Below are 57,671 nucleotides of genomic sequence, written 5' to 3'. Positions count from 1 at the left end.
TCTACATCGCGATCGCCTTCGGCAAGATCACCATCACCACGCTGAATGCGTACGGCAGCGTGATGTCGATCGCCACCGTGATCAGCGGCTTTCGCGGCGACCGGAGCCTCTCACAGCGCAGCAGACTCTTCTACATCCTCGGCATGGTCGGCCTCGCGATGTGGCTCGCGCTGGCCGGGCGCCATGCTTTCCTGAAGGAGTTCTCGTCGTTCATCCTGTTCCTGCTGGCCTTCTTTACGCCGTGGAGCGCGATCAATCTCGTCGACTACTACTTCATTACCCGTGACCGCTACGACGTCCCGGCGCTCTACGATCCGAACGGCCGTTACGGCCGCTGGAATGTGACCGGCATCCTTGTCTATGTGTTCGGGGTGCTTGTCCAGTTGCCGTTCATTTCCAGCGCGTTTTATACCGGCCCGCTCGTCGATAGGCTCGACGGCACCGACATATCCTGGATCGTCGGGCTGATCGTGCCTGCCGTACTGTATTTCATCGCGGCACGCCGCACCGCACACCACGCGCCCGCCCATCTGATCCTGCCTGCCGAGGCCGCACGCGCTGCCGAGCTAGTCTCGAAGTAAGCCGGCGCGGCGCATTCCGCGCCGCGCATCCCCTGAATTCACCGTTGCGCCGCCGCGCTCGCCTGTTGACGCACCTAGCGTCTCAGCTTCCGGAAAAACTTGCGAATCTCGGCAGCCAGCAGATCCGGTTTTTCCATCGCAGCGAAATGGCCACCGCTCGGCATATCGGTCCACTGCATGACGTTGAAGGTCCGTTCGAGCCACGTGCGCGGCGGATGATTGATCTCCTTGGGAAAATGAGCGAACCCCACAGGTGGTACGACGCGCTGCCCCTCGGTGAAGCGGATCGGCTGCAGCCGGTTTTCCCAATACATCTGCATTGCCGGGCCGATACTCTGCGTATGCCAGTAGAGCGAAATGTTGGTGAGCAATTCGTCTTTCGAGAACACGCGCTCGATCTCGCCGTCGCAATCGCTCCATGCGCGAAACTTCTCGCCAATCCATGCAGCGAGCCCGACCGGCGAATCGTTTAGCGACGCCGCCACAGTCTGTGGTTTCGTGGTGTGCATATGGGCGTAGCCGCCTTCGAGCGCAGCCCATTCGCTCTTCTCCCGCAGATAAGTCTCTTCAGCAGGAGTGAGCGGAGTCTGCGCGGCGCCGTTTGCGGGCTCGTATGAGCTCGGCAAGAAGTTGAGATGAATGCCGTCGACAACCTGGTGATGCCGTGCCGCGAGCGCGATCGAGACGCCGGCACCGAGATCGCCGCCTTGGGCGCCGAAACGCTCATAACCCAGGCCACGCATCAGTGAAGCCCACAAGTCCGCCACCTGAAACGACGAGGTTCCGGGTTCTATCGGCGCCTGGGAGAACGCGAAGCCGGGCAGCGAGGGAGCGACGACGTCGAACGCGTCAGCCGGATCGCAGCCGAATGCGGCCGGGTCGCATAAGCGGTCGAGCAGTGCGTGGAACTCGAAAAACGATCCCGGCCAGCCATGCGTAACCACGAGCGGATAACACGTCGGGCCGACACCGCGCCGATGCACGAAGTGCACGCGCTGCCCTTCGACCTCGGCAAGAAATTGCGGTTGCAGATTCAAGCGGCGCTCGGCTTCGCGCCAATCGAAATGCTCGGCCCAGTACTGTGCGAGTTCGCGCAGCCAGGCGGAATCCACGCCTTGCTGCCAGGCTGGCGAAGGTGTCGCCGGTGCCCAACGTGTCGCGCGAATGCGGCGGCGAAGATCGTCTATGTCGGCGTCAGGCACGGCAATCTGAAACGACTCTATCTGCATGTCAGTTCATCCGGCACAAGGCGTGGGGATCACGGGTGCTTCGAATCCGACTGCGCTGATCACGGCAATTCAGCGCGTGCGAAGTCACGAAGCGGGCACCGAGCGCGTAAAGCAATCTGCATGGTACACAAAGAGCGCATTTCGCGTTTTGTGTCCCGAAGACCATCAAAAAGAACGTCCCTGGATGTGTAACCCATGTCCAGATGCGTCTGTTACCTATGTCCCGAGTCCACTCACCGCACCGAACAAAAAAAGCCCGCTACATGCGGGCTTCTTCACACCTTGCGATCTACACCGGCCGCTTAGAAGCGGTGACGGATACCCACCGTGCCGACCACCTGCGAGTCGGTCGCCGAGGCGCTCACACCGACGATATCCGCCGTGATGCCCGAGTTGCCCACACTGCCGACATGCTGATATGCCGCTTCAACATACACGTCGGTACGCTTGGACAATGCGTAGTCGGTCTGTAGCGTGATCTGCTGGTACTTCGGGCTCGCGCCGTTCAGACTTGCATCGGTGAACGTGTACGCGCCCGACACCGTCCATGCCGGCGTAAATGCGTAACGTGCGTTCAGTTCATAGTTCGTGAAACGCGCGCTGCCGCCCGTCAGTGCGAATCCACTCGTCGTGCCCGACGCCGATGATCCGATCAAACTTGCGTTGTTCAGTTGCGTCTGCGTGAACACGAGACCAACATTGGCCGCGCCGAACGCATAGTTCACACCCGCGCCGTAGGTGCGCTGGCGGGCTGCGTTGAACGTGGAGTTGCCGGATGACACGGCGCCGCTCGTGTTGGTAGTCGAGCCGCCGCCGTTCAGTTGCAGGTAGCCTGCCGCGAACTTCAGGCCGCCGAATGCATACGATGCCCCGACGCTATAGGCGCGGCTATCTGCGAAGCTGCCCGCTGCGTTCGAGAAGCCGTACAGCGCGCCAAACTTGAAGCCGCCGTAGTCGACGCTCTGGAACTTGACGGAGTTGTTGATACGCATCGAGTTGTTCAGGTTGTCGTTGTCGTACGGGTGCGATGCGAGCGTGCCGCCATATTGCGTGCCGTTCAGCGCGAGCGGGGCGAGATAGTCGACCACGCTGTCGTACTGGCGACCCAGCGTGACCGAGCCGAACTGGTCGCTCGACAGACCCACGTAGGCCTGACGGCCGAACTCAAGGCCATTCTGACCCAGCTTGCCGTTCGAGAGATTGAAGCCGTTTTCCAGCACGAAGACCGCCTTCAGGCCGTTGCCCAGGTCTTCCGAACCGCGCAGGCCCCAACGGTTGCCGTTCAGCATGCCGCTGGCTTGCTGGATGTTGCTGCTGCCACCCGAATTGCTGGTGTAGGTCAGACCTGTGTCGATCAGGCCGTACAGCGTGACCGAGTTTTGTGCGTGAGCGGCACCTGCGGCACCGATGAGCGCGAGCGAGAAGCCCGACAATACGAATTTATTCATTGATTTCTCTCCTGACTCAAATAGCGAATGCTATTGAGCGGCCGAGAATATCCCACCAAACGAAAGACTGTTTTTCAGTTAATTACTGACGTTGTGTTTATGCGACGTCATCAACTTTTAGATTGCCGATCATTTCGCAGAGCGGCTGGCTTGCCGCTGGAAATGAAATGGGGCGTACTCCTCTCGCGAGCACGCCCCAAGTGCCTGATTTAATAACGCTCTCGGAGAATCAAGCCTGCGCAGAATAGCATGGCGCCTCTGCCTCAACAACTCGCATTGGTCAATTTATTATTCCAATTAATTTCCATGGAAATCAATTGGAATAAATTTCCATATAAATTAACGCATTCAATTGATTATTGCGCCAATTGAAAATATTCATTGTCAATTTTAAAATCGGTTTATAAATCGTATTATTGGGCTGTTGCCTGGGTTGCCGTCGTTCGCGTTGAGTCAGACTTTCAGCAATCGCGAGAAGGTGCGTTGGGACACCGCACGTACTCTGGCTCCCGGCGTGATTCGCCAATTGCTCGCGATCGAGCACGGCGCCCCCACCTGCCTGAACATCAATTTCCCAGACGTCAACACGGCGGCCGCCGGTCCGCTCACGCCGAGCAAACAGGGTGTCGGATCTGCGCGGCTCGCTGCGTCGTTACGCCAAGCGGTGGCCTGCGCGTCTTCAAAGACGATGTGCGCCGGTCAGGCTCGGCGCGCCGCCGGGCCCGGCTGGATCCGGGTTACCGAATGCGGGAAGGCTGCCATCGGCACGGGCACGGGCGATTTCCGCGCGTACCTGTGCGCGTGTTTTCGGGCCGCCCTCCGATTTCAACACCGCGCCTGCGGGAGGCACGAGTTGAGGTGAGGATTGCACGGGTACAGCTTGCGCGGACAAGTCGGCTTGCTGGACTGGCGGCGGCGATGTCGGCTGCGTCGCTTGCGATTCAGCAGGCGCGCTGGCCGTATTCGAACCCACCATCACAGCAGCGGGCGCAGAAGATACGGCGTTAGCAGCAACACCAGGTGCGCCGTTGGCACGTGTTCTCCCGCTCGCGGTACTACCCGTGCCAACGGCGGCTACCACGGTTTCGGGTACATGCCGGGTCTTCACGTAACTGGAGGACGCACGGTTCGAGTGTTCGTGCATCGCAGCGGCTCTGTCGTGAGAGCGACCGGATTTTCCTGAAGACGGCGAAGACAATCGCGCCGATTTCCACCCTTGCCGCACCAGCGCTTCCGCATGCGTAGCGACCGGCGCCTGCTGCGCGCGCGCCGCCACTTCCCTTTGCAGCGCGAGAACCTGATCGTCGTTCCGATGCGCCGGGCGCACCGCGTCCAGTTGGGCTTGCGCGGCGACCAGATCGTTGCGCTGCAGACTATTGCGCGCCGCCCGGAGGTCCCCTGCTATGGCCGTAGCTGAATCGCCGCGCGCGACGACCGGTCCGGAACTTACCGAGCCGCTCATCGTGTCGCCGCGTGTGGAGTAAGCCGATGCATTGTCGTGCTCCAGGCCGAATTCGTCCGCCGACAGCCAGCTTTTGTCCGACTGCGAAATATAAGCCGCGATTGCAACCGCGCAGACAAAAAGGCTCGTGAGAACTATCTTCCTGGGTTCGCTAACCATGACGTCTCCCTCTCAAATCGTGAACATGCGCGTTTGCGATATCGCAAACGTGCCCGAATTCATCAGAGGGTTCGCAGCGAATCAATAGATGCCGCCGCAACGACCGCGAGTTCGGGCCGGCACAGTCACGTACGAGGATGGGTGCAAGCTGGATGCGTGCTATCTGCTATTTATAGCCTCCAAACTTCGATTCGTCCGCTCGCGTGGGGAGTGTTGTCTGAAAAAGCCAGCTTGCTGGCCAGCCTTTCCTACGACGATGGTTGGAACTGCGAAGCAGTGCAAAGCCGGCTCACATCCGGTGAACCCACGCGCTTACACGAGCGGACCCTCAGTCTGCTTGCCGCGCACAGCAACCACAATCGAGCTTCCAACAATCAACGCAATCCCGAACAGCGACATGCTGCCGATGGTCTCGCCCCACACGATATAGCCGAATAACGCGGCCCACACGATGCTCGTGTAGTTATACGGCGCGAGCGCGCCGGCGTCGGCCTGTCGGAACGCCATCGTCATCAGCAACTGCCCTGCCGTGGCGAACCCGCCGAGCAACGCCATTACCGCGAGTGCTTCGATCGAAGGCGTGCGCCACGCGAAAAATAGCGATGCGCCGGTGACGATCGTGCCGACTACCGTGAAATACAGCACCGTGGTGCCCGAATCGTCCGTGGCGCGAATCCGCTTGATCTGAATGATCGATAACGCGCCGAAAACCGCGCTCGACATCAGCAGGACCGGACCGAGCCAACTTGAATGAGAACCGTCCGGTCGCACCACGAAAAGGACGCCGATAAAACCGACCGCGGCGGCAAGCGCATCGCGTGGTTTGAGCGTTTCCTTCAGAAGCAGCGGTGCAAGAACGATGACCAGCAAGGTCTCCGAGTAAACGATCGCCACTGCTTCACTGAGCGGCACATAGGGCAGCCCCGCAAAGAACAGCCCCGAGGCGCCGAGCAAGGTCAGCGAGCGCACGGTCTGCCCACGCACATCCATATGTTTAAGACGCTCGATGAGCGGTTTGCCGCGCAGGCAAACGGCCACGGCAGGCAACAGGCCGAACACCATCCGGAAGAATGTCACTTCATTGGCCGGATAGGCGAGCGCGACAGATTTCGCCAGCGCATCGACGAGCGCGAAGCAGAACATCGAAACCAGAATCAGCGCGACGCTGCGTAGCGGCACGGCTCCATTCCGGACAGCGGTGATGGGCGGCATGAGTTTTCCTGAGAGCGCGCACAGCAACGCGTCGCTTTGGTTTCGCCGCCGATGAAAGGGGGGCGTAATCGGAAAACGGATTATGCCTGCTGCTCCTCGTGCTATCGACTGGAATAACCGCGGGCATCCATTGCGCATGGCGCCGGCACGCGCTCCTGCTTCCGGCCTCGCTCCCTGCCCCTCTTTTGCACCCTATCGGGTAAGTACCGATACAGGTCTTGCCAACTAATAATATTATTCATATCGATTTCCTCATCCATGGGGCTTAGAGATACTGTCTAAGGCCCTATGCAGATTTAATAATAATTATGACCATCAATTAAGCGGGGACATCAGGAGATACAGGTGCGCAATTACTTTGTGCTGGCAGCGCTCGCCATGCTGGGCGCTTGCGGCGGCAATGACGGTTCGCCGGACGTGGCTGCGTCAGCGAACAAGCAGATCGCGGCAGTCGATTCCCCTGCGGCGGCATCAGCAGCGGCGGCGGCCTCGGCGGCGGACACCGCCAACGTTGAAGCCGAGTTCAGGGCCGCGAAGACCACCCCGCTGGGGATGAAAACGACGACACCGCCGCTCGTGATCGCAGACCCCACCCTCAACCTTCCGCCCTACACGCCACCGCCCCCGCCCACTCCGGTTTCCACCACGACGCTCAACTTCGGCGACTTCACGAGTTACCTCGCGCCCGGATCGACACAAGGATGGCAGCCCGGCACAAGCAGTTCGACCATCACGATTCCCCCGCCGGCAACCAACGGCACGGGCGCCGGCGACAAAGCAGTGGCGCTTGCAAGCACGTATGCCACGGCGTCGTACGAAGCGGACGTGACGGTGAGCGCACCCGTGGGCAACGGCGCCGCGAACGCCGGCTTTATCGTCCGTACGACGAACCCCACAGCGGGCGGGCCCGATAGCCTGACCGGTTATTACATCGGCCTCGATACAGGCTCGCACGTACTGCAGGTCGGCCGGGAAAACAACAACTGGACGAACTTCATCGCGTATCCGATGAGCACGATCGTGGGCGGCAGCACGCACCATCTGAAGGTTACGACGAGCGGCACGGCGATCACCGTCGACTTCGACGGTCAGCGCGTGATTAGCGTCAACGACGCCACCAATGCGCTCCCCGCCGCGTTCCAGTCGGGCAGTTTCGGGTTACGGCGATTCGGCGTCGGCGCCACCTTCAGCAACATCACGATCCACACGTATCCGACCGTCACGTCCCCCACCTTCGATTTTTCCAAGGTTGTCGGCGCGGTCTACACGCCATCAAACGCGGTGAACGCAATCGACTTCTGGGAGAACTACGACCCCGAGATCGTCAACCGTGAGCTGACCTACGCGCAAACGTACGGCATGAACACCATTGCCGTGTATCTGCACTACCTCGTATGGGCGAACGATCGCGTCGCATTCCTGAGCAAGTTCGAGAACCTGCTGAAGATTGCCGCGCGGCATGGCATCAAGGTCTCGCCGATCTTCTACGACGACTGCTGGAATCCGACGCCCGCATATGGTCCGCAGCCGGCGCCGATCTGGGGGGTGCATAACAGCCAGTGGGTGCAGTCGCCTGGGACGCCGGTCGAACAGGCGTATTTCCAATCGACGGCGGCCAATGCCAGCATCACCTACAAGCAGAGTCTCGCGAGCTACATCACCGACTTCGTCGCGCCGCACCGCAACGACCCGCGCATTATCTTCTGGGAACCTATGAACGAACCGGGTTGTAGTGGCAACGGCTCGTTGCAGCAAACGCGCGCCGTGATGATGAACGATGCACGCATCGCGATTCTGAATGCGGGTGCGACGCAGCCGGTCAATTCGCCGCAAGTGCAGGAGGACGAAGGCTCGTATTTCTCGGACTTCTATGCGTTCCACCCGTACGGCAACCCGTACACGGGTCCGGTGAACGGCAGCAATGTCAGCGCGCTGAATTCCGAAACGCTGCAACGCGGCTTCCCTGGCACGACAGGACAGACGATGCCTGGCATTGTGTCGAACTACGGCGGCACGACGGGCTTCCTTGTGTGGGAACTGATGATCGGCCGTACCAATACGCGCTTCCATTGGGGCCAGGTGCCGGGCGCGCCCGCCACTGTCGAACCGGCGACGCCCTTCCAGGGAACGATCTATCCGGACGGTCACCCATGGCAGACGTCGGAAACGCAGGCTTTGACGGGGGGATTCGATGTGAAGCTGCCGGTGCTGCAAGTCGGCTACTACAACGATCCGACCTTCAACAGTGCGCCGGTCAAGACGTCGGTCACGCCATTGATCGATTTCGACCTGAACACCGAGCGTGGCACCGATTCGCCCGATGCCTCCGCGGGCATTAACGCAACCGGCTATGGCGTGCGGTGGACCGGCGCGATCCAGGCCGCCAGAACAGGGCTCTACACGTTCTCGATCAATAGCGATAACGTTGCGCGACTCTGGATCAACGGGGTGCGGGTCATCAACAAGAAGACCTCGACGCCAGGCACCGTGAGCGGCACGACCTGGCTCTCTGCGAAGCAGCGCGCCTCGATCAAGGTGGAGTATGTGCATGGTACGGGTCCGGCAAGCATGCACCTGTCGTGGTCGAGCCCGGCGGCGCAGAACCCCGGGGCACTGCGAATCGTGCCGTCGGATTCGCTCGTGACGTCGAACTGAACGAGACTTAATGAAACTTAAGGAAACCTGATTAGCCAGTCGGCAGCGTGGACGCTGCCGACTGGCGGGTTAAGCGCATTCCATCGGCTTGCGCCGTGCACCTCGGCGCATTCCCAGCGCATAATTTGAACCCCCCTCTGTTTTATGCGATGCTACCTGCGCCCCAGCAATCATGAGAAGAAGAAGGGCGTGAGGCAGACCAATCCTGTTGTCCATTCCTCAGGAGGAGACATGATTGTGTCATTGCAATTGCGCAGCATCGGCCTTGCCCGTCGGCCGACATTTCCCCCGTTGGTGGGGGCTTCCAGTTTAAGAAAAGCAACCGCTGTTTCCAGCTTCGTCTTCCTCACCAGTCTCATCGGCGTGTGTCACGCCGACACTCAGGTCGGCGGCACACTTCCTCCCGCTCCCGACAAGCTTTACGGCGATCTATTCGTGGCCGTGCAAACCGCGCAGATCTATCCGGATCAAAAGACTTTCGTCGACGCAACACCGAACGCCGACCCTGTCGCGATCGTGCAACTGTACGAACAACAGAAGAACAATCCCGGCTTTTCGCTAGCGAACTTCGTCAACCAGTACTTCACTGCGCCGAGCGAGCCTGTCATCACACCGCCCGCGAATCAGACGCTGCGCGAGCACATTAACTGGCTGTGGCCTGCCCTCACCCGCACCACCACGAGCGCACCGGCGAACAGTTCGCTGATTCCGTTACCGAAGCCTTATGTCGTGCCGGGAGGCCGCTTCCGCGAAGGCTACTACTGGGACACGTACTTCACGATGCTGGGTTTGCAGGAATCGGGCCATGAGGATCTCGTCGACAACATGCTCGACAACTTCGCGTATGAAATCGATACGTTCGGTCACATTCCAAACGGCAATCGAACCTACTATCTGGACCGCTCCCAACCACCGTTTTTCTCGTACATGGTGGCGCTGGCGGCAAAGCTTGAGGGCCGCAGCGTCTATCAGAAGTATTTGCCGGCCTTGCGCAAGGAGTATGCGTACTGGATGCAAGGGGAAACCACGACGCAACCCGGCCAGGCGACGCGCAATGTGGTCGTGATGCCGGATCGTACGGTACTCAACCGTTACTGGGACGAACTCGATACGCCGCGTGACGAGTCGTATCTGGAGGACATTCAGACGGCCCAGCAAGCCAACGGCCGCAATCCGAACGAGGTCTACCGCGAATTGCGGGCGACCGCCGAGAGCGGCTGGGATTTCAGCTCCCGCTGGTTCGGCGACAACATGACACTCGCGACGGTGCGTACCACGTCGATCATCCCGGTCGATCTGAACAGCCTCATGTTCCACCTTGAAATCACCATCGCGAAAGGCTGCGGCGAGACGCGCGATTTCCGTTGTGTCGGCGAGTTCGCCGAACGCGCCGCGAAACGGGCGCTCGGTATTAACCGGTACTTGTGGAATGCCAACGGCTACTACGGCGATTACGACTGGACGCTCGGGAAACCGCGCGACAACAAGACCGCGGCGATGGTGTTTCCGTTGTGGGTCGGCGCCGCGTGGCCGGAACGTGCGCAAAAGACAGCCCAGCAGGTGCAGTCCATCCTGCTGCAACCGGGCGGCCTTGCGACCACCACCTATAACACCACGCAGCAATGGGATGCACCGAACGGCTGGGCGCCGTTGCACTGGGTCGCGATCGAAGGCCTGAAACGCTACGGCCAGGATGCGCTCGCGCAGCAGATCGGCACTCGCTTTCTGGCCGACGTGAAAGGCGTTTATGCGTCGGAGAAGAAGCTGGTCGAAAAGTACGTGGTTGAAGGCGCGGGCACCGGAGGTGGCGGCGGTGGCGAGTATCCGTTGCAGGACGGCTTTGGATGGACCAACGGGGTGACACTCAAGCTACTCGATCTGTATAGCCCGGGCGAATAGGCATGCCGTGAAGCACATCTGGAGGAAGCGAGGCGCCCACGTCAGCATCAAATGACGTGGGCGCCTCGCTTTACCGCGTGCCTCAATACGTCAGGCCATATCCGAACGGATACAACGGATGCGCGGTATCGTGCGGCACGTCTTCCAGTTGCGCGGTGACCTCGGCCATCGACGAAGGCAACTCGAACGGCAGTTTCCCTTGCGGTTGGCCTTTGCCGGTCAACACGTCGAATAGCGCTGCATCGCTTGCGCCGAAATTAGCGAGGATGGCGGTCGCTTTATCCTGGACGTTGGTGAGAATCGCCGGGCGATCCATGTACACCGACACGATCGACTTCGGCGCGTTAGCGGCCTGCTTGATCGCCTCATAGTCCTTGGCGCCGTCGACGAACGCCAGGCTGCCTTCATGCTGCATCGAGCCGAACATATAGTTCGGATGCAGCGTCTCGTACGGCGTGCTCACGCGCAGGATCGCCACGTCCGCGGCTTGCGGCGTATCGACAACCTGGTAGCCATATTTCTGCGCGACGGCCGGATCGATACCGTATAGCCAGACTTTCTTCCCCGCTGCCGTCATCGGCAGCAGTTTGCCGTTGTTTTGCAGCAGCACCATGGAACGGCGTTGCGCATCGAGCGCTTGCGCCTGGAAATCCGCATTGCCCACCACCGCGCTCGCCTGGTTCGCATCGACATAAGGATGATCGAACAAGCCTTGCTGGAATTTCTGCAAGAGGATCCGGTACGCCGAATCATTGAGGCGCGCTTCCGTCAATTGCCCCTGATTCACGGCCTGAATGAGGAAGCTCGGATCGTCTTCGCCGCCGAACTGGTCGACGCCGGCGTTGACTGCTCTCACAAAACGCTGCAGACGGGTAGCGGTTTCCATGCCCCACGGCATGCCGAGTCCGACAAACGAGGGCGTGCCGGAGGACGCGCCGTTCATGCAGTTGGCGTCGCAGTCCGAGGCAATCAGCCAGTCCGACACGATCACGCCTTTGAAGCCGTACTTGCCGCGCAGCAGATCGGTCAGCAGCGGTTTGTCATAGGCGGCGCCGACCTGTTCCAGCGCAATGCCGTCGATGCTCACGGGTCCGTCCGGCTCGGAATAAGTCGGCATCACCGAACCAACGTTAGCGGCGAAGGCACCTTCAAACGGCTTCAGGTGATAGGCGAAATTGTTGCCTGGATAGGTCGCATAGCGGCCATAGTAGTTATGGCTGTCGAAACCGGATTTCTGCGCGCCATAGCCGGCCCAATGCTTGACCACCGCAATCACGCTATTCGCCTGGATGCCGTTGCTGCCGCCCTGAAAGCCCTCGATATAGGCCTGCACCTGCGACTTCGTCAAATCCGCATCTTCGCCGAAGGTGCCGTTGATGCGAGCCCAACGCGGCTCAGTGGCCAGATCGGCCTGCGGCGAGAGCGCCACGGTAATGCCGACTGCGCGATACTCCTGGCGCGCGATGTCGCCGAACTTGCGCGTCAGGTTCGCGTCGCCAATCGCGGCGAAACCGAGCGTTTCGGGCCACTTCGAAAAGCCGCTGTCGCCAGCGCTCGCGCCCAGCACGTATTGAAAGTGATTACGCGGATCCGTGCTGATCGACACCGGAATACCGAGCCGCGATTGCTCCGCCAAGGTCTGAATCTGGTTGTACTGGCTGGCCATCGTGTTGGCATCACCGCTCATGCGCGTGATGTACGTGCTGATACTGCGGTCGTTGATCTGCGTCTTCAAAGCGGCCATATCGTAGGCCGTGCCAGTGCCTGAGCCCGTCGTATCGTTCAACACAGGCGCGGTGCCGTGCATCATGAGGCCGGCTTTTTCGGCGAGCGTCAGCCGGCTCACCAGATCGCGCGCGCGTGCGTCGGCGCTTAAACGCCAGTCTTCGTATGGCTCGAGCTGACCGCTCCTGTTCATGTCCTTGAACTTGAGGCCGTCTTTAGAAATGAGGTTGAGCGTCGTATAACCGAAGTCCTTCTGCGCGACGGGTGCATCGAGTTTGTCGCTGTTTCCGCAAGCGGCGAGGCCTAGCGCGAGCGCGGCACTGGACGCCGTCAATGCCGATCTGCGAAAAACAGGCCCTGAAAAAATGTGCATCGATGTCTCCTGGGATTTGATTCGTTTTGCCCGCTTTTGAACGGCCAGACAAACAGCCGTGCGTCACTCTACCGACCCAGTCCGGTACCCGTTTTACTGCCGGGTGCAGGTTTTATCCTCGTGGAGCACGACGCGTGATGCGACGCATCAAAGCCCTTCTAATTCCGCCTGGCGCATGCGCCCTGAATCACCTTGCGCCTTGGAAAGCCGCATGGCGCCACGCTCCGCGGGCAACTGACAAGTAGTGGCAATTCCTGATGGTGTCGGCGAACATGTCTGCGCATCATTCTGTAAGGAATGTTTTCGTAAACTACATGTCATCCAGAATGCAGGTTCGCTTTAGCGGCAACAGCCGTACTGTCTCCAATCGCATTGCTGTTTTTGCCATGGATGCGGCCGAGCGTGCCGGTGTATCGCCGCAGCTTTTCACTGCCCGCACCGGCATCAGCACGCAGGATCTGATCGATCGAAACGGCCGCATCGATGGCGCGCGGCATCGGCGCGTCGTGGAGTTGATGGCGGCTGTGAGTTCGCCTTCCCGGGTGATCCCTGACGGCCCACAAACTTTTTTCCCGGATTTTCCGGTACTGGGCAACCTGTGCCTCAACGCACGCACGCTGCGTGAAGCTATCGAGTCATTTCACACGTATCGCCCGCTCATCGGTGAGTTCGACTTTCTCTGCTACAAAGAGACGTCTGAACTCGCCCGGTTCGACTACATTGCCGAATTCGCCCCAGCCGACGGCTTTCAGGCGCTCGCCAACTTTCAGGTGCTCGCCGGCCTGATCCGCGCTTATGACGTGGCGCGACGCACGGTATTTCAGGTTTCGTTAATGGGGCGCAGATTGCCCGGATCTCAGGATTCCAGTGAGTTCTTTGGCGCCGAAGTCCGGTATGGCGCCGATGCGAACCGGCTGCAGTTCGCCGCCGCGCAACTGGACGTGCCGTTCCCCCAGTACAACGGCACGCTGGCGCCGTTTCTGCAGCAGCAGGCTCAACAGGAACTGCTGCGAATCAAGCGAGGCCATCTGTTCTCGAACAGCGTCGAGAACCTGATTAGCGAAATCATCATCGACACCTCCGACGAGCGGCATACGTCGTCCTCGTTGCTCGCGCAAATATGCGAGCGGCTCAATACCTCACGGTGGACGCTGCGCCGCCAGTTGCAGGCGGAGGGCCTGCATTTCACCGAACTCGAATCCCGCGTCAGGTTCAAGGAAGCATGCCGATTGCTGAGCGAAACCCGCTTGAGTCTTGCGCACATCAGCGAACAACTCGGCTTCTCGTCGCAGAGCGCTTTCACGCGGTTCTTTCGTGCCCGCCATGAGATCCCGCCGCTGGCGTTTCGCCGTCGCGAGCAGTTGGGATAGCAGGCGCACAACCAGAGTACTGTATAAAAACACAGTATAATGACCTGCTTGAACAGCCTTGCGCTCCTGCCGGGCTATCGCTACTCCATAGTTGGAATGTATGGCGCATCAGCAAGGCTTATTCGCACCCGAGCCTGTGTCCCTTATCCATGACGAGGAAGGCGGAATTCGTTACTTGCCCGAGTCGATCCCGGCCCAGGTCGCGCAACGGTGGTTCGAGCAGGCATTTGAAAATATCGGCTGGATGAGCCAGCAGCGCATGATGTATGAGCGGGAAGTGGCGGTGCCACGTCTGCTCGCCACCTTCTCACGTGAATCCGAGGATCTGCCCGCGCCGCTAGGCGAAGCATTTGAAGCCGTGCGCTCGCTGCTCGGCGTGCCGTTCAATCGCGTCGGCCTCAATCTCTATCGCGACGGCAATGACAGCGTCGCGCTCCACGGCGACAAGACGGAAAAACTGTTACCCGCTCTGCCGATTGCCATCGTCTCGCTGGGCGTGAGCCGCCGCATGTCGATCCGGCCGACGGCGGCCTCTGGCCGGATCGTGCATGTGGAACTGGAGCCAGGCAGTTGCATCGTCATGAGCTATGCCTCGCAGTTCACGCATGAACACGGCATCCCCAAGGTGGCCGGTGTCACCGAGCCGCGTATCAGCCTCGCGTTTCGCTGCTTTGCAGGCTGAGGCTGCTTCTGAGTCCGTTTTTGAGTCCGCTTCTGTGTGTGCTCCGTCAGGTCACGCCTATGTCACGCTCACCTCAGGTCATCCCGCCTTCACACACGCAGATTTATTTTCGCCGCCGCCTCACGTCACACCGAGTTTCGCGAGCAACGCTTTGGCCGCGGCTTCCGACGACGCGGGATTCTGCCCCGTAATCAGATTGCCCGCGACCACCACATGCGACTGCCAATCCGGCCCCTTCGAATACCTGGCGCCGCTCTTCTTCAACATGTCTTCAACGAGGAAAGGCACGATGTCCGTGAGCCCGACTGCCGCTTCTTCGGAATTGGCAAAGCCAGTAACGGGTTTATCGCGCACGAGTGGCGTCTCGTCCGGCCCCTTTGCATGACGTAGCACACCGGGCGCATGGCATACCGCGCCGACGGGTTTTCCACCGGCATAGAGCGCTTCGATCAGGGCAATGGAATGGGGGTCCTCGGCGAGATCCCACAGTGGTCCGTGACCGCCGGGATAGAACACTGCGTCATAGTCCGCAGCCGACACGGTGGAAAGCTTCGCGGTATTCGCCAACGCGGCTTGCGCCTGCGGATCCTTTCTGAATCGCCGGGTTGCGTCGGTCTGCGCGTCGGGGTCGTCGCTCTTCGGGTCGAGCGGCGGCTGGCCGCCTTTAGGCGAAGCGAGTGTCATCTCGACGCCGGCATCCTTGAACACGTAATACGGCGCGGCAAACTCTTCGAGCCAGAAGCCGGTTTTCCGGCCTGTATTGCCGAGCTGGTCATGTGAAGTCAGTACCACCAGAATCTTCATGGAAACCTCGCGAGCGGATTCAATGCGCGTTGCACCAGGCTATCGAGCGGAGTCGTCGGCGCGTATGGCAACATGCCGTGGAGCGATGTCGTCGGCTTCAGGCGCTCTGGCAGTATAGGTGGCTATCCGGAACGCCGAAGAGGTTTTCCGGTTTTACCGCGCGCGCTTTTCACGTCCGCCCGTGCGCGGCTACACAACACAGATTTCAGGGTTGTCCGCCAATAGCAAAAACTGTCCTGTGCGCCCATCGAGTGCGAGCATCGTGCCGCTTTCGATATTGAAAATCCAGCCGTGCAGTCGAAGTGTTTTGTTCGCCAGACCCACGGCCACTGACGGATGAGTGCGGATGTTGGCGAGCTGAGCAATCACATTGTCTTTGACCAATGCGTCGAGGCGTTCCGCGTCTGAGGTGTAAGTTCGCGACGCGTTGATCGCTTTCGCCGCGTCGGCGTGACGCAGCCAACCCGCCACGGCCGGCAGATGGTCGAGGTTCTTGCACGTGCAAATCGCTGTCATTGCACCGCAATTGGAGTGGCCACAAATCACGATATCGCGCACGCCCAGTACCGCCACGGCGTACTCGACGGTGGCCGACACCCCACCCGGCTCCGGGCCGTAAGACGGCACGATGTTGCCCGCGTTGCGGATCACGAACAGCGCGCCGGGCTCGACTTGTGTCAGCAACTCGGGAACGACACGGCTATCCGAGCAGGTCACGAACAGCGTGTTCGGACTTTGCGAAATCGACAAACGTTTGAACAATGCGCTCTGCTGCGGGAAGACTTCGCGTTGAAAGCGGATGAATCCTTCTATGATTTCCTGCACGACGTTCTCCGGATAATCAAAGCCTCAGCCTGCGGCAAGCTGAGGCATGTCTGCGATCGGTTCGCGCGACTATACCGTAGCTGAAGTCGCTTCATGGTCCGGCAGGTCGGCGCTTCTTCCAGATAGGGCGATCAATCGGATCTTCTTCGATTGATGAAGGCCATGAAGGCGCTGTCGCCTGGCCGCTCACGTGCTGATACATCGCCTCGGCGGACACGCCCATGCGCAGCGAAAAGCTATCGGAGCAGGCTCGGCGCTCAGCAGCCGGCCTTGCCCCTATGTCAGGAATTGGGCCGCTAGTGCCTCAATTGAAATCCCCGGTTTCGAGTTCGACGGACTGCCCCCCGTTTTTCTCGAGAACCCGCCGCGTTGCATTTTCAATTCGCGCGCGATTTGCCTCGAAAGTACCGACCAGAGTGTGGGCCGATGGCCCCCCGTTGCCGAAATGGTCGTTCAGCGCGTCCAGCGACACGCTGCACCAGACGTCAGCCCCATCGACATTAGCTTCGAAGGCTACGCGCGCCGCTGCCACCACTTCACGGCGTCCGGTGAATTCGATCCTCATAATGACCCTCCATTTGTCGAAAGTAACATCGAGCGCGCAAAGGCTGTGCCGAGCTGCTTTTACGCCGCTTCAGCCCTGCTTCAGCTTCGCCATATCGGCTCGCGCTCAGCGCACATTCTCCACAAGGTGCATACTTGAGATCGGCCGCCTTCGGGCGGCCGCGCTTATGCGTCGCGGCGTGCATGTCATGCGTCACACCGCCAGACGCCTCCAACATACTAATACTACCCGCCCCATGTCCCGCAGCCCGCAATCGTCGCGTCCTTTAGTCATTGCCGCAGTCATGGCTTCGATGGCGATGGTCGCCATCGAAGCCACCATCGTTTCCACCGCCATGCCACAGATCGTCGCGCAACTCGGCGATCTGCATCTGTATAGCTGGGTCTTTTCGTCGTTCCTGCTCACGCAAACGGCGATGACCGTGGTCTTCGGCAAGCTCACCGATCTGTATGGACGCAAGCCGGTCATGCTCGCCGGTATCGCGATCTTTCTGCTCGGCTCGGTGCTGGCCGGCTTCGCCTGGTCGATGCCCGCGATGATCGCGTTCCGACTGATTCAGGGCATCGGCGCGGGCGCGATCCAGCCGGCCACGCTGACCATCGTCGCCGATCTCTATCCGGCGCGCGAACGCGGCAAGGTGCAAGGCTATCTTGCCAGCGTATGGGCCATTTCCGCGGTGGTCGGGCCGATGGTGGGCGGCTTCATCATCCACAATCTGTCGTGGGCGTGGATCTTCTGGATGAACGTGCCAATCGGCCTGGCGTCCGCGGCCGGCTTCATCGCGTTCCTGCGCGAATCGGAGCGGCATGCGCGTCCGTCGATCGACTTCGCGGGCGCGGCGCTGTTCATGGCGGCGATCGCGGCACTCATGATGGCGCTGACCTACGCGGGCGACGAGGACATCGTCAAGGCATTGCTCGCGGGCGGTGCGTTCATGGTGTGCCTGGTGTTGTTCGTGTTTCAGGAGCGCCGCGCGGCTGAGCCGATGATCTCGTTCGCGCTCTGGAGCCGCCGGCCGATCGCCGCGTGCAATGCCGCGACCGTCCTGTCCGGCATGATCCTGATGGGCGCCACGACCTTCCTGCCGATGTATGTTCAGGGCGTGCTGCATCGCTCGCCTGTGGTGGCCGGTCTTGCGCTCACCATGATGATGGTGGGCTGGCCGGCGGGCGCGACGCTCGCGGCGAAAACATTTCACCGCCTCGGCTTGCGGCGCATTCTGATCGGCGGCAGCGCGTTCGTGCCGATCGGCGCGGTGCTGCTGCTGTTCCTGCAACCCGGCGGCTCGCCGCTCGTCGCGGCGTTCGGTTCACTGATCATGGGGTTCGGCATGGGCACGTCGAGCGTCAGTTCGCTGGTGCTGATCCAGGAAATCGTCAAGATGGACGAACGCGGCAGCGCCACCGCATCGAATCTCTTTTCGCGCAATCTCGGCAGCACGCTTGGCGCGACGCTGTTCGGCGCGGTGCTCAACTTCGGGCTCAGTCACTCGAAGGGTGTCGCCGCGGTCACCTCGGATCAGTTGAAAGCGCTGCTGCAGAATCAGGCGGCGAGTCTCGCTAACAGCGACATGGTCCGCATGGTGTTGCACCAATCGCTTCATCTGACCTTCATCTCGATATTTGCGATTGCGATCTTTGTGGTCGTACTGCTGGGCTTCGTGCCGCCAATCAATATCGGACCGGCGAAGACGGTACCACTTGAAGCGTTTTCACCGCTTGAGGACTAAGCTTCGCTACGAGCCACCCGCAGGCAATACATCGAGCGCCCTTTGAGCGGTCTGTGCATGAATCGCGTCGCGATGCATGCATACTCAACGCACGCTCGGCGTTCAATACTACAATCAGAATAACGCGACGCCGGAAAGGCGCACACCATAAAAACATAGAGAGAAAGGGGATCGTATGGATCGTGTGGAACCCATCCTGACAGCGCCAGGCCACGCTTCGGGAGCCACCCTTTTGGCCGATTGGGACGACACGCAAACGTTCGGCGTGCGCTACTCAATCAAACCTCCCGGCAGGCAAGGTATTTTTTCCGCAATCCGCTATGCAGCCGGCATCAACGGTGAACTGTCGTTTTCAAAAGATGACATCACGCTGCACGGCTCGACCAGCGCCGAGCGACGATACCTTCAGCGGGCGGAAATCTTCGACATCAAACTCGCCGGCCGTCGCATTTCGTTCGATCTGCATGGAGCGCAAGGCGGCATTGAGCACGCCGTATTGAAGACGCGCAGTGAGGAATACGTTCGACGCACCCCGCACCGCGCTAAGGCAAGCGATGCTGCGCTACATCGACGACAACCGCCGGTTCGCCCGCGCCGTGGCCCTCATACTCATGCGTACTCAGGATCTCGATTCGGCAACGATGGCGCCGCTCCATGCGCTCAGCCAGGATGCGGTAGAACAGGCAGCGCTGATCAAGAAGCTGGCCGCGGCGACCAACGGGCCGCCACGCTGATGCAGACGTATGCCATCCCGACGCGCAACTGAATCCGCCGCGTATCAATCGCCGTCCCGGCAGAGCCTCATCAGCCACGCATAAACCGCATCCACCGCCGCGGAGCGCGCCGGCTGTGCCGAGCGCATCAACCAGAGCGGCGCGAGCGCGAATCCCGGCACCTGCGGTAAGACCTCGACACGCCCGCTCGTCAAAGCATCGCCGGCGGTGAGCCGGGACACCATCGCGATGCCCGCTTCCTGCTCGGCGGCCGCAACGAGGAAGCGTGAATCGCTGACGGTCATCGCACGCCGCGTACGCAAGCCGCCCCGCCTTAACTCAGGCAACCATGGCGCCCACTCCGCACGCGCCTCGTGAACCAGCAAGGGCGCCTTCGTCAAAACCTCTGGAAATGATGCCGAGCGCAGCCGCCGTGCAGTGATGGGGCCGCAGATGGCGACCGCTTCTTCTTCGAGCAGCAGTTCGCACACCACTTCCGGCGTGCGAATTTCCTTTGCCGACACCACCAGATCGACGTCCACACGATCGATCTCGTTGACCTCTTCACCGGTTACGAGCCATATCTCGAGATTCGGCAACGCATCGGAAAACGCCCGCATGCGCGGCATCAGCCAGCCGGAGGCAAACTGCGGCGCACACACGAGGATTACTGAGTCGGGATTGCCGTACGGCTCGATGCGATCACGCCCGTCGGCAAGCGTGGAGAGCGCCGCTGTCACGGTCTGCGCATACAGCGCGCCCGCGGCCGTCAACGCGACGCCGCGGCCAATCCGCCGGAACAGCGGCTGGCCGGTCCATTCCTCGAGTTGCTGAATCTGATGGCTGATCGCCGATTGGGTCAGCGCAAGTTCCTGCGCGGCCCGCGTGAAGCTGCCGAGGCGCGCGGCGGCGTCGAAAGCGAGCAAAGCCTGCAGTGGGGGAAGTCTACGCATCGGATCGTCAGGGCCAGAGTCGCGGTCAGATATTAGAAATATCGATACTTCCAGCAAGATTCTTCGCTTTTCGCCGGAATATTGCCCCGCAATGATAGCGCCAGTTGCTCTTCACACGCCGCACGCTGCTTCGGCAGACATGAGGAAAATTTGTGTGACGGCGCTCATTGAAACGGACCGGATCGACCTGTATGACCCAGAACCTGAACGCTTTGCACCTCACCGCCACCACGCCTGCCCCCGGCGCTGACGCAGCCGGGCAACCCGCTGCGCCTACTTACGCCGGCGTGCTGTCCTTCATGCGCCGGCCCTACACGCGCGATCTGACCGGCGTGGACGTCGCCGTATCGGGCATTCCGCTCGACCTCGCGACCACGTTCCGCCCCGGCACGCGTTTCGGCCCGGCCGGCATGCGCGCGGCCTCGGTACAACTGGCCGACCTGGGCGCGTTTCCGTGGGGCATCGATCCGTTCGATCATCTCAACGTGGTCGACTACGGTGACTGCTGGTTCGACGCCCATAATCCGCTCAGCATTCGCGATGCGATCATCGCTCACGCCCGCGAGATTCTCGCAACCGGCACCCGCATGCTGACGTTCGGCGGCGATCACTACATCACTTACCCGCTGCTGGTCGCGCATGCCGAAAAGTACGGCAAACCGCTGAGCCTGATTCATTTCGACGCGCATTGCGACACCTGGCCGGACGACAACCCCGATTCGCTGAACCACGGCACGATGTTCTACAAGGCGATCCGTGAAGGACTGATCGATCCCGCCCGCTCGGTGCAAGTCGGCATTCGCACCTGGAACGACGACTTCATGGGCGTACGCATTCTCGACGCACCGTGGGTCCATCGCAACGGCACGCAGGCGACGATCGACGAAGTGCTGTCGATCGTTGGCGATGCGCCCACCTACCTCACCTTCGACATCGACTGTCTCGATCCGGCCTTCGCACCCGGCACGGGCACGCCGGTGGCGGGCGGTCTGAGTTCGGCGCAGGCGCTGGAAATCGTTCGCGCGCTGGGCCCCGTGAATCTGGTGGGCGCGGACGTGGTGGAAGTGTCGCCCCCCTACGACCACAGCGACGTGACCGCGCTCGCCGCGGCCCACCTTGCCGCCGACATGCTGTGCCTGATGCGCAATCAGAAACTGCAACGCCATCAGCGCATGTAAAGCCACCACTCCTTTGTTGAAACCTCTCTGGATGACCACCATGCCCGATACCGTCATAAAGCGGACGCCCGCTGCGCCTATGCTTGCCGCGCTGCTGTTCTGCGCGTTCGGCGCCACCGCGCACGCCGACCAGAAGCAGCTCAATCTGTACAACTGGGCCGACTACATCGCGAAAGACACGGTGCCGAACTTCGAAAAAGAGTCCGGCATTCACGTGCAATACGACGTCTACGACGGCGACGAAACCTTGCAGGCGAAACTGCTGACCGGTTCGACCGGCTACGACGTCGTGGTACCGACCTCGAACTTTCTCGCCAAGCAGATCGAAGCCGGCATCTACCAGAAGCTCGACAAATCGAAACTGCCGAACCTGGTGAATCTCGACCGCACGCTCCTGAAGCTGGTCGCCGATGCGGACCCCGGCAATCAGTACGCGGTGCCGTGGGCGTGGGGCACCACGGGGCTCGGCTACAACGTCACGCGGGTCAAGAAGATTCTCGGCAACGATGCGCCGCTCGATAGCTGGGACATCCTGTTCAAGCCCGAGTATCTGAGCAAGCTGAAGAGTTGCGGCGTCTCCGTGCTCGACGCGCCGACCGATGTGTTCGCAGTCACGCTGCACTACCTTGGCCGCGACCCGAACAGCACGAACCCAGCCGACTATCAGGCCGCGTACGACGCGCTGAAGAAAATCCGCCCGTATATCACACAGTTCAACGCGACAAGTTACATCAACGACCTCGCGGGCGACGACATCTGTTTCGCGCTGAGCTGGTCGGGCGACGTCTCGATGGCGAGCCATCGTGCGCGCGAGGCCAACAAGAGTTACGAGGTTAAATACTTCATTCCTCAAGGCGGCGCGCCGGTCTGGTTCGACATGATGGCAATCCCGAAAGATGCGCCACATCCTGAAGCCGCGCTCGACTGGATCAACTACATCGAGCGTCCCGAGGTTCATGCCGGAATCACCAATGCGGTGTTCTATCCGAATGCGGACGCGGCCGCACGCAAATTCGTGCGGCCGGAAATTCTCAACGACCCGACCGTGTACCCGCCTGAGTCCGTACTGAAAACGCTGTTTCTGCTCAAGCCGCTGCCCGCCCCGATCAAGCGCCTGGAAGGCAGGTTGTGGGCACAGTTGAAGACCGGGGGATAGAAAGTTCGCTGAGCCTGGGCGCGCAACTGGACCGCCCAGGTCCTGGCGTGGCCCTAAGCCGCGAGCAGTTCGATTCCATCTAACTGCGCCGCGCACGTATCGCGCACGATCCTGACGAAATCGTCGAAGTAAGGACGGCTCGCGAAGCCTTTGCCGGCCACCGCATAAAGCTCGCTCCACAAGCCCTGCGTGCCGACGCGTTTGGCCAGCACGTAGTCGTGGTCGACATAGTTTTTCACGCCCCAGTTCGGCAGCGCCGCGATCCCGCGGCGGCTCGCCACCAGTTGCATGATCGCGATGGTCAACTCCGCAGTGCGCCGTTCGAGTTTGATGCCGGCCGGCTCCAGCACTTCGCGAATCAGATCGATACGCGCTTCGGGCACAGGATAGGTAATCAGCGTCTCGTCGTGAAGATCGTCCGACACCACGCGCCGTTTATTGCGCAACCGGTGCTCGTTGGCCATCACCACCAGAATTTCGAAGCGAAATAGCGGCGCGATATGCAGGCTGCGCCTGGTGGCCGGCTTCGAACCGATCACCACGTCCGCCTTGCCGTCGCTCAACAGGCGTAGCGGGTCCGCATGAAAACCCGCCACCAGATCGACTTCGACTTCCGGCCAGCGCCGGCGGAACTCATCCATCACCGGCATCAGCCAGTCGAAACACGTATGGCATTCCAGCACGATGCGCAATTCGCCGCGCGTGTCGCCTTTCAGACGCACGAGATCGCGCTCCGCTGCGCTCACCGCGGCAATCGTCTCGCGCCCAAGCGCCAACAGCCGCTCGCCCGCCGCCGTGAAACGCAAACCCTGCCTGGTGCGCTCAAATAGCGAGACCTCGTAATGCGCCTCGATATCGCGAATCTGATGCGACAGCGCGGACTGGCTCAGATGAACGCGTTCGGCAGCCGCCACCAGCTTGCCGGAATCGGCGATGGCGATCAGCGAACGCAAGTGGCGAAGCTCAAGCATTTCGCGGCCCCGCTCTGGAAGATTCTATTTGGATATGAATTTGGCTCATACATTGGTGAAAACATGTCGCTTGATGAATCATAGCGCGACTTTCACACTGAGCGCCAATTCATACAACGCACGAAAGGAATTCGCATGGCCCGCACGCATATCCCCGGCTTTCCGCGCATTGGTGCGCAACGCGAACTGAAATTCGCGCAGGAATCGTTCTGGCGCGGCGAATCGGACGAAACCTGTCTGCGTGGCGTCGCAAAGGCGTTACGCGCCCGTCACTGGCAGTTGCAGCAGGACGCCAGGCTGGATTTCGTCGCCGTCGGCGATTTCGCCTACTACGATCAGATGCTCAGTCTGAGCGCGCTGCTCGGCGCGTTGCCGGAGCGCTTCGGCTTCGATCCGAAAACGCTGTCGCTCGGCCAGTACTATGAACTCGCGCGCGGCAACCACGCACAACCGGCGATGGAAATGACCAAGTGGTTCGATACGAACTACCACTACCTCGTGCCGGAGCTGGGTCCGGATACGACCTTTAACGGCGGCGTCGAATGGCTGTTCGACGAGATCGACGAAGCACTCGCGCTGAATCTGCCGGTCAAGCCGGTGCTGATCGGGCCGATTACCTACCTGTGGCTGTCGAAGAGTCACGTGGCCGGCTTCGACCGGTTGTCGTTGCTGCCGAAGCTCGTGATCCGCTACAGCCGCATTCTGGAGACGCTCAAGCAACGTGGCATCGAGTGGGTGCAACTGGATGAACCGGCGCTGTGTCTCGATCTGCCGACGGAATGGCTCGACGCGTTGTCCGCTGCGTATGACGTGCTCGGCACATCGGGCGTCAAGGTGCTGCTGGCGACGTACTTCGAAACCGCCGCAGATCACGCGCAGCGCGTCGCCAGCCTGCCGGTTGCCGGCGTGCATATCGATCTGGTGCGTGCACCGCAACAGCTCGATGCATGGCGTGCCGCGTTGCCCGCACACGCCGTGTTGTCGGCGGGGGTGATCGACGGCCGCAATATCTGGCGCGCGGATCTCGGCAACATCGTCGAGTCGTTGCAGGCGCTGCATGCGGAGCGTGGCGAACGTTTGTGGATCGCATCGTCCTGCTCGTTGCTGCATGTACCGGTTTCGCTCGACGCGGAGAAAAAGCTCGATGCCGATCTGAAATCCTGGCTCGCCTTCGCCACTGAAAAACTCGACGAAGTCGGCACGATCGCTCTCGCCCTGCGCAACCCGGCCGCCGCCGAACCGAAGCTTGTCGCTGCTGATCGCGCACTGGAAGCGCGCCGCCACTCGGGCGCGGTCGTGAATGCATTGGTGCAAAAACGCGTGGCCGCCGTGAACGCTGCGATGGCGGAACGTAAAAGCCCGTTCGCCGAACGCAATCGTGTGCAGCGCGAAGCGCTCGACCTGCCGCTCCTGCCCACCACCACGATCGGTTCGTTCCCGCAAACACCGGCCATCCGTCAGGCGCGCGCCGCCTACAAACGCGGCGAACTGCGCGCGCTGGACTATCTGCAGCGGATGCGCGCCGAAATCGAAATCGCTGTGCGCAAACAGGAAGAACTGGGGCTCGACATCCTGGTGCACGGCGAAGCCGAACGCAACGACATGGTCGAGTATTTCGGCGAACAATTGTGGGGCTATGCATTCACGGAAAACGGCTGGGTGCAGAGTTACGGCTCGCGCTGCGTGAAACCGCCGATCATTTACGGCGACGTCTATCGCCCCGAGCCGATGACGGTCGAGACGACCCGCTACGCGCAATCGCTCACCCATCGGTTAATGAAAGGCATGTTGACCGGGCCGGTGACGATGCTGCAATGGTCTTTCGTGCGCGACGACCAGCCGCGCTCGACCACCGCGCTGCAACTTGCGCTCGCAATTCGCGATGAGGTAGTAGACCTCGAAAAGGCCGGCATCCGCATCATTCAGATCGACGAACCGGCTTTCCGCGAAGGCTTGCCGTTGCGTAAAGCCGATTGGTCCACCTATCTGGAATGGGCGACGCGTGTGTTCCGCATCTCGGCGGCGGGCGTCGCCGATCAGACGCAGATTCACACGCATATGTGCTATTCGGAATTCAACGACATCTTGCCGTCGATCGCCGCGATGGACGCCGACGTGATCACGATCGAGACCTCGCGCTCAGCGATGGAACTGCTCGACGGCTTCGGCGCCTTCGCGTATCCGAACGAGATCGGACCGGGTGTCTACGATATCCACTCGCCACGCGTGCCGAGCACGGAAGCCATGCAGCGGCTGCTGGAGCGCGCATGCGAAGTGATTCCGGCTGCGCGCCTGTGGGTCAATCCGGATTGCGGACTGAAGACGCGCGGCTGGCCGGAGACGGAAGCAGCGTTGACGAATATGGTGCGCGCCGCGAAGGCGTTGCGGGTGAAGCTGGCGGCGAAGCAGCTTGAATTGACTGACTAAACGTTTGAACAGACGCCGCCTGCAACGCTCATCCGTAACCCACTCCTTACGGATGAGCTTGCAGGTGTCTATTACTCAATCTCCTTTCGCGTACAACGTCGACTCAGCAAATCCTTTGGCAGCCAGCACCTGTCCCACCAGTATCAGCGCCGTCCGCTCGATATGGGTGGACTGCACTTTGCCGACGATATCGTCGAGCGTTCCCGTGATTTTTTCTTCGTCCGGCCAGCTTGCACGATAGATCACTGCGATCGGGCAATCACCACCGTAGTGCGGCCGCAATTCATCGACGATGCGAGCCAGGTGGCGCACGCCGAGGTGAATTGCCATCGTCGCGCGATGTCTCGCGAGGTCGCCGAGTTGTTCGCCTTCCGGCATGGTGGTTTTGCTTGCAAAGCGCGTAAGGATCAGCGTCTGCGAAATATCGGGCAACGTGAGTTCGCAGCCGAGCGTCGCCGCGCATGCGGCGGTCGCCGTCACGCCGGGCACGATCTCGTAGGGAATATCGAGTTCGCGAAGTCTGCGAATCTGCTCGCCGATCGCGCCATACAACGACGGGTCGCCGGAGTGCACGCGCGCCACGTCATGGCTTTTGTCGTGCGCTGCTTTGAGTAACGCGACGATCTGATCGAGATCGAGGTCGGCGGTATTCACGACCTGCTCCGCGCGATGCCCTTCCAGCACAGCGGCCGGCACCAGCGAACCGGCATACAGGATCACCGCGCAGCTTCGCACGAGGCGCTGCCCTTTCACCGTGATCAGTTCCGGGTCACCGGGGCCCGCGCCGATAAAAAACACCGTCATTCAATACTCCATGATTCGTTTGGCCGGCATGTCATGCATGCGCCATTTAACCTAAGACTTGCAATGCTTCCAGCAGGTCGGCCACGTTAACAAACTCGCGATCGACCGCGGGTAATTCAGGGCGCCGCAGCATGACGACCGGCAAACCACGTTCGCGCGCGACTTGGAGTTTCGCTTCCGTGGCGCTACCGCCGCTGTTCTTGCTGACGACGGCATCGAACGCTTCCGCGCTGAACAGCGCTCGCTCGCCTTCGAGCGTAAACGGGCCGCGTTCCGCCAGAATCCGTGCACGTGGATTGGCCTCGTTTGCGTCAAGGCAACGTACTGTCCAGAACTGCTGCGGCGGGATTTCGTCGAGATGCGCGAGCGGTTCGCGACCGAGCGTGAACAGTGGCCGTTTGAACGAAGCGAGTGCGGCTGTCAGTTCGGCCCAATCGTCGACCATGCGCCAGTCGTCGCCGGTTTGCGGCTGCCATCCCTCGCGATGCAGTGCCCAGCACGGCACGTGCGCGGCGCTACTCGCTCTCGCGGCGTTTGCGCTGATCTGCGCGGCGTACGGATGCGTCGCGTCGATCACGAGGCCAATGCGTTCGTCTTCGATATAGCGCGCCATGCCTTCGCTGCCGCCGAAGCCGCCCACCCGCACCCCGCACGACAGATCGTCCGGCACCTTGCCGAGGCCCGCGAGACTGTACACGTGCCCAGGGCCGAGCTGTCTTGCGATCCGCAAAGCGTCGCCGGTGCCGCCAAGCAGAAGAATCCGCGTCATTGCGCGGCTCCGATCAGATTGCCCTGGCGGTCGATGGCGAACATTTCGACGGCGACCTGCGGCGGCACGATATCGCGCGCTACGGCGAGCGCGTGACGGCAGACGATATCGCCGAGCGGCACGTTTTGCGCGTGCGCCAATGCGACGGCCTGCTGGCTCGTGTTGGCCGCGAGGATCGCCGCCTGCAAGGCATCATCCGCGCCATGTTCAGAGGCCCATGTTGCAAGCCGTTCCAGATCGATGCTCGAATTCCGGCTATGCAGATCGAGGTGCCCGGCGGCCAGCTTGCTGAGCTTGCCGAAGCCGCCGCACACACTCAGGCGCTCGACCGGCGCGCGCTTCATATGCTTGAGCACCGCACCGACGAAGTCGCCCATTTCGATCAGTGCGATATCCGGCAGACCGTAGTGCGCGCGCATTGCGTCCTCGCTTGCGTTGCCGGTACAGGCCGCGAGATGCACGTAACCGTTGGCACGCGCGACGTCGATACCCTGATGAATCGATGCAATATAGGCCGAGCACGAGAACGGCCGCACGATGCCGGTGGTGCCGAGAATCGACAGACCGCCGAGAATGCCGAGCCGCGGGTTCATCGTTTTCAGTGCGAGTTCCGCGCCGCCTTCGACGCCGATCGTCACGTCGAAACCGCCGGTGTATCCATGTTCGGCCGCGAGATCGCTCAGATGCTCGGTCATCATCTTGCGCGGCACGGGATTGATCGCCGGTTCGCCGACCGGCAGCGTGAGGCCGGCGCGCGTCACCGTGCCAACGCCAGGCCCTGCCCGGAATATGACGCCCGGTTCGGCCCGCAGCCGCACACGGGCGAATACGATCGCGCCGTGCGTGACGTCCGGGTCGTCGCCTGCATCCTTGATGGTGCCCGCTTCCGCGCCATCATCGGTCTGGCGGCAGAACACCAGTGGCATCGGCACATGCTGGCCCTTCGGCAACACGATCTCCGCGACCTCGCTGACGATACCCGCGAGCAACAGGCGCGCGGCCGCCAGCGACGTCGCGGTGGCGCAACTGCCGGTCGTGTAGCCGCTACGCAGCGGCGCGGATTGTTCGGGCGTTTCTTCGCGCATTACGTTTGGCGTGAGTCGATGGACGTGCTGTTAGTGCCATTAACCGGCTTGGTGACATCCAGCAACGTGATCGGCAACGCCTGGCGCCACGTATCGAAGCCGCCGAGCGGTTGTGCGTCGGCAAGCGCGATGCGGGTCAGCGTGCCGCCATGGTGCTCACGCCACGCCGCCAGCGCCGCCTCGCCTTGCAAAGTGACGGCATTGGCGACCAGTCGCCCGCCATCGCGCAGACGCGCCCAGCAGGCGTCGAGCACGCCCGGCACCGTCACGCCGCCGCCGATGAACACGGCATCCGGCACAGCCAGTCCTTCCAGCGCATCGGGCGCGCGACCGGCCACCAGTTGCAAACCCGGCACGCCCAACGCATCGCGATTGTGTTCGATGAACCGCTGCCGTTCCGCGTGCCCTTCGATTGCGATCGCGCGGCAAGTCGGGTGCGCGCGCATCCATTCGATGCCGATCGAGCCGCTGCCCGCGCCCACATCCCATAGCAATTCACCGGGTGTCGGCGCGAGGCGCGCCAGCGTGATCGCGCGGACGTCGCGTTTGGTCAACTGACCGTCGTGGCGAAAGGCGTCGTCGGGCAAGCCTGAGGTCAGCGGCAAACGCGGGGCGCCTTCCGTTGCACGGCATTCGAGCGCAATCAGGTTCAGCGCCGCCACTTCCTGTGCCGACCATTGGTCCGCGCGTCCGTCGATGCGCCGTTCCAGATCACCGCCCAAATGCTCCAGCACGGTCATCCGGGTCGCGCCGAAACCACGCGCATTCAGCAATTCGGCCAGTGCTGCGGGTGTACGCCCATCGGCGCTCAGCACGAAAACGCGCGCGCCGTCGTGCAAACGAGCATTCAGTGTCGGCAATGGCCGTCCCACCAGCGAAACCGTCGCGACATCCTGCAATGGCCAGCCCAGCCGCGCGGCCGCCAGCGACAACGATGAAGGCGCGGGCAGCACCCGCAACTCACCTGGCGGCAACTGCCGCGCCAGCGTCGCGCCGACGCCGAACAGCATCGGATCGCCGCTCGCCAGCACACACACGGACTTTGTACGCTCCGCCAGCAACGGCGCGAGATCGAACGGCCGCGGCCATGTCTCACGCCGCGCGGCGAGGCGCGCGGGCAGCATCGCCAGATGCCGTTCGCCGCCGTAGACCACCGACGCTTCCAGCAAAGCACGCCGCGCGGGCCTCCCCAAGCCGGCGAAGCCGTCATCGCCTATGCCCACTACGGTCAGCCATGCCGGCATGAATCCATCCTCAATCTGTATCTTCAAATATTGCGCTGTGCCACGCCGATCAAAGCGTCCAGCCTCGTTGTGCTGTTCGAAAAAAGGCATAATACAGCCGCCGGTGCCCTTCGGGGCCGAAGAGGGAACACAGTGCCACTGTGGCTGCCCCCGCAACTGTATGCAGCGAGTCCGCCTGCGCTCCGCGCCACTGGTTCGACCGGGAAGGCAGCGGCGGACCACGACCTGCCAGCCAGGAGACCTGCCGGCGAGACTGTTCGTGCCAGCCTACATCGGGCGGGGTGTACCGATGCCGCAGCAATACCGCCTTGCGGCTTGCTCGGGCCGTCGCGCGACGCTAAACCCGGTGTCCGTCTTGAATCAAGCTTCGCCCTCCACTGCTTCGTCCGACGCGGCCCAGACGCTGCGGCCCTCGGCATGTCCGGGGCTGCTGCGCATCGTCGCCGCTCGCGATGGTGGGATTTGCCGGATCAAATTGCCCGGCGGCGAGCTGAGCGCGGCGCAAGCCGTGGTGATTGCCGACGTAAGTGAGCAGCATGCGGCCGGCGTGGTCGAGTTGACCAATCGCGCGAATCTGCAGGTGCGTGGCGTGCGAAGCGGGCATGAAGCGACGTTGATCGCGGCGCTAGTCGATGCGGGGTTAGGTCCGATTGGGGCGGCCGGCGCGGTGGATGCTTCCCGCTTGCTGCTCGCGACCTCAGCGGATGCTTCAGACACATCTCGATTCGGCGCTGCGGACGACGTGCGCAATGTGATGGTGAGCCCGACTGCCGGGCGCGATCCATTTGCGCTGTTCGACACGCGGCCGCTTAGCCTCGAACTGCTCACCTTGCTGCAAACCGAAGCGCGTTTTGCGGCGCTATCGCCCAAATTCGCGCTACTGCTCGATGGCGGTGAGCGCCTTGCGCGGCTCGATCATCCGCATGATGTCTGGCTGGCGGCGACGCAGGCGGAAGACGGCGTGCGGTTTGCTGTTGGTTTGGGGGGGTGTCCGCCGGTGGTGGCGAACGTGAACATTGCCGTTGAAGCCGATGCGGCCACGGATACATTCCAGCATGCCGGATACGCTAACTCGCGTGACGCCACGGAACGCCCCCGCACGGATAGCACAGGCGCCCTCGCCGCCGTGCTCCCTGCGCAAGTCACCGGTCTTGTTCGTGCACTGCTGCACACGTTCCTCGATCTGGCCGCCGCCGATGCCACGCGCATGCGTCATCTGCTTGCCACGCATTCTGCCGATGCGCTATTGCAGCACGCTCAAGCGTATGTCGATTTCCCGCTATCACGCGACACATCGCTCGCAAACTGGCAACGCGGCACGCCTGCCGATGCCACGCTACGACTCGGCGCGCACGCGCAGCGCGTGGTGGGGAAGCAGCACGTAGGCGGCCAACCGCCGCTTGGACGACTCGACGCCATCACCTTGCGCGGCCTCGCCACGCTCTCGCAACAGCAAGGCAACGGCACGCTGCGCATGACGCCCTGGCAAAGCGTGTTGCTGCCCGATATCGCTGCAAATGCTGCACCCGGCGTGCTCGCTGAAATGAACGTGCTTGGTCTCGCCTGCGATCCCACGCAGCCTATTACGCACCTGATCGCCTGCGCCGGTTCCACGGGCTGCGCAAAAAGCCTCGCCGATACCAAAGCCGATGCACTGCTTCTAGCGGATCGCTTGCCCGGGGGCGTCGACGTCCATCTGAGCGGCTGTCCGCGCTCATGCGCCGCCGCGCATTGCGCGCCGTACACGCTGCTGGCCGTGGCGCCCGGAATCTACGACCTTTACCGGCGCGACGGCCAGCCGGATTTCGGCTCGTGCGTCGCGCACCAACTCACGATCGAACAGGCCGCCGACATGCTCGACCCATTGGCACACCTGGCCCGGAGCCCTTTAGATGCTTGATTACATTCGCGACGGTCAGGAGATCTATCGCCAATCCTTCGCGACGATACGTGCGGAGGCCGATCTCTCGCGCATCCCCGCCGACCTCGAAAAGCTCGCGGTGCGCGTGATCCACGCGTGCGGGATGGTCGACGTCATTAAAGATCTCCAGTTTTCTACAGGCGCAGGCGTCGCGGGCCGCACGGCGCTGGCACAAGGCGCGCCGATTCTGTGCGACGCCGGCATGGTGGCGCAAGGCATCACGCGCGCGCGACTGCCCGCGAACAACGAAGTAATCTGCACGCTCACGCACGAGGACGTGCCCGGATTGGCGCGCGAACTCCGCAATACACGCTCGGCCGCCGCGCTCGAATTGTGGCGGCCGCATCTGGCCGGCAGTGTCGTCGTGATCGGCAACGCGCCGACCGCGCTCTTTCATCTGCTCGACATGCTCGATGCCGGTGCGCCGAAGCCCGCGTTGATCCTCGGTTTTCCGGTGGGTTTTGTCGGCGCGGCCGAATCGAAAGCGATGCTTGCCGAAGACAGCCGCGGCGTGCCCTATGTCGTGGTTCACGGCAGACGTGGCGGCAGCGCGATGGCCGCCGCCGCGGTGAATGCGCTGGCGACGGAGGTCGAATAAATGACAGTGCAAGGACGTTTATTCGGACTCGGCGTCGGCCCCGGCGACCCGGAACTCATCACGCTGAAAGCGCTGCGTTTGCTGAAAGCGGCACCCGTGGTTGCGTATTTCGTCGCGAAGGGTAAGAAAGGCAACGCCTTCAGCATCATCGAGGCGCATTTGCATGACGCCCAGCAGCATCTGCCGCTGGTCTATCCCGTCACCACCGAAGCGCTCGAGCCTCCGCTTTCGTATGAAGCGATCATCGCCGACTTCTACGACACCGCAGCGCAGATCGTCGCCGGCCACCTCGATGCAGGTCGCGACGTCGCGGTAATTTGCGAAGGCGATCCGTTTTTCTATGGCTCGTACATGTATTTGCATGACCGCCTCGCGGCGCGCTTCGAAGCCGAAGTCGTGCCCGGTGTGTGCTCGATGCTCGGCGGTGCAGCGGTGCTCGGTTCGCCGCTGGTGTATCGCAATCAGAGTTTGTCGGTGCTTTCCGGCGTGTTGCCCGAAGACGAATTGCGCCGTCGCCTCGCCGATGCGGACGCTGCCGTCATCATGAAACTCGGCCGCAATTTCGATAAGGTGCGACGCGTGCTCGGCGAGCTGGGGCTCGCGCATCGTGCGCTTTACGTCGAGCGCGCGACGATGGGCAATCAGCGCATCGTGCCACTCGCCGAAGTCGATCCGATGGCGTCGCCGTATTTTTCGCTGCTCGTCGTGCCGGGGGAAAAATGGCAAGCGTGACGCCACCCGCGATTGTGATTCTCGGTTCGGGCGCGCTGGCGACTGCGCGGCACATCCAGGCGTTGTATGCGGGTTGTCAGGTGCACGCCTTGCAGGGGCGAGTCGAGGCTGATGTTTCTTATACGGAGCTCGGCGCTCATTTGCGTGATCTATATGCGCGAGGCACGCCGATTGTCGCGTTGTGCGCCGCCGGGATCGTAATTCGTTGCGTAGCGCCGTTGTTATCGAACAAGGGCGCCGAGCCGCCCGTGCTGGCCGTTGCAGAAGATGGCAGCGCGGTCGTGCCGTTGCTGGGCGGACTTGCAGGCGTCAACGTGATGGCGCGTGAGATTGCGGCCGCGTTGGCGGTGTCGCCTGCGATTACGACGAGTGGCGAACTTCGCTTCGGCACGTGTGTGCTCAATCCGCCCGAGGGCTATGCGCTCGCCGATATCGCGCAAGGGAAACGCTTTGTTTCGGATCTGCTGGCGGGCGAAAGCGCGCGGATCGAGGGTGAAGCGCCGTGGCTGGAGGATGCGCAACTGCCGCGCTCTGAATCGGCACGTTTGGCAATTCGCGTGACACCGCGTGCGTGGGATGGGCGTGATGATGCGTTGGTGATACATCCGCGGAGTGTGGTGGCGGCGGTGATAGGTGCTGGCGCGTATTCCGCTACGAACGCGGACCCCGGTGCCAATTCCAGTTCAGATGCGCAGACGGGTTCCGGCGCACGAATCACTGCGCTCGTGCGCGAGGCCTTGGACACCCATGGTCTCGCGGCGCTTTCGCTCGCCGCATTGCTGGCTTCTTCTGAACACATGGCGGACCCGGCGCTCGCCGATGCCGCTGCGAGCCTGAACGTGCCGCTGCGTTTTATCCAGCCGCGCCCGGAAGACGGCGCACCGCCCAGCAATTTGCTGCATGCAGCCTTGCGCGTCCCTTATCAAACGCTGCATGACGACGCGGACGCAGGCATTGCTCTCGCGTTAGCCGCGTTGGCAATCGACCCGGCCACGATTGGCCGCGCACGCGGCCGCCTGACGGTAATCGGCCTTGGCCCCGGCAGTGCCGACCTGATGGTACCCGCCGCCCGGACAGCGCTGAACGAAGCCACCGATATCCTCGGCTACGAAACCTACGTGAAAATGGCCGGCCCCTTGCGCGCCGATCAACGCGTACACGGCACGGACAATCGCGAAGAGATGCAGCGCGCGCGTCATGCGTTCGACCTCGCCAGCGCAGGACGGTCAGTAGTGATGGTGTCGTCGGGCGACCCCGGCGTGTTCGCGATGGCGGCGGCAGTGCTTGAGGCGCTGGAAGAAGGAGGTTCGACGAACGCTGACTGGCGCACGGTCCAACTCGCTATCGTGCCGGGGGTGTCGGCGGCCATGGCGACCGCGGCGCAAGCCGGTGCGCCGTTGGGTCACGACTTCTGCATGCTGTCGTTATCCGACAATCTGAAACCGTGGAGCATCATCGAAAAGCGCCTCCGGCATGCGGCCGAAGCGGATCTGGTGATGGCGTTCTACAACCCGATCTCTCGCGCACGGCCGTGGCAGTTGGATAAAGCTTTGGACATCGTGCGGGAATATCGCGCTGCGGAGACAAAGGTGGTGCTCGGACGCGACATCGGCAGGCCGGGCAGCACACTGCGCACGATCACGCTCGGCGAGCTGCGTTCAAACGATGTGGATATGCGGACAATGGTGATCGTGGGCTCGTCGACGACGCGGGCGTTTGCTAATGGCATCGATGGAGGCGAGTGGGTTTATACGCCGCGGTGGTATGAGTGAGCATTGTGCTCGCTCCGCTCATTTTTACTTGCGCCCCATCCCCCTCACCACCGCCTTCATCTGCACGCCATCCGCCCGCGCAAGGTCCTCAAGAATCGTAAAGTGATTGCACCCGGCGAGCGGCACAAACTCCGCCTGCTCACCCGCCTCCCGGCACGCCGCCGCGTATTCCTCCGAATGACGAACCAGTTCCGGCAACTCGGCCGTGCCGACGGTGACCGTCATCGGTACACCTTTACCGATATGCCGCATCGGGCTATAAGCATCGATCTCGGCCTGCGTTAGCTGCAGCTTCTCGTTGAGCCATGACATCGCAATCGGCTCCAGATCCACCAATGCACTGATCGGCATGGCGTGCACGACCGACTCATGCGCGCGATAAACGGCACTCAACTGCCCACCCGCGGAATGCCCCGCAAGGCAAACGGGACTGCGCGTTCCGAGTCCATCACGATCGGCCGCCAGCGCCGCCAGCAGCGCATCGATTTCACCGACGATCTGCGTCATCGACGCCTGCGGTGCCAACGTGTACTCAGCGAGCACAACGTTGAAGCCGCACCCTAACGGCCCACTGGCGACGAACGCGAAATCCTCCTTGCTGCGCGCCTGCCAGTAGCCGCCGTGTATGAACACGAAAATTGGTGCGTCAGGCTTCCCGCACGGAAACCAGTCGAAACGTTGCCGGGGCCGCGGGCCGTATGCCACATCACGCCGGCACGGCGCCGCGGCATACAACGCCGCGCTGCGCGTCTGAAAGCCGAGCATGCGCTCGGCGACATCGGCTACCGCCGCCACGTTGTCATAGGCCGCACGTAGCGCCGTCGTGTCCATGCCGCGATAAAGCTGAGTCATGATATCCCCGAGTCATTCACCGAAATCAAAGCGTCACAAGCGCGCTAAGCCGTCACCTTCAAATCTTCAATCGCCCGCTGCCGCACACCCAGATCGTCCCAAAGCTCCGGATGGCACGTGAACACCAGAATCTGATGCCGCGTAGCCGCATCGATCAGCGCGCGCTTGATCGCATCGCGCCGTGCCGCATCGGTATGCACGGCGGCATCGTCGAGCATCAGCAAGGTCGGGCGCCCCGACGCCTTCAATAGATCCGCATACGCCAGCCGCGTCAGGATACCAAGCTGCTCCCGCGTACCGAAGCTCAACGCATCGAGCGTATCCGCACGACCATAACGATCCAACGTCGCGGGACTCAGATCGTCGCCGAGCGCAATCGTTGACTGCGGGAAAATCCGCTTCAGATAGTGCCCTAGCCGCTCAGTCAACGGCGCACGCAGTTGCGCGACGGCCGCATCGCGTTCATTGACAAGCACTTCGTCGAGCAGACTCAACGCGCTCGCCCGCAAGCTGAGTTCGTCCTTGCGACGCGTGGCCTGTTCGACTGACGCCTTCACCGCCGCAAGACGTTCCCCGAGCCCGGACGCGCCCACTGTCTCCAGTTGGCTGCGCAATTGCGCGATCCGTAGTTGCCGTTCGTGCTGCTCGTTGCGCGCGAGCTCCGCCGACGCGCGATAGCGTTTCGCTTCAGCCACCGGATCGTCGAGACGCGCAGCCCCCAGTTCGCGCTCCCTTCCTTCGCGCTGCTTCTTCAGCGCCTCGACCTGCACACGCTGTTCGACGATTTTCGTTTGCCACTGCGCACGGTTGCGGCCAAACGTTTCGTCGGCCAGTTGCGCTTCCTTGCGTTGCAACTGGGCAATGAGCGATTCTGTGGTCGCCATAGCGGTGGATTTTTTTTCCGCCGCCTGCGCCAGTACTTTTCTGGCGGCTTCAAGCGCGTCACGCGCAATCTCGGCATTGCGGCGAGCCTCATCGAGCGGTCGCGCGGCGGACACATCCGGCAAGATCGCCAGCCGCGCATTCGACGCTTGCAAGCGTGCAGCGGCCGAAGCCAGCGCAGCACGCAGCGCGTCGATACCCTGCGGTGCGTGCACCTCAAGAATCTTCGCCTGGCTTTTCTGTTGCGCAACAAGTGCTTTCCACTGCTCGTGCCGGCCCTCTGCCTCGCTCAGCGACGCCACGCCCAGCGCCTGCAACAACTGCGCATGCCGGCCTTCCAGCGACGCAAGCTCAGACAACTGCGCAGACAGATCGGAAACACCCGGAATCACACGCAGTTCGCCAAGCTCGCCAAGACCGATCCGCTTCTCCTCGTCGAGCCGCAGCACGCCCTCGCCGCTTACCTTCGTATCTCCGACGGTGATCGCGCCATTCAACCGGTATTCGATACGGGTCATCGCGGCTTCGGTGCGCGCGCGCAGTACGGTTAGATCGGCATCGAGCGATTGGAGCCGCTTCAATTGCGCCCCGTCGATTTCGACCGCCGCTGCTGCACGCGTCGCTTCCAGCACGGCCTCGTTGGCGTTGCCGGCGGCGGCAATAACCGCTTCAAGCCGCTCGCTCTCGGTGCTGTGCAGGGCACTCTGGCTGCGCAAATCGCCTGCAGTCACCGCAGCGTTCGCCAGTTCGTGCGCACGGCTCGCATCGGCGTACGCCTGCTCGAATTGCGCCACGCTCGCCTGAGCCTGCGCATGTTCGTTCTGAACCGCCGACACGTTGGCTCGAGCGGCGTCGAGTTGCTGCCGCTCGCGTGCAACGGCCGCCTCCAGTTCGTTCGCAGCCTGTTCCTGCTGCAAGGACAGCGCCAGTTCGGCCTCGCTCAATTGCAACGACTGCGAGAGCCCCTGGAGACTGCGCTCGAGTTCCGCCGCGGCATCGGCGCGCTGTTGTGCCTGCACCGCCTTCTGCTCATGAAGCTCCCAGGGGCGCTTGTGTTGCGCGTCGTCGAAGGCTTCCTGCTGACTGGCGAGTCGCACGATGTTCTCGTCGAATTGCTGGCGCTGCTGTTCGAGATCGTCGCGTTGTTCGATGAGCGCCGCCAACGCCTGTTCAGCCTCGGCCAGCGGTCCGGTGGATTTCTGCGTGCGCGCCGTGAGCAGTTGCCGGAGCTCGCGCTGCACCGCGGCGATCAGCGCATCCTCACCGGCGGATTCATTGCCGCCCGAGAGTTGCGAAAGCGCATCACGCAGATACTGCACCGCGTGCCCGGTGGAATCGCGCACCTCCTGCGTGCCGCCTTGTTGCACCCACAACAAACCGGGGACGCCGGCGTTTTCCGCCTTCAGCGGCCCACGCGCGGCACGCGAAAATCCGAGCAAGGCGGCGAGCTTGTCTTCCGCTTCGTCCTCGCCGAACACCGCCTGACCGATCTTCAGTTCGCAGCGCTGCCGCGTGACGAACTGCTTTGAGAGCCTGCACGCTGTGCCGTCCATATCGAACGTCACTTCAACCGATGGCTGCCCGCTCGCCTTGCCCCACGGCAACAAATCTTTCAGATGCGAAGCCTTATAGCGTTCGAGGAACACCGCTCGCACAGCTTCGGCGATCGTGCTCTTGCCAGCCTCGTTCGGGCCGGTGAAGAGATTGAGTCCCGGTTGCAGATCGTCAATCACGAGCCGTCCGGTGAACTGCTTGAACTCCTGAATCGCGATACTTTCCAGCTTCATGCGGACCTCGCTTCGCGCGGCAGTTCACGTTGAAAACGCGCCAGAAGCAATAACGCCTCGGCCGCGCGCCTGACCTGCTGCGGGTCGGACTGCGGGTCCTCCTGCAGGCCGCGCAATCGCGCCACCACCTTCGCCAGGTAGCCGCTCTGCGCGCCGAGATCCGCGAGGTCGTCGGCGGTGGGCAACACCTGCAGGCCGCTCAGATCGACACGTAGCGCACGCACCCGCGCGCGGGTCTCTTCCACCGCGACGTGAATTGCTTCGGCCTCGGCCAGCGCGGTCGTGCCGCTTACGGTGACCCGCAGCACATCGTGGCTGCCTAACGCGCCGAGGCGCATCTTGAGGGAATCCACATCGGTCGGCACCGAGATGGTCTCTTCCCAGCGATGCCATTGATATTTACCGACCCGCACCGCTTCAACTGCCGGCACGGCGCCTGGCCCGGTCAGCGTGACGTCGAGCATGAAGCCTGGATCGTTGGCACGGAAGCGGTCCTGCTCATGCGTGCCGGCATACCAGGTGCGCTCGTCGACGCGCAAATGGCCATGCCAGTCACCGAGCGCGAGATAGTCCAGACGCGCACTCGCGGCACGCGTCGGGGCGATCGGGTTCGACGAGTCGATGCCCTCCTGCAGAATCCCGCTCACGCTGCCGTGCGCGAGCCCGATGCGGTGATAGCCGCCTGGCGTCTCCGTTGTGTCGAAGAAGCCCGTTGTGTCGTCGTAAGTGATGCGTTGCGTGAGCGGCGCGCAGAGCAACGCGCACTTGCAGGCGTCGAGCGTCACCACGCCGGATTCGAGTACCACCCGCACGTTCGGCGCAATGCAGTTCAGGCGCTGCGCACGGGTCCACACACTCTCGACCAGCGCGGCATCGTGATTGCCCGGCAGCATGATCCACGGTCCGGAAAACGCTTGCAGCGCGCCGAACAGGCGGCGGATCACCGTATCCGATACAGTCTGCAGATCGAATACGTCACCGGCGACCAGCACGGCGTCGACCTTGCGTGCCGCCGCTTCCTCGGCGATCCGGCGCACGGTTTCGAAGCGCGCTTCCGCGAGATGCGCCGCTTCGTCCGGTTCGAACTGGCCGAATTGCGTGCCTATCTGCCAGTCCGCGGTGTGCAGAAACCTGATCACTGTGCCTCCATTCCGTTCAATTGCATCGTCGTTCAACGCGCATTCAGCGCTCGTCCAGGCCATTCGCCCGGGCATCGCCCCGCAGTCTAACCGTAGATGTTACCGCGTCAGCGGATCAAAGAATGTCCCAAGCCGGTGCCGCACGGCCGGAACAGCAGCGCTACACTCCCGTTTCTGGACGAGCGCCCCAATCGCACCGCAACATTTCAATCGAATCGAACCCCGCTGCCCTGCTGCCGATGAACAAAGAAACCGAACTGAAACAGGCCAAGCGCACGCCGTTACTGCTGCTGGCGGCCGCCGCCTGCGTTTTCCTCGTGACCGCTTTCATGCCACGCGGCATCTGGGTGGACGGCATCAAGGCAGTGGCCGAAGCCGCGATGGTCGGCGCGCTGGCCGACTGGTTCGCCGTGGTCGCGCTGTTTCGCCGTGTGCCGCTTCCAATCGTCTCCGCGCATACCGCGATCATTCCGAAGAACAAGCACAAGATCGCCGACAACCTCGCGGTGTTCGTGCAGGACAAGTTTCTGGACGTACAGTCGCTGGTCGGCCTGATCCAGAAACACGACCCGGCGCAAAGCATCACCGGCTGGCTGACCAAACCGGCCAATACAGCGCGTCTGGGCGACTACGTGGTCAAACTGACGGGCGGCATTCTCGAATTGACCGACGACGTGCGCATCCAGGTCTTCATCAAGGACGCGTTGCGCGACGTGCTCGCCAAAGTCGATCTATCGCAATCGATGGGCGCAATTCTCGACACGCTCACCAAAGACGGCCGTCACCAGGAACTGCTCGACGCCGGCATCGAACAGGTCGTGGCACTGCTGCACGAACCGCAGGCGCGCGAGTTTATCGCTGAGCGCATCGTCGAGTGGGTGAAGAGCGAATATCCCAAGATGGAGATGATTCTGCCGTCGGCGTGGCTCGGTGAAAAAGGCGCGGACGCGATCGCCAACGCGGTGAACCGGATGCTCGAGCAGATCAGCGAGAACCCCACCCATCAGCTTCGGCAGAAATTCGACGACGCGGCGCAGAAGCTGATCGTCAAACTCAAGAGCGATCCGGCGTTCCTGCAAAAAGGCGAGGAACTGAAGCGTTATCTGGTGGAAGGCGAAGCGCTCAGCACCTATGTGAAGGACATGTGGGGCGAATTGCGCGCATGGCTCAAGCGCGATCTGCAAAACAGCGATTCGGTCCTGCATGCCAGGGTGATGGCGATGGGCCAATGGGTAGGCCGCGAACTGGCGCACGACCCCGCGCTGCGTCAGTCGCTGAACGATCACCTGGAAGAAGCGGCGCGCGCCATGGCGCCGGATTTCGCACAATTCCTCACGCGCCATATCAGCGATACCGTGAAGAACTGGGACGCACGCGAAATGTCACGGCAAATCGAGCTGAACATCGGTAAGGATTTGCAATACATCCGCATCAACGGAACGATTGTGGGCGGCTTTATCGGCTTGCTGCTTTATGCAAGCTCACAGTTGTTCGCGCTGTTGCGTTTGCACATGGGCTAGGGGATACGTCCTCCGCGAGTCAAAGCGCCTACAATCCAGGCATATGAATTGCGCAGGCGCTTTAGCTGACTGCTGCCGTTCCCTACGCGCGCCCTCAATAAAAGCGACTGCGCCACAACATCGAAAAGTGTGCTCATGAAAATATCGTTACCGCCGCACGGGACGCCGAACCGCGTGTACCCGCCCGGCACCCCCACTTTGCATGGTTTGGCTTCGATCATCACCGGCGTCGTGGTGGTGTGCGCGCTTTACTTCGGCCGCGAGGTGTTGATTCCCATCACGCTCTCCGTGCTGCTCAGCTTTCTGCTCGCCCCCCTGGTGCAGGCGTTGCGGCGGTTGCACATGGGCCAACTGCCCTCGATCTTTATCGCCGTGCTGTTCGCCCTCGCCGCCTTGCTGGCCGTCGGCGCGCTGATCGGTGCGCAACTGGTGCAACTGGCGGGCGATCTTCCGCAGTACCAGGTTGCGATCGAGCAAAAGATCGAAACGGTGCAGGAGAAAACCGTCGGCCGGGCCGATTCGCTGATGAGCCGCGCCGCTGCCACGCTCCAGCGCGTTGCACCGAGCAAGCCAAGTCCACCGCGCCTCACCGGACGCGCGGCACGCAATGCGCCCGCTGTGCCGACACCGGTCGAAGTGCACGAGCCGTCGCCCACGCCGATGCAACTCGCTCAACGCGCACTGTCGCCGGCGATCGCGCCGATTGAGACCACCTTCATCGTGCTGGTCGTCACGATCTTCATCCTGCTGCAGCGCGAGGACCTGCGCGACCGTTTGATCAGTCTTTTCGGTTCGCGCGATCTGCACCGCACCACCACTGCGCTCAACGACGCCGCCGTGCGTCTGAGCCGCTACTTTGTTGCGCAACTGGGCGTGAACCTTAGCGCGGGAGGGGTCATCGCTATCGGTCTGGCGATCATCGGCGTGCCGGGGGCGCTGCTGTTCGGCGTGATTGCTGCCTTGCTGCGCTTCGTGCCGTACATCGGCATCTGGATCGCCGCGATTCTTGCCGTGTTTCTCGCCGCCGCCATCCAACCTCAATGGACGATGGCGGTCTATACGCTGATCCTGTTTATCGTCGTCGACGTGGTGGCCGGGCAGATTGCCGAGCCGCTGCTGTACGGCCATCGCTCCGGGCTGTCGCCGCTGGCGGTGGTGGTAGCGGCGATTTTCTGGAGCTGGCTGTGGGGGCCAATCGGCCTTGTACTATCCACCCCGCTCACGCTGTGCGTTGTCACGCTGGGCCGCTACGCCGATCGTCTGAACTTCCTCACGGTGCTGCTGGGCGACCAGCCGGCACTGACGCCCGCGCAGAATTTCTATCAGCGGCTTCTGGCGAACGATCCGCACGAAGCCATCGTGCAGGCCGAGCGCCTGCTGCGCGAGATGTCGCTAATCGATTACTACGACAAAGTCGCGCTGGAGGGCCTCAAGCTCGCGCGCAACGACGCGATGCGCGGCGTGTTGATGCCCGAGCAGTTGGCACGCGTCAATGACGCGCTGGTCGATATCGTCGAAAACCTGGAAATCGCCGACGGACTGCCGGACCGCCTGTCGCGCACGGATCCGGCCGACTCCGCCGACGCGCACCTGGCTTCGGCGTCCGCCGATCTTTCGGAGCGGCACGACAACCCCATTTCGGCCCGCCCACCGTTGCGCCATGAAACCGAAAAGACCTCGGTGCTGTGTGTGCCTGGGCGCGGCGCATTCGATGAGGTCACCGCCGCGATCGCCGTGCAATTGCTTGGGCGCCAGGGGCTTGCGCCGATGATCGCCACACACTCGGGCTATCGTAGCGCGCATGCCGACGAACCGAGCTTCAAGGACGCGCCGATCATCTGCATCATCTCGCTCGACGCGCCGGAGTCGCCGCCGTATCTGCGCAATATGCTGCGGCGTACGCGGGAATGGCGGCCCAAGGCGACGGTCGTGGTCGGCGTCGGCGGGGCACCCGAAGGCGGTCCGGAGATGGGTGCGACCGGCGCTTCGCACGCGGCGCCGACGTTCCGGGCGATGATCGAGGAATGTCAGGTGGGTGCGAGCCTGCGGCACGCGCGCCAGTCTTCGCATGCGGCTGGAGCGGACTAGGCCGTACCCAAAATGAGGACGGCCACGCGCCACCCCTCCTTCATACTTCATGTGTCGATTCGCACCGCCTCCGAGGAGCGTCCAGGCCCTGGCGGGCAATCCATCTGCATCGAAGATCCAGGAGACACGCATGAGCCGCAGCTTCAAACCCTATCCGTTCACGCCTCGCCACTACGCGGGCGTGGTGCCGCCGCTGATTGACGGGCGCGACCCCGTGCGGCGCGCCGTAGCGATCGTCGGAGGCGGTCCGGTCGGCATGACGCTGGCGCTCGCGCTGGCTCGCCAGGGTGTGCGCTCAGTGCTGATCGAAGCCGACGACGGCGTCTGCACCGGCAGCCGCGCGATCTGCATTTCACGGCGCAGTCTGGAGATATTCAAACGCCTGGGTGCGGTACACGGTTTCCTGCAAAAAGGCCTGCCATGGACGGGCGGCCGCAGCTTCTACCGCGACGCCGAAGTGTTCCGCTTCGCCATGCATCAGGACGACGAGCAATCACTGCCGCCGATGATCAACATCGCGCAATACCAGATCGAACAATTGCTGCTCGACGAAGTGGAACAGCACGCCGATCTGATCGACATCCGCTGGCAAACCCGCGTGACCGGCATCGAACAACATGCTGATAACAGCACGGCTGGCGCTACGCTCGACCTGAGCACCGGCGACACTGCATGGACAATGCGCGCGGATTGGGTTGTCGCGTGCGACGGCGGCCGCAGCACGATTCGCGAAGCACTCGGCCTCAAGCTCACGGGTACGACATACGAGGGCCGTTACGTCATCGTCGATATCGAACTGAAGAGCGCGCGCGCCACCGAGCGCCTCGCCTATTTCGATCCACCCTCCAATCCCGGTTCGACGGTGCTGGTGCACAAGCAGCCCGACAACGTCTGGCGCATCGACTATCAGCTTCGCGACGATGAAGATCCCGACGCCGCGGTCAAGCCAGAGAACGTCATGCCACGTGTGCAGAGCGTGCTCGACTCAATGGGCGAAACGGGCGAATGGTCGCCGATCTGGATCACCGTCTACAAGGCCAACGCATTGACACTCGAACGCTACCGCCACGGCTCGGTGCTGTTCGCGGGCGATGCCGCGCATCTCGTGCCGATTTTTGGCGTACGCGGTGCGAATTCCGGAATCGACGATGCCGACAATCTCGGCTGGAAACTCGGTTGCGTGGTCAACGGCATTGCGTCGGACCGTTTGCTCGACAGCTACAGCGACGAGCGCGTTTTCGCCGCGCGTGAAAACCTGAGCTATGGGATGAAAAGCACGGAGTTCATGGCGCCGCCCTCGTTCGCATTCGATCTGATGCGCAACGCAGTGCTAGGACTTGCTGAGCGTCATCCTGCCGTGCGGCCATTGATCAATCCACGGCAAACGCATGCAATTGCGTATGTTCAGTCGCCGCTCAATCCGGTTGCGGCTACGGCTTCGGACTCGTTCGCCAAAGGGCCGGCGCCAGGCACGGTGCTGGCGGAGTGCCGCCTTCAGCGCATGTGCGACGGTATAACAATGGATATTCATCTCACCGATCTGCTGGGGCCTTGCTTCACCGCGTTGCGCTTCGGCACAGACGTGGCGCAAGACGAAGCATGGCAGCAATTGCACTATGCGCTCGGCGAACACAGCATTCCGTTCAAAGCGGTCACGCTGGTGACGGGCGACGCGCCGCGTGCCGCCAACCCGCATGTGGTCGATCCGGCGGGACGCCTGCACGAGATGCTCGACGCGACGCCGGGTACCATCTATCTGATCAGGCCGGACGGCCATGTGCTCGCCCGCTGGCGCAACGGCAGCGCGGCGAACGTCCAAAGCGCCGTGACGGCCTGTTTGACGAACTGACGCAAGAGGAAACCCAACCATGACCGATAGCGAACTCGATCTCGTCTACACCACACTCTGCAAGACGCTGACCGCTGAGGGCGAAGCGCAAGCATCCTTGTATCTGGCCCGCCTTGCGCTGCTCTCCATGACGGAACTCGGCGACACGCAGCGGGCGTTGTCGTTGATCGAGGCGGCGAAGCTACCGCCATCTTCCGCCGTGGTTGCGTAATGCGGCGGGAGTACGGCGCAACGCCAAAGAACTAACACGTAGGACGAAAAAAAACCGCACCGCTGCGAATGCGGGGCGGTTTTTCTTCGTGGCAACGTTCACTGTCGCGGATACAAGCCCAACGTGCTCGCATGCAGGCGCGCGAGCCCAAGCAACGCATCCGTGTACGGCGTAGGCACATTGGTAAGCTGCCCCAGTTCACGCACTGCGGCCACCAGCGCGTCGAGTTCGACCGCCTTGCCCGCCTGCACGTCCTGCAGCATCGAGGTTTTCATCGCACCGAGTTTGAGCGTGACCTCGTGGCGATCCGCTGGCGCCTGCTCGATCGGAATGCCGAAGCGTGCGCCGATCTCCTTCGCTTCCAGCATGATGCTCGTGACGAAGTCGCGCACCAGTTCGTCGCTGAGAATCCGGTCGGTGGTCGCGCCAGTGATGGCGCTGATCGGATTCATCGTCATATTGCCCCATAGCTTGTACCAGACGTCGCGCTGAATCTGCTCCGACATCGACGCATTGAAGCCCGCTGCGGCCAGCGTGGCGGTAAGCGCGTTGACGCGTTCGCCCGGTTGCCCTGACGCCTCGCCGACGATCAGCCCATTGCCCTGATGATGCCTGATAACGCCCGGCGATTCGATCAGACAGCTGGCATGCACCACGCAGCCCACCGTCTGTGCAGTCGGAATCGCGGCAGCGATCGCACCGTCAGGATCGATCGACTTCAGCCGCTTGCCGGCGAAATCGCGGCCGAGTCCGTCGCAGAACCACCATGGCACGCCGTTCATCGCCGTCAGCACAGTCGTCTGCGGGTTCAGCAGCGGCGCGATATGCGCGGCCACCGACGCCATTGCCGGGCCCTTGACCGCCACGACGACGAGGTCCTGCACACCGAGCTGCGCCGGTGATTCGCTCGCATTCACCTTCACGGTATGCGTCACGCCGCCTTCGATCAGACGTAAGCCGTGTTGTTGCAACGCACTGAGCGTCGCGCCGCGCGCCACCACGCTCACGTCGTGGCCGGCCTGTGCGAGTTTCACCCCCATCCAGCCACCGATTGCGCCTGCACCGTAGATTCCTACTTTCATCGCCTCAATCCTTGTTAATCCTCGGGTCAATCTTTGCTTCAATTTTCGCGTTAGTCCTCGCGTCAATCCCTGTAGCTTGCGTCGATGCGATCCACGCGCCGCACCAGCGCGTCGAACACATCCTGTCCCGCACCGTGACGCGGATCGAATTGCAGCGAGTCGCGCGAGCAGCGGATCGCCACCGCGTCCGGCACCGGTCGCGCGCGGCCCATGGAGAACGTGGCCATCTGGATTTCGCACGCGCGGTTGAGCGTCCACAGAATAGCGAAAGTCTGCGGCAACGTATGGCCCCATGCAAGCAGGCCATGGTTGCGCAAGATCACCGCCTGCCGGTTGCCGATATGTTCGAGCAGACGCGGGCCCTCTTCCGCATGCACAGTGATGCCTTCAAAGTCGTGATACGCAATGCGGTCGTGCAACTGTGCGCTATAGAAGTTGGTTTGCTCCAGGCCGTCTTCCAGGCAGGCCACCGCGACGCCCGCCGTAGTGTGCGTGTGCATCACGCAGTGCGCATCGGCCAGGCCTTCATGAATCGCGGCATGCACGACGAAACCCGCGGGATTCACCGGATACGGCGAGTTATCGAGCACGCGCCCTTGCGCGTCGATCTTCACGAGATTGCTCGCTGTCACTTCGCTGTAGTGCAGACCGAATGGATTGATCAGGAAGTGGCGCTCGTCGCCGCTCACGCTCGCCGGCACGCGCAACGTGATGTGGTTGTAGATCATCTCGGTCCAGCCGAGCATATCGAAGATGCGATAGCACGCGGCCAGTTGCACGCGTGCCTGCCATTCGTCGGGATGCATTGCGGCGAGCTTCGGCGGGGTCGCCGCCTGCATTTCAAGAGTCGTCATCAGGGTCTCCGTTGTTATCGTTTGCGATGCTTATGTTCAGTCGTTGCGGGTAACAGCCGTTATGCGCCCGCCACTACCGCTGCGATCGACGACGCCACATAGCCGGCGTTGCGTGCATTCAATCCAGCAACGCACATGCGTCCCGAGCGCAGCACGTACACCGCGTATTCGCTGCGCAAACGCTCGACCTGGGCTTCGCTCAGGCCCGTGTACGTGAACATGCCGCGTTGCGCGACGTAGCGCGCTCGCATCACTTCATCGACGCGGCCGGCGAGCCCTTCGTGGATCGTGCCGCGCATGGCCAGAATCCGTTCGCGCATGGTGGCGAGCTCCGCTTCCCACAAAGCGCGCAAGGACGTGTCCGACAGTACGTTGGCCACGAGGCGCGCGCCATGCGTCGGCGGATTGCTGTAGTTGGCGCGCACCGTCGACATCAATTGACCGAGCACGCGCGTGGCCTCTTCTTTGCTCTTACACACGACGCTCAACGCGCCACAGCGCTCGCCGTACAGCGAGAAATTCTTCGAAAACGAATTGGCGGCGATCAACGGCACACCCGCGTCGGCGAGCTGGCGCACGCAAGCGGCGTCCTCCTCGAGACCTGCGCCAAAACCTTGATACGCCATGTCGACAAACGCAATCAGTTTGCGGCGCTGCAATACCGGCACCAGTTCCGCCCATTGCGCCGGGCTCAGATCGACGCCAGTCGGGTTGTGACAGCACGCGTGCAGCAGCACGATGCTCTGTTCCGGCAAGCGGCCAATCGTGTCGATCATGTCGGTGAAACGCAAGCCGCCGGTGTGTTCGTCGTAATACGGATACGTGTTGACCGTGAGGCCCGCTCCTTCGAACACTACGCGATGGTTTTCCCAGCTCGGATCGCTGATCCAGATCTGCGAGGCCGGGAAATAGCGCTTCAGAAAATCCGCACCGACTTTCAGCGCGCCTGAGCCGCCGATGGTCTGCAAAGTTGCGATCCGGCCCGCGGCGCGCGCTTCGTTGTCCGCGCCGAACACCAGCGCCTGTGCTGCGTCGCGGTAAAGCGGCAGGCCCGCCATCGGCAGGTAGGAGCGCGGGCCGATCGAATCGAGCAGCGCGGTTTCGGCGCGCCGTACGGCGTCCATCACCGGCAGTTTGCCGGCGTCGTCGAAGTAGATGCCGATGCTCAGGTTGACCTTGTTGGGCCGCGGATCGAGTTGAAAATCCTCGTTCAGGCTCAGAATCGGGTCGCCCGGATAGGCGGGAATGTGGTCGAACATGGCAATTCCTTGAGTGGAGCCCCGCATGTGGCTTGATTGCGGCCTGCGTATACCCTGGCGGTGGGCTGTTGCAACCTGATCGTAGCCGCGTGAGCGAGACGGAAGTCTAAGCGGGTTTCCGGCTTCGCGTCGATCAGCACGAGTGTCGGCCAATGGCTCGCTACATACAATCAATCGATTTTTCACGATTCGTAAGTTTTTCTTTAGAATCGCCTGATGCCACTTACACGCGTCACCATTCGTCAGTTCGAAGCGTTTCTCGCCATCGTCGATTTGCACAGTATCGGCGCGGCGGCGGAACGGCTCGGGCTGACCTCGTCGGCGGTCAGCCAGTTGCTGGCCGAACTGGAAACGGAACTGGGCTTTCGCCTCTTCGACCGGACAACACGGCGCGTCAATCTGTCGAGCGCGGGGCAGGATTTCCTGTCGTCCGCCGAATCGGTGTTGCGCTATGTGCGTGCGGCGGCCCAATCTGCCGACGACATCCGCAATCGCGCCGCCGGTATCGTGCGAGTCGGCGCGCCGCTGGTGCTCGCGGCGACCGCGCTCCCGGCGGCCATCGCCGAATATGCACGCGGCAAACCGAAGGTGGTCGTACGCATTTGCGACACCGTGGTCGAACAATTGGTAGAGCGCGTGGAAAGCGGCGACGTGGATCTCGCGATCGGCCCGGATCGGCAGAGCGGCACGCGGGTGCGTTGCGATCCTGCCTTCGCGAGCCCGTGGGTGATGTGGTGTGCGCCGGCGCATCCGTTGAGCGCGCGGCGCCGGGTGCAGTGGCAGCATTTGCGCGACGTGCCGATTGTCGCCACCGGCCGCGATCATGAGCGCGCAGTCGAACAGATGCTGGCGAATCTGCCGGTGGAGGCGCGCATCATCCCCGTGGACGTGGTGGACAACGTCACCACGGCGTTCGGTCTGGCTTCACAGGGGCTTGCCGTGACGCTCGCGCCCGCCTATGTCGCGCCGCTCGCGCGAACCTTCGGGCTGGTGATGAAGCGGATCGTCGATCCGGAAACCATCCGCGAGGTGTGCGTGTATCGCTCGACCGAACGTGCACTGTCACCACCCGCGGACGGATTCGCGGAGTTCATCATGCCGTGGTTAAAGCGCTGGGATCGTGAGACACAGGCCGATGCACGGGCGAAGCGCGGGTGATTGCCGGTGCGGGCTCAGTTGCGCTTTGACCGTGTTTCGGCCATGTTTCGGCCGTTCTTCGACGGTGCTTCGGATCATCATCGGCTGCGTCGCGGTTAATTTTCGACCGCCACTTCGGCGCGTCGGATCAGGACCGCTCAGGACCGCTCAGGCAGCAGACACAGCGCAAACAACTGGCGCTGGCTGGAGATACCTAGCCGCGCGTAAGCGCGTTTCTGATACGTAATGACACTCGTTGCCTTGACGCCCATTTGTTCGGCGATCTCGGCGGCGCTTGCGCCTTCGAGCACGCCGCGCAGCACGTCGATCTCGCGCGGCGTAAGCGCCGGGCAGGCGCGTCTGACGCGTGCCAGCATCACGGCTGCCGCGCCTTGCTGATGCTGCCCGTTGAGTGCGTAATGGCTTTTCGCAGCGTGCGCGAACAGATGCGCCACGCTTTCCACGTGCTCAAGTTCGCCTGGCTGGAACATGCCGTAGGCGCTGTCGCGATACAGATTGATAGACAGCCAGACTTTTTCCATAGGTTGCAGCAGCAACGACAGACGGTCGGACACGTTGGGCTGCGCATAACAGGCGGCGCGATAGGCTTCGTTTTCGATTTCTTCGCTTTGCTGCTGGTGCAGCACTAATGCTTCGCGCGCTTGTTTCGCTGGCGGGCCGCCGACGATGGCGCGGTTGCCGTCGAGCGCATAAAAGTGCGTGGCGTAGCGGTCGGCGACATCACGGAGGAAGCGGCCGCCGCGATGGTCGGCGGCGGAGACGGTGCGCGGCCTCGCGTCGAATTCGTAAGCGAAGATCGTGCACTGCGAAACCGGAAGCGTGTCGCCAATGGTTTTCAGAATGCTTGCGGCGAGCGCGTCCGGGTCGGCATGCGAGATCGACATGACGAGGTCGGTAACACGCGACGTGTTGATGTGCCCACTGCGGGGCGGTGTGGATATGCGCCAGGAACGCATGATGATGGCGAGGTCACGGTACGTGGTTTTCGGTCTGGCAAGCGTAGCACAATGAAGCATTACAGCCGCTGTTGCGCTGCTTTCGCTGCGAAGCCCACTCACGCCCTCAGGGCCCGGCCCAGGCAACCCTTGCGGTGGACGGGAAAATTACAGCGTCCCCAGTTTGACAGCGAGGAAATCGACCAGTAGCCGTGTTCTCTGCGGCAAACGCCGTGTCTTCGCCCACATCGCATGCAAGGGCAAGGGCGTAAGCTGAAAATCCGCCAACAAGACCTCTACCTTTCCTGCCTCGACCCATTCCTGAATCTGCCAGAAGGCAGCGATCCCTACCCCCATCCCACCCAGCACGCCTGCATTCACCGCCGCCACCTGATTGCTGTCAAAGCGGCCTGCCACGTTCACCGCGATCTCGTTTCCATCGGAAGACGTAAACGCCCACCGCCCAGGATACGGCACGCCGGTTCGAACGACACAATCATGTCTCCCCAGATCCCGCGGATGCGACGGCCTGCCGTGTTCGGCAAGATAAGCAGGCGCGGCGAACACCACCCGCCGAAGCGTACCGATCCGCCGCGCCACGAGCCGTGAATCAGGCGTTTCGCCGATACGGATCGTCACATCCGCGCCGGTCTCGACCGGATCGCGATACGTGTCGCTCAACTCGAGCGACAACTCCAGTTGCGGATGACGCTGCAAAAACTCCGCGGCGAGCGGCGCAACGAATTGCGGTCCGAACAGTGTGGGCGCATTGATCAGCAAGCGGCCGGTGAGCCGGTGCGCTTCTTCGGCCAGTTCGGTGCGTGCCAGTTCGAGTTCGCTCAGCGCGCCTTTGACGCGTTCGTAAAAACGCATGCCGGCTGCGCTCGGCTGCGAAGTACGCGTGGTTCGCACGATCAAGGTCGATCCGTGCGCCCGCTCGAGCACCTGCAGCGACCGGCTGACGGCCTGCAACGACCGGCCAAGCCGGCGCGCGGCGCTCGTCAGACTGCCCTCCTCGACAATCGCCACCAAGGTTTCAAGATCGCGCAACGCATCCATTGCCGATTCTCCCGTTTTTCGTGAGGATGTATCCAATTCAGTGCGAATTGTGTTTATCCGACGTGAGAGTAGCATCGATTCAACCTCACTTAACGGCTAGCCCGACGATGGACTCTCCCACGATTCAATGCGCGATTGCAGCCCAAACGGCTACGCCGCCGGCCCAGAGCGTTCCGACCGCCCGGTTCGCCGCGATGGTCGCGGTCGCCGTGTTGCCCCTGTACGCGTCACAAACGTTGATCGGCCCGCTCAACGTCTCGCTGCATCTCGGCGCATGGACCACGCTCGTCACCGCCTTGACGTTGCTCGGCTATGCGGTCGGCCTTGTCGGACTTGTGCCGCTGATCGACCGCTTGCCCAACCGGCCCTTGATTGCCGCGACCTTGCTCGCGCAGATCGCGTGTCTCACACTGGCCGCTATCGCGCCGCTGGCACCCGTGTTTCTGGCGGCATCGTTCGCCGTGGGCGTGACGTCGAGCGTCGTGCAGATGCTGGTGCCCGCAGCGGCATCGCTCGCGCCACCGGCTTCGCGCGGCAAAGTCGTCGGCAACGTGATGAGCGGTTTGATGCTCGGCATTCTGCTGTCGCGCCCGCTTGCCAGTGTGATTGGCGGCGCATTCGGCTGGCGTGCGTTTTACGCTGCCGATGCCCTGTTGCTCACGGCTGTCACGCTTGCCGTGGTGCCGCGTTTGCCGGATGTTCGCCCAGCCGGCGCTCCGCCCTATGCCGCGTTATTGACGTCGATGGCGCGATTGCTCGCGCATGAGCCCGTGCTGCGCCGCCGGGCGCTGTATCAAGCCCTGCTCATGGCCGGGTTCAACGCGTTCTGGAGCAGTATCGCTATTGTCCTGACGCGCGCGCCACTCGGTCTGAACAGCACCTCCGTCGCGCTATTCGCGCTGGCCGGCGGCGGCAGCGTTTTCATCGCACCGTTGGCGGGCCGCGCCGGCGACCGGGGCTGGTCGAAGCCCGCCAGCATGCTCGCCCATACGGTCGCCGTCGTGGCCGCATTGATGGCGGCATTCGCGCTGACGTCGGGGGTATCGCGCGCCGCCTCGATCGCCATGCTCGCCGTGGCAGCATTTTTTATCGACGGTGGCGTGATTGCCGATCAGGCGCTCGGCCGGCGTGCCATCAATCTGCTTGCGCCCGAATCGCGCGGCCGGGTGAATGGACTCTATACGGGGCTCTTTTTCATCGGCAGCGCGCTGGGCGCCACTATCGCCGGCCCGGCGCTCGCGCATTGGGGCTGGCCGGGTGTATGCGTCGCGGCATTGGGTTTTTTCGCCGCGGCAGCGGTTCTGCATCTGCGCGACAGTTTGCGCGCCGCATGAGCGATCTTACGAAAGATTGAAGGAGCATGGTCATGACATCCACACGCACCGGAATGCGCTATCGCAGCATCGAGCTCGACGGCCTCGACATTTTCTATCGCGAGGCAGGACCACGCGACGCGCCTGTGGTTCTGTTGCTGCACGGTTTCCCGTCGTCGTCGCGAATGTACGCGACGCTGATGCCGCTGCTCGCGCAAGATTACCGGGTGATCGCACCGGACTATCCCGGTTTCGGCCACAGCAGCGCACCCGCGCCCGACGCATTCAAGTACACGTTTGACCACCTCGCCGAAGTGATGGCCCGTTTCACCGATGCACTGGAACTGAAGCGCTACACGCTGGTGATGCAGGACTACGGCGGTCCGGTGGGGTTTCGGCTTGCGCTTTCAAACCCCGAGCGGATCGAGGCGTTGGTGGTGCAAAACGCCGTTGCCCACGAAGCAGGCCTCGGTCCGTTATGGCAAACGCGCAAGGCCTTCTGGAACGATCGCGCAACGCATGAAGCGGCACTACGGGCAAATTTGCTCTCGTTTGAGGCGACGCGGTTACGGCATGTCGGGCGTAGTCCGAGTGTCGATCGCTACGATCCGGATACGTGGACTGATGAATTTGCGTTCTTATCGCGGCCCGGCCAGATCGATATTCAGACTGAACTCTTCTACGACTATCGGACGAATATCGAGCGGTATCCGCAGTGGCAGCGGTATCTGGAAGAACGTCAGCCCCCCATGCTGGTGCTGTGGGGGCAGTACGATCCCTCATTCGAAGTGGAAGGTGCATACGCGTATCGCAGCAATCTGCCCGGCGCCGAAGTGCATCTGCTCGAAGGCGGACACTTCGTGCTGGATGAAGCAGTCGATCAGGTTGCGGCGCTGATGGTTCAGTTTCTGGGTGCGCGGCTGGCACGATAGTGTGCTTCAAACGGCGTGCCGCAATGGCACGCCGTTGTCCCCTGGCCCAAACGCGAAAACCGTTGTATCAGAAACGGTAGTTGATGGAGATATCGGCCACACCGGTGGCCCTGCTGTGCGTAATCGGACTGTTCCCCGCACTGCCGACCAGTTGTTCGAATGCGCCGTCCGCAGTAGCAAACCAGTGCTTGTCGAACAGCCATACCATGCTTATGCCGAAGCCCACCGACTTGAAGCCCGCGCTCGCGTGATACTGCGAGTATTGCGAGTGTGCCGCCTGATTCTGATTCACGCCGTACCAGCTGTTCATGTAGGTAGAGTCCGCGAGTGTCACGTTCGGACCGGCGAACCAGAAGAATTTTTTGGTGCTGCCCGGCATCGGCAGATAAGCGCCCAGATCGCCGGTCCAACCGTTCGAACCGCCGAAATAGCGTCGCACGTCGGCGCGCAGCACGAGTGGGAAATCCTTCGACACGACGTATTCGCCGGAGAGTTTCAGGCCGGGCGCCGGATTGATGTTGCCGAGACCGTTCAACTCCTCCGGATCGTCATGACCGCGACGCCCGAGATCGTAGACGGCGGCGAGGCTAGCGCGCCAGTTCTGCCCTTGCGCGAAGTTGACCCCAAGGCCTTCGCCGCTCGAAAAGAAGAACAGGTCCTTGTAGCGCACGTCGACACTCGGACCGGCCATCACGTGATACCGGTCGGAGCCTTCATAGCGTGGCTGGAACGACGTCGCCGCGCCAATGCGTACCTGCCAGTCCGGAATATCCGGCTGCCACATTTTCTGCAGCGGAATGCCCACGGAATACTGCCATTCGCCCAACGGCGAAGGTGTTTGGGCCACGGCCGAAGCCGGCAAAATGCCGATACCGCCGATGGTCACGGCGACCAGCGATGATGCCGCGATGCCTGTTTGTTTATTGCGAATCTTGCCGATCCGCTTTCTACGGCTATTCAACACCAGAAACCTCCGTTTCTCGCGTATCGCGAAGGGGTTCATGTTCTTGCCGGATGTCCACAACGGATTAGAAAACATCCGGGTGACCGCCGCATTGCAACACACGGCAAGTAATTTTTTCAGCAGACGACACGCATTTTCCCGGCAAAACGCACGGTTCGAACCTGATGCCGCCCCGTAAATTGGGCATTCGTACGAACCGACACGTGCGAACGATTTGCCGACGCCTGCTTCTGTGCAAAATGCGGGCCTGGTCGCTGGAGGGTCGGCTCGGCCCGGATTGGTTCGGATTGGCTCGGGAAAAACGGAAGGACAGACCGACGGACGCCCGCAAGCGCGCCGCGGCGATGGTGACAGGCAGAATACAGCCACAAAATAGCGGCTGGCGCCGCACGAAGCGACGCCGCAAAGGGAGGATCGCCGCCCTCGCGGCGCTCGCCGTTTTACTGCGCCGCCTCGACCAGCACAGCCTTGTCGCGATAGAGATTCGGGAACAGACGCTTCAGGTTTGCGACCTTCGGCATATCGTTGATCGCGATATATGCGGAGTTCGGATGCAGCGTCAGGTAGTTCTGATGGTAGGACTCGGCGGGATAGAAGCCCTTGAACGGCTCTGTCTTCGTGACGATCGGCGCCGGGAAGGCATGCGCCTTCTCGAGTTGGGCGATGTAACTTTGCGCGACGTGCCGCTGCGTGTCGGTCAGCGGAAATACCGCCGAACGGTATTGCGTGCCGCTGTCCGGGCCCTGACGGTTCAACTCGGTCGGGTCCTGAATCACCGAGAAGTAGACCTGCAACAACTGCCCGTAAGTAACTTTGGTCGGGTCGAACGTGACCTGCACGGATTCTGCATGGCCTGTTTCGCCGCCACTGACAGTCTCATACTGCGCAGTGTCGCGCTGGCCGCCCGAATAACCGGACACCGCCTTCGTGACGCCCCGTACGTGCTGGAACACGCCTTGCACGCCCCAGAAACAGCCGCCCGCGAACACGGCAGTTTCTTCGTGCGCGGTCGTGGCTGAGATCGGCTCGTCGAGCGCAGGCGGCGCAATGACAACCGCCGCTTCCGACGAGAATGCGACGCGCTGTGCCAGCAGCAGCGCCAATGCACCTAGCCCGAGCGAAAGCGCGGCCGCCGCCCGGCGTGAGCGGGCCGGTTTGCCGATAATGCGTTTCTCGATGTTCATGATGCCCGTCCTGATTCGATCAACTCGTGCCGCGCGCGGCGGGTGCGAAAGTTAGAGCGAGGCCGTTCATGCAATAGCGCAGGCCGGTCGGCTTGGGGCCGTCGTCGAATACATGACCCAGATGGCTGCCGCAGCGCCGGCACAATACTTCGTCGCGCGTCATGCCGAACGACTTGTCGGTATGCGTGATGACCGCGTGGTCCAGTGGCTGCCAGAAACTTGGCCAGCCTGTGCCGCTATCGAATTTCGTTTTCGACGAAAACAGCGGCAGTGCGCAACCGGCGCACGCGAATGTGCCTGCGTGGTGCTCGTCGTTCAGCGGGCTGCTGAACGGCCTCTCCGTGCCGGCTTCGCGCAGCACGCGGTACTGTGCGTCCGTGAGCAGCTTGTGCCATTCAGCGTCGCTATGCGCGACCTCGTAGGCCGCCGCGGTGCTCAACTCCGCCGCGCCTGCCGTACGCCATGCCGCGGTTCCGCCGGCGAGCGACGCCGCGCCGATTAACCTGAAGAAACTCCGTCTGCTGCAAGCCATGATGATCGTCCCGGGAAGTCCGTACCGTTCACCCGCTGAGGTGCTGATCGCGCCGCCCACGAGTGGTCCTGCCACTTAGTCGGCCAACAAGGGGATTTATGACAGCATGCGCGTCTTTCTGCGTGACGGCGGTGCTTACAGCGGAAATTTCGTGGTGGACAGGATTTCTTTGAGCACCATGAACGAGCGGATTTGCCTGACGCCTGGCAGATAGAGCAACTGCTCCGCGTGCAGCCGATTGAAGCTGTCGCTATCGCGCGTGCGGATCATCATGAAGTAGTCGAACTCCCCGGTCACGACGTGGCATTCCATGCATCCTGCCACCTTCTGCGCCGCTTTCTCGAACTCGGCAAAGGACTCCGGCGTAGACCGATCCAGCACGACGCCGATGATGACCACCATACCCGCCCCGACCGCCTTTGGATCGATCAGCGCGACGACACCCCGGATCAGCCCTGATTCCTTTAGCCGCTCCACGCGCCGCAAACACGCCGGCGCACTCAATTTAACTTTGGCCGCGAGCGCGACATTCGAAATCGACGCATCGGTTTGCAGTTGACGCAGGATCGCTCGATCGATCCGATCGAGCGCATGAAGAGACTGGGCTTCCGCGGATGAGAGTGTGACACCCGCAACGGCCTCAGCGACCGGGGCGCGACGACCTTTTGTTGCGCTCATAGCTATTTATCGGGCTCTTTATTAGGTCACGGACTACCGACGATTTATAAAAGTATGCCCAACGAAATTTCTTTGCAAGCTAATTTCCAGCTAAGCACGCGACTGGTGGGCGTACCGACGGTGTGCGTGCGAGGACAAATCGATGCACGACATAACCGACATGGTGCACAACGGCGAGCGGAACCGACGAAACCAACGACTAAAGCGCGCGAGTGTTAACAGGTACCCTTCGGCGCGCGAAGCGCCGCCGGAAGTATGACAGCCTTGTCACCGAGGCTGAATGTGCGAGAACACAGATTCCAGATGCGCCACTACCGCCACTGTGCGGGGGACCCGCTTAAGAATTAGCGGT

47 protein-coding genes, 1 pseudogene and 1 riboswitch (1 of these 49 running past the window's edge) are annotated in these 57,671 nt (G+C 62.1%); of the genes and pseudogenes, 22 read left to right on the top strand and 26 right to left on the bottom strand.

The genetic code is table 11. The features are described from left to right. Positions 1-581 carry the 3' portion of a purine-cytosine permease family protein gene (locus tag PQR40_RS35315; RefSeq protein WP_408392337.1) on the top strand. Its footprint begins 865 nt before the window's first position, so only the last 581 of its 1,446 coding nucleotides appear in the window; its start codon lies beyond the left edge, outside the window; it ends in the stop codon at positions 579-581. Positions 582-655: 74 nt separating this feature from the next. Here the strand turns inward: PQR40_RS35315 and PQR40_RS35310 are convergent, their stop codons facing one another. Both PQR40_RS35310 and PQR40_RS35305 read right to left on the bottom strand, forming a co-directional pair. Then, positions 656-1,810 carry an epoxide hydrolase family protein gene (locus PQR40_RS35310; protein WP_408239580.1) on the bottom strand — a complete coding sequence of 385 codons (1,155 nt, stop codon included), beginning with the start codon at positions 1,808-1,810 and terminating at the stop codon, positions 656-658. 302 nt (positions 1,811-2,112) lie between these two features. Beyond that, positions 2,113-3,258, bottom strand: coding sequence for a porin (locus tag PQR40_RS35305; protein ID WP_408392334.1), 1,146 nt, complete (start codon positions 3,256-3,258; stop codon positions 2,113-2,115). 418 nt (positions 3,259-3,676) lie between these two features. Here PQR40_RS35305 and PQR40_RS35300 point away from each other — a divergent pair. Beyond that, a pseudogene (locus PQR40_RS35300) lies at positions 3,677-3,889 on the top strand (5'/3'-nucleotidase SurE); the annotation flags it as partial. Positions 3,890-3,937: 48 nt separating this feature from the next. On the opposite strand, the gene PQR40_RS35295 reads toward PQR40_RS35300, so the two are convergent. Together PQR40_RS35295 and PQR40_RS35290 are read right to left on the bottom strand one after the other, a co-directional pair. Further along, positions 3,938-4,879: a hypothetical protein gene (locus PQR40_RS35295; protein ID WP_408510919.1), complete on the bottom strand. Its 942-nt coding sequence runs from the start codon at positions 4,877-4,879 to the stop codon at positions 3,938-3,940. Positions 4,880-5,191: 312 nt separating this feature from the next. Then, positions 5,192-6,091 (bottom strand): DMT family transporter, encoded by a 900-nt coding sequence (locus PQR40_RS35290; protein ID WP_408239571.1) that lies wholly within the window; start codon positions 6,089-6,091, stop codon positions 5,192-5,194. 345 nt (positions 6,092-6,436) lie between these two features. Between PQR40_RS35290 and PQR40_RS35285 the strand changes: the two genes are divergently transcribed. Together PQR40_RS35285 and treA are read left to right on the top strand one after the other, a co-directional pair. Next, positions 6,437-8,746, top strand: a complete 2,310-nt coding sequence (locus tag PQR40_RS35285) for a PA14 domain-containing protein (RefSeq protein ID WP_408510918.1) — start codon at positions 6,437-6,439, stop codon at positions 8,744-8,746. A gap of 231 nt (positions 8,747-8,977) precedes the next feature. Further along, positions 8,978-10,645, top strand: coding sequence for an alpha,alpha-trehalase TreA (gene treA, locus PQR40_RS35280; RefSeq protein WP_408239565.1), 1,668 nt, complete (start codon positions 8,978-8,980; stop codon positions 10,643-10,645). 82 nt (positions 10,646-10,727) lie between these two features. On the opposite strand, the gene PQR40_RS35275 is transcribed toward treA, so the two are convergent. Continuing rightward, on the bottom strand, positions 10,728-12,743 hold the full coding sequence (locus tag PQR40_RS35275; protein ID WP_408336552.1) for a glycoside hydrolase family 3 protein: 2,016 nt from the start codon (positions 12,741-12,743) through the stop codon (positions 10,728-10,730). 314 nt (positions 12,744-13,057) lie between these two features. On the opposite strand from PQR40_RS35275, the gene PQR40_RS35270 reads away from it, so the two are divergent. Next, positions 13,058-14,113, top strand: a complete 1,056-nt coding sequence (locus tag PQR40_RS35270; RefSeq protein ID WP_408510917.1) for a helix-turn-helix transcriptional regulator — start codon at positions 13,058-13,060, stop codon at positions 14,111-14,113. 100 nt (positions 14,114-14,213) lie between these two features. Next, positions 14,214-14,795, top strand: coding sequence for an alpha-ketoglutarate-dependent dioxygenase AlkB (locus tag PQR40_RS35265; protein ID WP_408239556.1), 582 nt, complete (start codon positions 14,214-14,216; stop codon positions 14,793-14,795). Positions 14,796-14,915: 120 nt separating this feature from the next. Here PQR40_RS35265 and PQR40_RS35260 read toward each other — a convergent pair whose 3' ends face one another. The 3 genes from PQR40_RS35260 to PQR40_RS35250 all read right to left on the bottom strand — a co-directional run bounded on the left by PQR40_RS35260 (position 14,916) and on the right by PQR40_RS35250 (position 16,989). Beyond that, positions 14,916-15,599 (bottom strand): type 1 glutamine amidotransferase domain-containing protein, encoded by a 684-nt coding sequence (locus PQR40_RS35260; protein ID WP_408239553.1) that lies wholly within the window; start codon positions 15,597-15,599, stop codon positions 14,916-14,918. A gap of 189 nt (positions 15,600-15,788) precedes the next feature. Continuing rightward, entirely contained in the window at positions 15,789-16,424 is a 636-nt protein-coding gene (locus PQR40_RS35255; RefSeq protein ID WP_408239550.1) for a carbonic anhydrase, read from the bottom strand. 304 nt (positions 16,425-16,728) lie between these two features. Then, positions 16,729-16,989 carry a DUF1488 family protein gene (locus tag PQR40_RS35250; protein ID WP_408239547.1) on the bottom strand — a complete coding sequence of 87 codons (261 nt, stop codon included), beginning with the start codon at positions 16,987-16,989 and terminating at the stop codon, positions 16,729-16,731. A gap of 235 nt (positions 16,990-17,224) precedes the next feature. Between PQR40_RS35250 and PQR40_RS35245 the strand changes: the two genes are divergently transcribed. Both PQR40_RS35245 and PQR40_RS35240 read left to right on the top strand, forming a co-directional pair. Then, entirely contained in the window at positions 17,225-18,718 is a 1,494-nt protein-coding gene (locus tag PQR40_RS35245; protein ID WP_408239544.1) for an MDR family MFS transporter, read from the top strand. A gap of 175 nt (positions 18,719-18,893) precedes the next feature. Then, positions 18,894-19,484 carry a hypothetical protein gene (locus tag PQR40_RS35240; RefSeq protein ID WP_408510916.1) on the top strand — a complete coding sequence of 197 codons (591 nt, stop codon included), beginning with the start codon at positions 18,894-18,896 and terminating at the stop codon, positions 19,482-19,484. 12 nt (positions 19,485-19,496) lie between these two features. Here the strand turns inward: PQR40_RS35240 and PQR40_RS35235 are convergent, their stop codons facing one another. Next, positions 19,497-20,384, bottom strand: a complete 888-nt coding sequence (locus PQR40_RS35235) for a LysR substrate-binding domain-containing protein (RefSeq protein WP_408510915.1) — start codon at positions 20,382-20,384, stop codon at positions 19,497-19,499. A gap of 191 nt (positions 20,385-20,575) precedes the next feature. Between PQR40_RS35235 and speB the strand changes: the two genes are divergently transcribed. Further along, entirely contained in the window at positions 20,576-21,562 is a 987-nt protein-coding gene (gene speB / locus PQR40_RS35230) for an agmatinase (protein ID WP_408510914.1), read from the top strand. Between the two features lie 40 nt (positions 21,563-21,602). After that, on the top strand, positions 21,603-22,718 hold the full coding sequence (locus PQR40_RS35225; RefSeq protein ID WP_408336540.1) for a polyamine ABC transporter substrate-binding protein: 1,116 nt from the start codon (positions 21,603-21,605) through the stop codon (positions 22,716-22,718). A 53-nt stretch (positions 22,719-22,771) separates the two neighbouring features. Here the strand turns inward: PQR40_RS35225 and PQR40_RS35220 are convergent, their stop codons facing one another. After that, on the bottom strand, positions 22,772-23,689 hold the full coding sequence (locus tag PQR40_RS35220) for a LysR family transcriptional regulator (RefSeq protein WP_408239526.1): 918 nt from the start codon (positions 23,687-23,689) through the stop codon (positions 22,772-22,774). A gap of 135 nt (positions 23,690-23,824) precedes the next feature. Here PQR40_RS35220 and metE point away from each other — a divergent pair, with 135 nt between their 5' ends. Continuing rightward, the gene (gene metE, locus PQR40_RS35215) at positions 23,825-26,116 is read left to right on the top strand and encodes a 5-methyltetrahydropteroyltriglutamate--homocysteine S-methyltransferase (RefSeq protein ID WP_408510913.1); all 2,292 of its coding nucleotides are present in this window, start codon (positions 23,825-23,827) and stop codon (positions 26,114-26,116) included. Positions 26,117-26,191: 75 nt separating this feature from the next. Here the strand turns inward: metE and cobM are convergent, their stop codons facing one another. Genes cobM through cbiE form a run of 4 tightly spaced genes read right to left on the bottom strand, consistent with a single transcriptional unit; the run spans position 26,192 to position 30,018 of the window. After that, entirely contained in the window at positions 26,192-26,920 is a 729-nt protein-coding gene (gene cobM / locus PQR40_RS35210) for a precorrin-4 C(11)-methyltransferase (RefSeq protein ID WP_408510912.1), read from the bottom strand. Positions 26,921-26,966: 46 nt separating this feature from the next. Further along, a complete protein-coding gene (locus PQR40_RS35205; protein ID WP_408510911.1) occupies positions 26,967-27,689 on the bottom strand; it encodes a cobalt-precorrin-6A reductase in 723 nt (240 codons plus the stop codon). After that, positions 27,686-28,774 carry a cobalt-precorrin-5B (C(1))-methyltransferase gene (locus PQR40_RS35200; protein WP_408510910.1) on the bottom strand — a complete coding sequence of 363 codons (1,089 nt, stop codon included), beginning with the start codon at positions 28,772-28,774 and terminating at the stop codon, positions 27,686-27,688. Before PQR40_RS35200 ends, PQR40_RS35205 begins: the two co-directional genes overlap by 4 nt. Beyond that, positions 28,774-30,018, bottom strand: coding sequence for a precorrin-6y C5,15-methyltransferase (decarboxylating) subunit CbiE (cbiE, locus tag PQR40_RS35195; RefSeq protein ID WP_408510909.1), 1,245 nt, complete (start codon positions 30,016-30,018; stop codon positions 28,774-28,776). Before cbiE ends, PQR40_RS35200 begins: the two co-directional genes overlap by 1 nt. Before the next feature lie 84 nt (positions 30,019-30,102). Next, positions 30,103-30,281: riboswitch (cobalamin riboswitch) on the top strand. A gap of 83 nt (positions 30,282-30,364) precedes the next feature. Here cbiE and PQR40_RS35190 point away from each other — a divergent pair. The 4 genes from PQR40_RS35190 to cobJ are packed head-to-tail and all read left to right on the top strand — an operon-like array spanning position 30,365 to position 35,041. Continuing rightward, complete coding sequence (locus PQR40_RS35190; protein ID WP_408510923.1) at positions 30,365-31,918, top strand: ferredoxin-like domain-containing protein; 1,554 nt, start codon at positions 30,365-30,367, stop codon at positions 31,916-31,918. Next, entirely contained in the window at positions 31,911-32,537 is a 627-nt protein-coding gene (locus PQR40_RS35185) for a precorrin-8X methylmutase (RefSeq protein WP_408336528.1), read from the top strand. Before PQR40_RS35190 ends, PQR40_RS35185 begins: the two co-directional genes overlap by 8 nt. After that, positions 32,538-33,269, top strand: coding sequence for a precorrin-2 C(20)-methyltransferase (locus PQR40_RS35180; protein ID WP_325044175.1), 732 nt, complete (start codon positions 32,538-32,540; stop codon positions 33,267-33,269). Next, complete coding sequence (gene cobJ, locus PQR40_RS35175) at positions 33,257-35,041, top strand: precorrin-3B C(17)-methyltransferase (protein ID WP_408510908.1); 1,785 nt, start codon at positions 33,257-33,259, stop codon at positions 35,039-35,041. Before PQR40_RS35180 ends, cobJ begins: the two co-directional genes overlap by 13 nt. 24 nt (positions 35,042-35,065) lie before the next feature. On the opposite strand, the gene PQR40_RS35170 is transcribed toward cobJ, so the two are convergent. The 3 genes from PQR40_RS35170 to PQR40_RS35160 are packed head-to-tail and all read right to left on the bottom strand — an operon-like array spanning position 35,066 to position 39,701. Continuing rightward, complete coding sequence (locus PQR40_RS35170) at positions 35,066-35,893, bottom strand: alpha/beta hydrolase (protein WP_408510907.1); 828 nt, start codon at positions 35,891-35,893, stop codon at positions 35,066-35,068. 44 nt (positions 35,894-35,937) lie between these two features. Then, a complete protein-coding gene (locus tag PQR40_RS35165; RefSeq protein WP_408510906.1) occupies positions 35,938-38,562 on the bottom strand; it encodes an AAA family ATPase in 2,625 nt (874 codons plus the stop codon). Beyond that, positions 38,559-39,701 carry a metallophosphoesterase family protein gene (locus PQR40_RS35160; protein WP_408510905.1) on the bottom strand — a complete coding sequence of 381 codons (1,143 nt, stop codon included), beginning with the start codon at positions 39,699-39,701 and terminating at the stop codon, positions 38,559-38,561. The genes PQR40_RS35165 and PQR40_RS35160 overlap by 4 nt, the downstream gene beginning before the upstream one ends. 239 nt (positions 39,702-39,940) lie before the next feature. Here PQR40_RS35160 and PQR40_RS35155 point away from each other — a divergent pair, with 239 nt between their 5' ends. The 4 genes from PQR40_RS35155 (at position 39,941) to PQR40_RS35140 (ending at position 45,369) form a co-directional block, all read left to right on the top strand. Continuing rightward, a complete protein-coding gene (locus PQR40_RS35155) occupies positions 39,941-41,221 on the top strand; it encodes a DUF445 domain-containing protein (RefSeq protein WP_408510922.1) in 1,281 nt (426 codons plus the stop codon). Positions 41,222-41,356: 135 nt separating this feature from the next. Beyond that, entirely contained in the window at positions 41,357-43,309 is a 1,953-nt protein-coding gene (locus PQR40_RS35150; RefSeq protein WP_408510904.1) for an AI-2E family transporter, read from the top strand. 130 nt (positions 43,310-43,439) lie between these two features. Continuing rightward, positions 43,440-45,158, top strand: coding sequence for an FAD-dependent oxidoreductase (locus tag PQR40_RS35145; RefSeq protein ID WP_408510903.1), 1,719 nt, complete (start codon positions 43,440-43,442; stop codon positions 45,156-45,158). 19 nt (positions 45,159-45,177) lie between these two features. After that, positions 45,178-45,369, top strand: a complete 192-nt coding sequence (locus PQR40_RS35140; protein WP_408510902.1) for a hypothetical protein — start codon at positions 45,178-45,180, stop codon at positions 45,367-45,369. Positions 45,370-45,467: 98 nt separating this feature from the next. On the opposite strand, the gene PQR40_RS35135 is transcribed toward PQR40_RS35140, so the two are convergent. The 3 genes from PQR40_RS35135 to PQR40_RS35125 form a co-directional block, all read right to left on the bottom strand. Further along, positions 45,468-46,451 (bottom strand): 2-dehydropantoate 2-reductase, encoded by a 984-nt coding sequence (locus tag PQR40_RS35135; protein WP_408510901.1) that lies wholly within the window; start codon positions 46,449-46,451, stop codon positions 45,468-45,470. A gap of 62 nt (positions 46,452-46,513) precedes the next feature. Then, positions 46,514-47,305, bottom strand: coding sequence for a class II aldolase/adducin family protein (locus PQR40_RS35130; RefSeq protein WP_408510900.1), 792 nt, complete (start codon positions 47,303-47,305; stop codon positions 46,514-46,516). 59 nt (positions 47,306-47,364) lie between these two features. Continuing rightward, positions 47,365-48,564 carry an amino acid aminotransferase gene (locus PQR40_RS35125; protein WP_408239476.1) on the bottom strand — a complete coding sequence of 400 codons (1,200 nt, stop codon included), beginning with the start codon at positions 48,562-48,564 and terminating at the stop codon, positions 47,365-47,367. 216 nt (positions 48,565-48,780) lie between these two features. On the opposite strand from PQR40_RS35125, the gene PQR40_RS35120 reads away from it, so the two are divergent. Beyond that, positions 48,781-49,722, top strand: coding sequence for a LysR family transcriptional regulator (locus tag PQR40_RS35120; RefSeq protein WP_408239473.1), 942 nt, complete (start codon positions 48,781-48,783; stop codon positions 49,720-49,722). A gap of 137 nt (positions 49,723-49,859) precedes the next feature. On the opposite strand, the gene PQR40_RS35115 is transcribed toward PQR40_RS35120, so the two are convergent. Both PQR40_RS35115 and PQR40_RS35110 read right to left on the bottom strand, forming a co-directional pair. After that, positions 49,860-50,678, bottom strand: coding sequence for a helix-turn-helix transcriptional regulator (locus PQR40_RS35115; RefSeq protein WP_408510899.1), 819 nt, complete (start codon positions 50,676-50,678; stop codon positions 49,860-49,862). A gap of 147 nt (positions 50,679-50,825) precedes the next feature. After that, complete coding sequence (locus tag PQR40_RS35110) at positions 50,826-51,716, bottom strand: LysR family transcriptional regulator (protein ID WP_408239467.1); 891 nt, start codon at positions 51,714-51,716, stop codon at positions 50,826-50,828. Between the two features lie 107 nt (positions 51,717-51,823). On the opposite strand from PQR40_RS35110, the gene PQR40_RS35105 reads away from it, so the two are divergent. Beyond that, entirely contained in the window at positions 51,824-53,050 is a 1,227-nt protein-coding gene (locus tag PQR40_RS35105; RefSeq protein ID WP_408510898.1) for an MFS transporter, read from the top strand. A gap of 32 nt (positions 53,051-53,082) precedes the next feature. Continuing rightward, a complete protein-coding gene (locus tag PQR40_RS35100; RefSeq protein WP_408510897.1) occupies positions 53,083-53,961 on the top strand; it encodes an alpha/beta fold hydrolase in 879 nt (292 codons plus the stop codon). 67 nt (positions 53,962-54,028) lie between these two features. On the opposite strand, the gene PQR40_RS35095 is transcribed toward PQR40_RS35100, so the two are convergent. From PQR40_RS35095 to PQR40_RS35080, 4 genes are all read right to left on the bottom strand, one after another. Continuing rightward, positions 54,029-54,925 (bottom strand): MipA/OmpV family protein, encoded by an 897-nt coding sequence (locus tag PQR40_RS35095; RefSeq protein ID WP_408239603.1) that lies wholly within the window; start codon positions 54,923-54,925, stop codon positions 54,029-54,031. Between the two features lie 440 nt (positions 54,926-55,365). Beyond that, positions 55,366-56,109, bottom strand: coding sequence for a peptide-methionine (S)-S-oxide reductase MsrA (gene msrA / locus PQR40_RS35090; RefSeq protein ID WP_408510896.1), 744 nt, complete (start codon positions 56,107-56,109; stop codon positions 55,366-55,368). Between the two features lie 19 nt (positions 56,110-56,128). Beyond that, a complete protein-coding gene (gene msrB, locus PQR40_RS35085) occupies positions 56,129-56,641 on the bottom strand; it encodes a peptide-methionine (R)-S-oxide reductase MsrB (protein WP_408239600.1) in 513 nt (170 codons plus the stop codon). 135 nt (positions 56,642-56,776) lie between these two features. Then, the gene (locus tag PQR40_RS35080; protein ID WP_408510895.1) at positions 56,777-57,319 is read right to left on the bottom strand and encodes an Lrp/AsnC family transcriptional regulator; all 543 of its coding nucleotides are present in this window, start codon (positions 57,317-57,319) and stop codon (positions 56,777-56,779) included. Positions 57,320-57,671 lie beyond the last annotated feature (352 nt).

Source organism: Paraburkholderia sediminicola (assembly GCF_046026855.1).
GTDB classification, from domain to species: Bacteria; Pseudomonadota; Gammaproteobacteria; order Burkholderiales; family Burkholderiaceae; genus Paraburkholderia; species Paraburkholderia sediminicola_A.
The sequence above is the reverse complement of the archived record's forward strand: the minus strand, read 5'-3'. Positions and strand labels throughout refer to the sequence as shown.

Bases quoted from the DNA above. Each gene is read 5' to 3' on its own strand.
- PQR40_RS35145 (WP_408510903.1), top strand. From the start codon at position 43,440: ATGAGCCGCAGCTTCAAACCCTATCCGTTCACGCCTCGCCACTACGCG.
- PQR40_RS35135 (WP_408510901.1), bottom strand. From the start codon at position 46,451: ATGAAAGTAGGAATCTACGGTGCAGGCGCAATCGGTGGCTGGATGGGG.
- PQR40_RS35150 (WP_408510904.1), top strand. From the start codon at position 41,357: ATGAAAATATCGTTACCGCCGCACGGGACGCCGAACCGCGTGTACCCG.
- msrA (WP_408510896.1), bottom strand. From the start codon at position 56,109: ATGAACATCGAGAAACGCATTATCGGCAAACCGGCCCGCTCACGCCGG.
- PQR40_RS35200 (WP_408510910.1), bottom strand. From the start codon at position 28,774: ATGCGCGAAGAAACGCCCGAACAATCCGCGCCGCTGCGTAGCGGCTAC.
- PQR40_RS35265 (WP_408239556.1), top strand. From the start codon at position 14,214: ATGGCGCATCAGCAAGGCTTATTCGCACCCGAGCCTGTGTCCCTTATC.
- PQR40_RS35125 (WP_408239476.1), bottom strand. From the start codon at position 48,564: ATGTTCGACCACATTCCCGCCTATCCGGGCGACCCGATTCTGAGCCTG.
- cobJ (WP_408510908.1), top strand. From the start codon at position 33,257: ATGGCAAGCGTGACGCCACCCGCGATTGTGATTCTCGGTTCGGGCGCG.
- PQR40_RS35245 (WP_408239544.1), top strand. From the start codon at position 17,225: ATGTCCCGCAGCCCGCAATCGTCGCGTCCTTTAGTCATTGCCGCAGTC.
- PQR40_RS35105 (WP_408510898.1), top strand. From the start codon at position 51,824: ATGGACTCTCCCACGATTCAATGCGCGATTGCAGCCCAAACGGCTACG.
- PQR40_RS35295 (WP_408510919.1), bottom strand. From the start codon at position 4,879: ATGGTTAGCGAACCCAGGAAGATAGTTCTCACGAGCCTTTTTGTCTGC.
- PQR40_RS35275 (WP_408336552.1), bottom strand. From the start codon at position 12,743: ATGCACATTTTTTCAGGGCCTGTTTTTCGCAGATCGGCATTGACGGCG.
- cobM (WP_408510912.1), bottom strand. From the start codon at position 26,920: ATGACGGTGTTTTTTATCGGCGCGGGCCCCGGTGACCCGGAACTGATC.
- PQR40_RS35080 (WP_408510895.1), bottom strand. From the start codon at position 57,319: ATGAGCGCAACAAAAGGTCGTCGCGCCCCGGTCGCTGAGGCCGTTGCG.
- PQR40_RS35130 (WP_408510900.1), bottom strand. From the start codon at position 47,305: ATGACGACTCTTGAAATGCAGGCGGCGACCCCGCCGAAGCTCGCCGCA.
- PQR40_RS35165 (WP_408510906.1), bottom strand. From the start codon at position 38,562: ATGAAGCTGGAAAGTATCGCGATTCAGGAGTTCAAGCAGTTCACCGGA.
- PQR40_RS35235 (WP_408510915.1), bottom strand. From the start codon at position 20,384: ATGCGTAGACTTCCCCCACTGCAGGCTTTGCTCGCTTTCGACGCCGCC.
- PQR40_RS35100 (WP_408510897.1), top strand. From the start codon at position 53,083: ATGACATCCACACGCACCGGAATGCGCTATCGCAGCATCGAGCTCGAC.
- PQR40_RS35205 (WP_408510911.1), bottom strand. From the start codon at position 27,689: ATGACGCGGATTCTTCTGCTTGGCGGCACCGGCGACGCTTTGCGGATC.
- PQR40_RS35140 (WP_408510902.1), top strand. From the start codon at position 45,178: ATGACCGATAGCGAACTCGATCTCGTCTACACCACACTCTGCAAGACG.
- PQR40_RS35220 (WP_408239526.1), bottom strand. From the start codon at position 23,689: ATGCTTGAGCTTCGCCACTTGCGTTCGCTGATCGCCATCGCCGATTCC.
- PQR40_RS35185 (WP_408336528.1), top strand. From the start codon at position 31,911: ATGCTTGATTACATTCGCGACGGTCAGGAGATCTATCGCCAATCCTTC.
- PQR40_RS35225 (WP_408336540.1), top strand. From the start codon at position 21,603: ATGCCCGATACCGTCATAAAGCGGACGCCCGCTGCGCCTATGCTTGCC.
- PQR40_RS35240 (WP_408510916.1), top strand. From the start codon at position 18,894: ATGGATCGTGTGGAACCCATCCTGACAGCGCCAGGCCACGCTTCGGGA.
- PQR40_RS35115 (WP_408510899.1), bottom strand. From the start codon at position 50,678: ATGCGTTCCTGGCGCATATCCACACCGCCCCGCAGTGGGCACATCAAC.
- msrB (WP_408239600.1), bottom strand. From the start codon at position 56,641: ATGGCTTGCAGCAGACGGAGTTTCTTCAGGTTAATCGGCGCGGCGTCG.
- PQR40_RS35110 (WP_408239467.1), bottom strand. From the start codon at position 51,716: ATGGATGCGTTGCGCGATCTTGAAACCTTGGTGGCGATTGTCGAGGAG.
- metE (WP_408510913.1), top strand. From the start codon at position 23,825: ATGGCCCGCACGCATATCCCCGGCTTTCCGCGCATTGGTGCGCAACGC.
- speB (WP_408510914.1), top strand. From the start codon at position 20,576: ATGACCCAGAACCTGAACGCTTTGCACCTCACCGCCACCACGCCTGCC.
- PQR40_RS35120 (WP_408239473.1), top strand. From the start codon at position 48,781: ATGCCACTTACACGCGTCACCATTCGTCAGTTCGAAGCGTTTCTCGCC.
- PQR40_RS35180 (WP_325044175.1), top strand. From the start codon at position 32,538: ATGACAGTGCAAGGACGTTTATTCGGACTCGGCGTCGGCCCCGGCGAC.
- PQR40_RS35250 (WP_408239547.1), bottom strand. From the start codon at position 16,989: ATGAGGATCGAATTCACCGGACGCCGTGAAGTGGTGGCAGCGGCGCGC.
- PQR40_RS35305 (WP_408392334.1), bottom strand. From the start codon at position 3,258: ATGAATAAATTCGTATTGTCGGGCTTCTCGCTCGCGCTCATCGGTGCC.
- PQR40_RS35310 (WP_408239580.1), bottom strand. From the start codon at position 1,810: ATGCAGATAGAGTCGTTTCAGATTGCCGTGCCTGACGCCGACATAGAC.
- PQR40_RS35170 (WP_408510907.1), bottom strand. From the start codon at position 35,893: ATGACTCAGCTTTATCGCGGCATGGACACGACGGCGCTACGTGCGGCC.
- PQR40_RS35270 (WP_408510917.1), top strand. From the start codon at position 13,058: ATGTCATCCAGAATGCAGGTTCGCTTTAGCGGCAACAGCCGTACTGTC.
- treA (WP_408239565.1), top strand. From the start codon at position 8,978: ATGATTGTGTCATTGCAATTGCGCAGCATCGGCCTTGCCCGTCGGCCG.
- PQR40_RS35155 (WP_408510922.1), top strand. From the start codon at position 39,941: ATGAACAAAGAAACCGAACTGAAACAGGCCAAGCGCACGCCGTTACTG.
- PQR40_RS35290 (WP_408239571.1), bottom strand. From the start codon at position 6,091: ATGCCGCCCATCACCGCTGTCCGGAATGGAGCCGTGCCGCTACGCAGC.
- PQR40_RS35260 (WP_408239553.1), bottom strand. From the start codon at position 15,599: ATGAAGATTCTGGTGGTACTGACTTCACATGACCAGCTCGGCAATACA.
- cbiE (WP_408510909.1), bottom strand. From the start codon at position 30,018: ATGCCGGCATGGCTGACCGTAGTGGGCATAGGCGATGACGGCTTCGCC.